Here is a 57671-nt window from a genome sequence, read left to right as displayed (position 1 = left end):
ACGTTTTAATATACCAAAATGATTAGTCGTGTCATAAAAAATGGCTATTAAATTAGTAATTAAGCCTTCCTTGGCTTTGCTGGTTAATTACTTTTGATAAAAAGGATAATCGCTATAACCTACTTCAGTACCGCCATACATAGTGGCTGCATCAGCTTCGTTAAACGTCCAATTATTTGCTATACGCTCTGGTAAATCAGGGTTAGCTATAAATGGGCGACCAAATGCAAATAAGTCACCGTAACCTTCACCTAAAATACGCACTGCTTTTTCTACTGTGTATTTACCTGCATAAATAATGCGCCCTGAAAATTCAGCTCGGACTGCTTTATAAAATTCTTGTGGTAAATCGGGAGCGTTATCCCAATCAGCTTCCGCAATCGATAAGTAAGCAATACCTGCTTGCTCAAGCACTTTAACGGCCTGGATATAAGTGTGATGAGGGTTTGATTCAACAAGTCCTAAATACACTCGTGTTTCATCTGTGCTTTCAAATAAAGGAGCAAAGCGAACACCTAAACGATCAGAGCCTACAACGTCACTTACCGCTTCAACTATCTCTTTTAAAAAGCGCAGGCGATTACTAAGCGTTCCACCGTATTGATCGTCACGGTTATTAGTATGCTCAGAAATAAACTGATTAACTAAATACCCGTTAGCACAATGAAGCTCCACACCATCAAAGCCAGCTTCTAAAGCATTGCGTGCAGCTTGAGCGTACATGTTTACCAGTTCACCAACCTCAGTAGTACTTAATGCACGAGGCTCACTTGGGTCCGCCAATGCGCCTTCACCAGGTGCGGTTTCAATAAATACTTTTACATTGTCAGCTGCAATGTCTGAAGGGCCAACCGGTTTACCTGAATTTGGTTGTAGCGTGGTGTGCGATACGCGCCCTACATGCCAAAGCTGAGCAAAAATAACACCGCCTTTAGCGTGTACTGCTTGTGTTACTTTTTTCCAGCCTTCAATTTGTGCTTGCGAGTGAATACCTGGGGTCCAAGCGTAACCTTGCCCACTAGGTTCTATTTGTGTGCCTTCGGTAACCATAAAACCAGCCGATGCACGCTGCGAGTAATACTCAGCCATTAATTCATTAGGAATATTGCCAGGCTGAGTGCTGCGAGAGCGAGTAAGAGGAGGCATCACAATACGGTTTTTAAGTGTAAAAGGGCCAAGCTCAATTGATGAGAATAAAGGAGAGGTATTAACTAAATCTGATTTCATTTTAAATTCTCTTATAAAGCAAACAAAGGCTTAAATAGTGGTTAAGCAACATTGGCAGCATAGAGATTTAAGGATACAATTTGAAACAACATTTTTTTGTGCAGCATACAATTATGAATGGTATCAGTCGGCTCGATATAAAACAGTTAAGAGTACTCAGTAGCTTATTAGAACTGCAAAATCTTTCACAAGTAGCCAAAAAAATGGGGTTAACGCAACAAGCTATTAGTGAGCAACTACGAAAACTACGAGACTTATTTGACGATAGCTTGTTTATTCGCCAAGGCAATAACATGGTTGCTACTCCTAAAGCGCAAGGGCTCAAGGCACCTGTTAATAATATTTTAAAGCAATTAGAGTCGTTACTAGAGCCCGAGCAGTTTAGCCCGCAAACTTATAAAGGTGTGTTTACCATAAGCGCAACCGACTACGCCACGCAGGCCTTATTGCCGCAATTATTTAATATTACCCGCCGCGAAGCGCCAGGTTTAAAGCTGATTGTGCGCGACTTTGCATCAGATAACGTTAATCAACTTATAACGGCAGGCGAGCTTGATTTGCTGATAAGCTTTCCAGAATTTATACCCGACAACCTTTCTTATATCACCTTGTTTGAAGAACAACATTTGTGTATTACCGGTATAGGTAACACTACTTACACTGAGCCTTTGAGTTTGGCGCAATTTGCAAAGCATCCACAGCTAGTGGTGTCGCCATCTCGTGCAAATTTGCGCGGATCGCACGATCAGTGGTTTGAAAGCCAAGGGCTAAAACGTAATATTGTAATGTCGGTACCAAGTTTTTCTGCGGTGCCCGACATTTTACATACAACCGATATGCTCGCATTTTACCCATCAAGATTATTACCAAACAGCAAAGTTAAACAGCTAAAAATAGAAGCTCTGCCCCCTACATTTAAAGTAATAGCCGCATGGCATCCGCGTACTAATAGCAGCCCAATTCATAAATGGTTGATAGAGCAATTACAAAACTTATAACGATATAAAACATCTAAAGTGACTACTTTTTACTGTTAAATTAGCAACCCAATATTTAGATTAAATCATTTAACCCCTCCTTAACCCTCGACCTAATAAGCTATGTGTAATAGTACGAATTAGGCATAGTTAAATGGTTTATTTTAAAAAGCACTCAACCGGTTTTTTACTTGCACTTAGTTGCACACTTGCTGCATGTAGTAGTCAGCCAAGCTATCAAGGTAATAGTACTGAGCAGTCGCTAAAACAACATACAAACTGGCAGTACACGCAAAGTAACGCACAGCAAGTAAATTACATTACCGATTTGGTGAATATAGAAGGGCTTGATTCGCTTATTGAGCAAGCTGTTACTAATAACCCATCGTTTAATCAAGTGCATGTTGCATTAAAACTAGCTTATGCGCAGCGTGATGTAACTGCTGCAAGTCAGTGGTTTAGTGTAGATGCAGGATTTGACGCGCAGCGCAGTAAAACCGAAGGCACGCAATACAGCTCATCAGTAGGTATAAGTTGGGAAGCCGATATATGGCAAAAAATTGCTGACAACGTAGCCGCGCAAGATATGACTATTGCCAGTAATCAAGCTACTTATCAAGGCGCTAAAGACACCTTAGTAGCCAGCGTGATACGCACGTATTTAAACATTATTTTGCAGCAAAATTTGCTCGATATAGAGCAACAACGTTTAGTTGTTTTACAAAATAATGAGCAAAGTATTGTAGAGCGCTACCAATATGGATTAGGTGATTTAGAAGCGCTTGATACCGCCCGTACTAGCACGGCATCTACTCGCGCAACCATTGCCGATTACCAAGAACAAATAGCAAAAGCAAAGCGTGCTTTAATGCTAATTGTAGGCACTGATAAACTTCAAAACCTGCCAAATACATTAACACTACCAAGCGTTATTGAGCCATTAAGTACATTACCAGAGCAAGATTTAGCGCGCCGACCTGACTTACAAAGTGCCTATTACAACATTCAGGCAAAGCATTACTTGGTTGATGTATCGTACAAAGAGCTACTACCGAGTATTTCGCTTTCGGCATCACTGAGTGATTTTGCAAGCACGCCAAGCCAATCATTATTAACCAGCCCAGTGTGGAGTTTATTAGGCAGTTTAAGTGCCCCTTTATTTGAAGGTGGAGCACTGCGTGCGCAAGTTGATATTGCAAAATTAAATGCCGAGCAAGCGTTTTGGCAGTACCAAGATACGCTGCTAAGTGCTGTAAACGAAGTTGAAAATGCACTCGGGCAGGAGCAATCATTAACCGAGCAGCAACTGCAAATTAGCAATGCACTTGCTAGCGCTAAACGCAGCTTTAGTAACTATCAAAGTAAGTATCAACAAGGTTTGGTTGATATTTTAGATTTGCTAACAGTGCAACAAAAAGTATACGACCTGCAAGCCCAGCTTAGCCAAATAAACTACACCCTTTTAACTAACCGCATAGATTTAGGCCTCGCTTTGGGCCTTGGAGTATCGTCATGAAAATTTCGCCAACACCGGTTGTTGTAACGCTTGTTGCTATTGTTTGTATAGGGCTTGCTATTATGTATAACGGTCAAAAAATGGTTGAAAAAGCAAATAGTCCACAACCAGCCGCTATTAAAGCTATTGCCCCAAATGTATCGGTAATTAATGCAGCTCCGAGCACTTATCAGGCTTATGTTAGCGGCCACGGTGAAGCTAAAGCGCATTGGTCACTTAGCTTAAAAGCACAAGTTAAAGGCGAAGTAACCAGTATGAGCGAGCAATTTTCGACCGGTAACTTAATAACTAAAGGGCAGGTGTTTGCACAAATTGATGACACCGAATACTTACAAGCTCTAGCTAGCGCAAAAGCAACATTGGCTGATGCAAAACTAGCACTGCAAGAAGAACAAGATTTAGGTAATCAAGCAAAACGTGAATGGGATCGCTCAGGCGTTACGCAAGCGCCAAGCTCGCCGCTTGTATTTAGAACGCTGCAGTTAGAAGCCGCGCAAGCTACGCTCGATAAAGCACAATATGCACTCAAAACCGCACAGCGTGATGTAAATAACACCCAGTTAAGTGCACCATTTGACGCTGTTATTTTATCGCGCGATATAGATTTAGGTACTTATGTGAGTATTGGCGATACGCTTGCCACGCTAAACAGCACTGACAAAGTAGAAATAACGGTGCCGCTTTCATTAAGTCAGTGGCAAAACCTAGCAAATAATAAATTAGGTGATGTTATTTTAAGTGATGTAACCACTAATACTAAATGGAACGGTTATATTGCACGTTTTGAGCAACACCTTGATGACAGCTCGCGCCAACGCAGCGTAATTGTTGCCTTAGATAAACCGTTTGAGCAAACAACGCCGTTACTGCCTGGTACATTTTTAGCGGTAGAAATTGCCGGTAAGCAGTTAACTAACGTAATAAAACTGCCTGCTTCGGCGGTATCTCAAGATGGCTTAATTTGGTACGTAAATGATCAAAATAGCTTAGTAAGCACACACGTTAATAAAGTATTTGAGCGTGGGGATTACGTATATATTACGCCAGTAGATGGTGCTAAAAATCTAAAAGTGGTGGCGCGCCCACTTGTTAGTTACTTAAACGACATGAAAGTAAATCCAATAGTTGAGGAGATACAATAATGAGCCCTCATCAACCACCTCAATTACCCAGCAATAATAACCCGCTGCACGGTATTATTAATTGGTTTGCAAATAACTCTGTTGCCGCTAACTTATTGTTAGTTAGTGTGATTGTAATGGGTATTATGTCGCTTACGACTTTACGTAAAGAGGCTTTTCCGAGTTTAGAGCCAGATACTATTTCGGTATCGGTGGTTTACGACAGTGGCGATGCATTGCAAGCCGAAGAAGGAATAGCGTTAAAAATAGAAGAAGCGCTCGAAACCGTATCGGGTATTAAACGTATTACCTCTACATCCGATGCTAGCGGCAGCCATGTAAGCATTGAAAAAAGTACTGATTACTCACTCGATGAGTTACTTGTTGACGTTAAAAACCAAGTTGACGCTATTAATAACTTTCCGGCAGATGCTGAGCAACCTGTTATTGATAAAGCCCGTAGGCAAGATCATGCATTAACGCTGCAACTTTTTGGGGGTGCAGATCGCCATACATTACAAAACCTGGGTGAAAAACTTAAAGCCGATTTATTAGCGCAATCAGGCATTAGCGACGTAGAGCAATCGGGTGTGCTCGACCCGATGATGTCCATAGAAATCGACGAAGGTAAATTACAAGCGTATGGCTTAACTATTAGTGATGTAAGTGAGGTCATTAATAATGAGTCATCAAGCCCGCTTTCGACTAGTTTGCGCGATAGCAGTAAAATTATACGCTTAAAAGCCGCCGACCAAGCTTACTGGCAGCGCGACTTTGCCAATATTGTATTGTTAACAACCGCATCAGGCACACAAATTAAGTTAGGCGATGTAGCAACCGTTACCGACTCATTTGCCGAAGATAGCAACTCATTAAGCCGTTATAACCAACAAAATGCCGTAGGCGTTGAAATTTTAATGGGCGATAACAGCGATATAACCACCATTGTTGAACAAGCTAATAGCGTAATAGATAAATGGCACGAAAGCGGTTTATTACCCCAAAATGTAGAGCTTGAAAGCTGGCACGACAAAAGCACCATGATCACCGAGCGTTTATCGCTACTTACTAAAAATGCGGTGACCGGTATTATTATGGTGTTTGTAATACTTGCCATATTTTTAAATGTACGTGTAGCACTGTGGGTGGCTGGTGGCTTGCCGTTTGTATTTTTTGGCACGCTTTATTTTATGACCGATGGCTACACCGCACTGACCATAAACGAAATGACCACCTTTGGCTTTATTATGGCGCTGGGCATAGTGGTAGACGATGCCGTTGTTGTAGGCGAGAGTATTTACACCACACGTAAAAAGCATGGCGATACATTAAATAATACAGTTTTAGGCACCATGAAGGTTGCTGTGCCAACAATATTTGGGGTGTTAACCACGGTGGCTGCGTTTGTGGCGCTTTCGAATGTGTCAGGTAACTTAGGTAAAATTTACTCTCAATTTGCCACTGTAGTGACTATTTGTTTACTGCTTTCAGTTGTTGAATCAAAACTTATTTTACCCTCGCATTTAGCCCACATTAGTACTAAACGCCAAGTTAAAAAAGGCTTAGCAGGTCTGTGGTCAAAAATACAACATGGTGCTGATAGCGGCTTAAGCTGGTTTAGCAAAAACATTTACTGCAAGGTTATTGAATTTTCACTGCGCTTTAGATACGCCGTAGTGGCTGCGTTTATCGCCTTTTTTATATTAGTTATTGGCATGCCGATGACAGGCACAGTTAAAGTTGGTTTTTTCCCAAGTATTGCAGGCGACACTGTAACAGCCGATTTAGTTATGCAAAACGACGCCGCTTATGGGCAAACAAACACAAACTTATTAACGCTTGAGCAAAGTGCATTACAAGCAGAGCAAAACTTAATGACTAAGTTGAGCTCTGACAAAAGCGAAATAACCAGCCTACAAGTCATTAGTAGCAGCGACACCAGCGGTGAAGTAAGTGTTGAGCTATTAAACGAAGGCGCTTTTACAGCAAGCGAATTTGCTCAAGAGTGGCAGCGCGTAGCAGGTAGCCTTGAGGGCAGTAAAAAATTACAAATTTTAGCCACGCGTAAAATGGTTGATAACTTTAAAGTTGAGCTTAAAGCGTGGGACGACGAAACCGTAATGGCGGCGGGCGTACTATTTAAGGAGCGCTTACAAAATACCGCAGGCGTTAACGGAATAGACGACAACTTAAACCCAGGTCAGCCACAGCTTAAATTTACCCTAAATGCACAAGGGCGCGCGCTTGGCATGGATACAGCCAGTTTATCAAAGCAAGTACTGCAAGCCTTTGGTGGTGCAGTTGTACAGCGCTACCAACGTAATAAAGACGAAGTTAAAGTACGTGTACGCTACCCAGAAGATGCTCGTAAAACACCTGCCGATATAATGCAGTCGCGTATTCGCCTACCCGATGGCACGGTTGTCCCTTTAGTTAACGTAGCCACAGTAAGCAGTGAATATCAGCAAGATGAAATAACCCGCATTGATGGACTTCGTGCAATTTATTTAAGCGCACAAGTGGATAAAAACGTGATTGCTCCAAACGAGTTAGTTGCTAACTTAAAGCGCGACTTAATTCCTGAGTTAACACAGCAATTTCCTAACTTAAGTGTGTATTTTGCAGGAGAGGCAGAGCAACAAAGCGAAACCACCAGCTCAATGAGTACTATGTTTGTAGCAGCTTTATTAGTTATTTACGTGTTGCTGGCTATTCCGCTTAAATCGTACATTCAACCTATGTTGATTATGGTAGCAATTCCGTTTGGCATTGTGGGCGCTATTTTAGGACATTGGTGGAACGACTTAACCATTAGTATATTGTCGTTAAATGGTATTTTGGCGCTCAGTGGGGTAGTTGTAAACGACAGCTTATTACTTGTTTCACGCTTTAACGAACTAGTAAAAGAAGAGGGCATGAGCACGCACGATGCCATAGTTGAGTCGTGTACGAGCCGATTACGTGCGGTATTACTTACCTCAATTACGACGTACGCAGGCTTAGTGCCGCTACTTAGCGAAACCTCAATGCAGGCACAGTTTTTAATTCCTGCTGCGGCATCACTTGGCTACGGTATTTTGTTTGCCACGGTTATTACCTTAATACTTATACCGGCATTATTGATGATTCAAACCGATGCTAAACGCGGTATTGATGCTGTGCTAATATCGCTAGGTGCTAAAAATAAAACGCAGGAAGTAGCCTCTTAATGATAAACGTACTACTGGTTGAAGACGACATAGATTTGGCAACCACCATTGTTGATTATCTCGAAATTGAGTCAATAGAGTGTGACCATGCAAGCAATGGCGTAATGGGTTTAAATTTAATAGAACGTAATCAATATCAAATGATTATATTAGATGTAAACATGCCCAAAATGGACGGTTTAACCATGTGTAAATCATTGCGTGAGCAAGGCATTGATATACCTGTATTAATGCTGACAGCGCGCGATAGCCTCGACAATAAGCTTGAGGGGTTTGCAGCCGGTAGTGACGACTATTTAGTAAAACCATTTGCGATGAAAGAGCTAGTAGCGCGGGTTCAAGTATTAGCAAAGCGTAAAAGTGGAGAGGTTAAGCGACTTACCTTTGCTAATTTAACACTTAATTTAACCGCGCATACAGCAACAGTGGCTGCGCACAGTTTAAAGTTATCACCCATTACTTTTAAGTTATTAGAAGTGCTTGTACGAGAGCAGCAAAAACCGGTAACCCGACAGGTAATTATGCAAGCAATATGGGGAGACGATCAGCCAGACAGCAATAGCTTAAAAGTGCATATTCATCATTTGCGTAAACAGCTAGAGCAAGCGCATTGCCAAGCCGTACTAGAAACAATACCCAGTGTAGGGTTTGCGCTAAAATTAAAAAATGGGACACAAGCATGAAAATTAGACCCAGCCTGAGGTTGTATTTTTTTGCCACCATGGTGCTTTTAAGTTCATTAATGGCAATTGGTTTTTCGTTTTTAAGTGTTAATTATTTTATTGATGGCTTAGACCGAGGGTTAAATGGCGTAATGCATGCGCTTTCGCAATCTACTGAGGTTAAAAACGGTGAACCTGCAGAAATGATTGGCTTTAAAATAGCGAGTCGCTGGGAAGACATGCCAAGCGAAATTCAGCAACGCTTTACAAAGCCTACAGAGATTGGCGTACTACAAAAAAGCAAAGTAAAACCATCGTTTTTTTCAATGCCGGAAGACCTCTATTTTGTAGCGTATTTTCAAAACCCTGCAGGGGAGCCCCGTTACGTATCACGTATTATGCTTGAAAAAGAGCGCCTTAAAAAACAAAGCTCACCCGATAAACCTATAAAAAAGTTGGCATGGATAGCGTTAACAGGGGTAACGGCAATTGCTTTATTTACCTTCTTTTTGTTTATGGTAATGAAAAAAATAGCTAAACCAGTAGAGTCACTACGCGGTTGGGCTAAGTCCCTAAATCAAAATAATTTACAAAACACGCCGCCCGACTTTACCTATAACGAACTAAATACCTTGGCAACGCTAATACGCAGTAGCTTGCTTTCTGCTCACGACAGCCTTGAGCGAGAGCAGCGCTTTTTAAGTTATGCGAGCCACGAGTTACGTACGCCAATTTCGGTTATTCGCAGCAACGTTGAGTTACTTAACCGCTTAAGCGAAAAAGCACCTTTAAGCGATAAACAACACCTTACACTGCAGCGAATAGAGCGCGCCGGTTTAACTATGAGCGATTTAACTGAGACGTTATTGTGGCTTAGCAGAAATGACGACCAGCAAAGTGCACCAGAGCCTGTAAACCTAGCCGAAAAAATAACGACCTTGAGTAACGAACTCGATTATTTACTCAATTCAAAACAAGTTGATGTACTTATAAATACCGATAACCATAGTACAACTATTAATACCGAAGCCACCGCATGCCACATTGTGCTTACTAACTTAATACGTAATGCGTATCAGCATACGCAACAAGGGCAAGTGCGAATTACTCAGCAGGGTAGCCGTGTGATTATAGTAAATAGTAGCGCACAAACTGATATGCCACACGCGACTAATAACACAGACAAGCCAGCTAATATTGGCTACGGTTTAGGATTAGAGTTAAGCGAAAAAATAATAAAACGACACGGTTGGGTATACGAAGTAAACGACATGCCTGGGCGTTATGAAGTGGTGGTCGATTTTAGTTAATACGCTTTTTTTAATACTTAACCTGAACTCTGGTTAAGAGATTTACTAACATATTAAATCATAGTGATATTTAAATTTATTTTATCTAGCCAGAAATTTTCAGTGAAAACAAGGCGAAATTACGCGTCAATAGCTGGTCTATTGCAAGTAAATTCAACGCAGTTAGCGCTGAAAATAGCTGCTTGAGATAGATTTATTATCCAGAGTTTAGGTTACTTAGATTTAAAATGTAAAACCGCGCTAGGACATTGTAAAGGTGACTTATATGGCTTTTGACGTCTATTTAACTAATTAATAAGTACATTGGTACTGCGTTAAATACGCCAATACCAATGCTTACAATATTGAGTTTAGAGCTCAGAGCTTAGTCCACTGAGTTCAAACTTATAAATCGCTGCGCCAACCCATACCAGACTCTTCCATTAAACGCTCGTACACGCCTTCTATGTTAAGTGGTAACCATGCATCAAACTGTTTAAAGTCACTAAATTGGTCTAATTTTACATTTTGTTTAATTTCGTCAAGCGTATTACCGGCTAAAACGCCTGCGGTTACTTGGCTATACAAAAGCTCTAAATAACTTAAGTAACGCGCTACATCTGCTTTACTGCCAATATCGGCATGTCCGCCTACAAAAGTATTAAAGTCATATTTGAGTACCGCTTGAGTTGAGTTAATCATGCCTTGAATATCGTAACTCCACAGTTTTTGCCACGGCATTCTGCCAATAACAATCCAATCAACCACAAACAAGGTTTTTTGCTTTTCGAATAATATACTAACCGAACCACGACCATCGTTTGGACCATGGTAGTTAAGCTTTACTGTTGAATCACCAAGGGTAAGTAGTAGCTCGTTATCAAAAGTAAGGCTGGGCATTACCGTTTTCATTTGTGTGTTTTTAATATCTTGCGCGGCGAGTTTATGCGCCACAAAAGTGGTGTGCGGGCTTTTGAATACTTCGGCGCCGTAAATATGATCGCTGTGATTATGGCTATAAATTACATACTTTACCGGTACGTTATAGCGAGTTTTAATTTGCTCGTTTAACCAGATGGCGGCTTTTTTGTTAAGCGGGTCGGTAACAATTGCACCCTCAGGAGTGATTAAAAATACTGAGCGGTGTCTGTCGTCTATAAAGCGGTGTAAGCCATCTCCTAAGTCTTCTATTTCATAGGCTTGTGTGGCAAAGCCTATAAACAATAGGGCTGTGGTTAATAGTTTTTGTAGCAAGCGGGGCATACACCATTCCTTTTTAAATTGATTAAATTAATAACGCTATTAAAAGAAGAAAGCATTAAGCCATAAAAAATTTCAGTTGTTGGTTAAATTAAAGCTTAAGTAAAAGGATCAAATATAAGGATGAAATAAAAAGCCATTATAAAAATGGCTTTAGATAGCTTGGTTGGGTTTATCTTTGTGTTAGTTGTTGGTTTATTTCTTCAAAGATACTGGCATCGTCTATGGTTGAAGGTATTTGTAGCTCTTCGCCATCGACTAGTTGGCGCAAATTTTTACGCAGTATTTTACCCGAGCGAGTTTTAGGTAACCTATCTACGCTAACTATATTTTTAAGGCACGCAATAGCGCCAATCTGATTACGAACACTTAAAACAAGCGCTTCTTCCACGTCGGTACTTGAGCCCATAAAATCATTTTTAAGCACGATCATTCCCATAGGAAGCTGCCCTTTTAGAGGATCGTTTACACCAAAAACAGCGCATTCAGCAACAGCAGGGTGCGCGGCTACTATCTCTTCCATTTCGCCGGTAGAAAGCCTATGGCCTGCTACATTTATAACGTCGTCGGTTCTGCCCATAATAAATAGGTAGCCGTCTTCATCAATATAACCACCATCGCCAGATAAATAATAACCTTCGTATTCATTTAGGTAGCTTGCTTTAAAGCGCGTGGTATCTTGCCAAATAGTTGGTAGGCAACCTGGTGGAAGTGGCAGTTTAATTACCACGGCGCCTTGCTCGTTAGCTGCGCATTCATTGCCATCCATATCTAATATTCGCACGTCAAAACCTGGAGTAGGGACGGTAGAACTACCAGGTTTTGTTGCTAAGTACTCAAGCCCTACAGGGTTACAAGCAATAGCCCAGCCGGTTTCGGTTTGCCACCAATGATCGAGCACTGGCAGTTTGGTTTTTTCTTTAAGCCACTCGTAAGTGGGAGGGTCCAACCGCTCGCCTGCTAAAAACAAACGTTTTAAGCTAGAGGTATCGTATTGATTAAAACCATCGGCATTTGGGTCTTCTTTTTTAATCGCTCTAAATGCAGTGGGGGCACTAAATAATGCATTTACTTTATATTCTTCAACCACGCGCCAAAATGCACTGGCGTCGGGTGTTTTAACCGGTTTACCTTCATATAATACGGTCGTGCAGCGATACATTAGCGGCGCGTAAACTATATAAGAGTGCCCAACTACCCAGCCAATGTCAGACGCTGCCCAAAATACGTCGCCGGGCTTCATACCATAAACGGTTTCCATGCTGTATTGCATTGCCACTGCGTGACCACCATTTTCGCGCACTACGCCTTTGGGTGTGCCTGTCGTGCCTGAGGTATATAAAATATAAAGCGGATCATCTCCATTTACAGGCACCGGATCTGCGCTTGCAGCCGTTTGCATTGCTTGAGTCCAATCTATGTCTCGTTTAGGCTTAAGAGTGGCGGTTACTTGTGGACGCTGATAAATAACGCAGTGTTCTACTTTGTGCGTAGCTAAGTCTATTGCGTTATCAATAAGTGGTTTGTATTCAATAACGCTGTTTACTTCAACACCGCATGAGGCGCTAAGTATAAGTTTGGGCTTGGCATCATCAATGCGTACAGCTAATTCGTGTGCAGCAAACCCACCAAATACCACCGAATGAATAGCACCAAGACGAGCGCACGCCAACATACCAATAACAGCTTGTGGGATCATTGGCATATAAATAACAACGCGGTCGCCTTTTGTAACACCTAACGATTGTATTACGCCTGCAAATCTAGCAACTTCTTGTTGTAGTTGTGAGTAGCTATAAGTTTGCTTTGTATTAGTGACTGGGGAGTCGTAAATAAGTGCAGTTTGCTCGCCAAATCCGGAAATAACGTGTTGGTCTAGCGCTAAAAAACTGGTGTTTAATTGCCCGTCGCTAAACCAATGGTAAAGCCCGTCGTCGTCTTGTGTGTATGCTTTTGTGGGGGTTTTGTACCATGGAATATTTTTACTTTGTTCGAGCCAAAATTGGGCTGGGTTTTGCTTAAAGGCATTATATTGCTGTTTATATTCGCCTGACATGTAAGGCTCCTAAAGCTAAATTTGTGTGTGAGAGACCTTACAAAATGTAGGCTTTTTTTAGCAAGCAAGCTATTCGACCTTGGTCGGTTAAAAGTTAATCAATACACTGGTTTTAAAAATACAAAATTGACAACACAAAGCGTGTGGTTCAGCATGGCGGGCAGTAAAAATAAGAGAAAACACGATATGAGTAACGTAGTAAGAGTAGGGGTTGCAGTTATCATAAAGCATCAAAACACAATTTTACTAGGTGAGCGCATTGGCGCGCATGGTGCTAATACATGGGCAACACCTGGTGGACATTTAGAGTTTGGTGAAAGTGTTGAGCAATGTGCAATACGAGAAGTGTTTGAAGAAACAGGTTTAAAGGTAAGTAAAATTACTAAGCTTGATTTTACCAATGATATTTTTACAGCAGAGAACAAGCACTATATTACGCTGTATGTAAAAGCTGATTTTGAAGGCGGAGAGCCTGAGCTTAAAGAGCCTAATAAATGTTTAAAGTGGCGCTGGTGCGATATTAATAACCTACCAACGCCACTGTTTACATCACTAAAAAATTACTTATCTGAGGCTGTACTAGCCTAGTTATTTTGTTGGCGGTGTCGCTGGGCTTAACGCAAGTTTACTAAAGCTTACTTGAGCGTAATCGCCATTTTGTTTATCTGTAGACCAATCGCCAGTACCTAAACAACCTGGGTACCAAATACCTTTCGCGCTTTTAGTACTACATTGGTTATAAGCGCCGGCTTTAAAGTAATGCCAATCTGCAGCGTAACCATGTGGATGGTCTTTTTCGTCCACTTTGCCATAAGCATCTACGTTATTACCTAAGTTAATAGAGTAGTTAACGTCTTCTTTGCCTTGTGCGCTAAATGTAAGGTGCATAACATTTTTATACACATTGACCGTGTAGCTAAATTCTTCACCTAGTGCAATACCGGCACTGCCAGGCTCGTTAGGGTTTTCCCATGTATTACCCCAAACTGGGTAAGTAATGTCTTTACGGTCAGGATTGGTTTTAGGTAAGTTACGTTCGTAGTTCCAAAAAACTGAGCCTGTTTTATGCCCTGGCCATTTTTTGTAATATATTTTAAGTGGCTCATTGCCCCAGCCATAACCAAGCTTGGTATCAATAAGTGCCTGATCTTTACCTGCGTGAATTTGCCCTACAACAACCGAGTAAGCCGCTTTTTTATCAGGATCAGTTGCACGTAGCGCAACGTGATCTACTTTTAACGTTGCTTCCATTTTTCCACCAACAGAGCCAAATCGGTCAGATAGCGGGTGAACAGCTAAAGCAAAGTTGTTTTTAGAGTGTTTAGTTTTAATTTTAGTATTTGATCCACGGATCATTTGTCTAAGTTCACTACGGGTATTAGTAGAGTTAGCACTTGTAAGCGCTTTATTAGGCGAGGTAAATACCATGTAGCCTTTATCATCAAGATAGAAAAAATCAGGGTGTGCGTAAGTCTGAATTTCTTCTACATCTATTTCATCAATTTTACCGTCGTTGTTTAAATCAACTGGTACATTTATTTTCCAGTGTGATAAATCAAACTTTGTTGCAGGTACCGGCGCATCGCTTTGCTGATTAGTGCTTTGGGTACTTGAACAAGCCGTAAAAAGTAGAGGTGTGATAACGGCTAAAGCCGTAAGTTTAAATGTGGATGTATTTTTTATCATTATTGTCTCTGTGTGATGAAGTAAAAATTGCGCGGTACAGGCGTCGCTTAACCTCAATCTAACATACCAATTTAAAAATTAAAACTTACCAATTTGTAGTTTTTTATAATTAATTGTTATTTTAATGACGGTGTTTTGGTTAACCAATAGGGTTGGTTAACGTTATTATGTTATTTAAAATTGTTAAACAGAGGTGTTTTTCATCATATTTGGTAGCGCTTGATGTTTGCTAATATACTTATTTAAATAGGTTTAATTTATAGAAGGAGGAAGAGGGAGTTGCCACTTTTTTAAAATGGCTTGGTATTCGCCACTTACTTTTATAGTTTTTAATGCCTGCGAGATTAAGTTTGCTGTTTTATCGTCAAGCTGATTATTAGCAGCAAAATAGAGTATTGAAGGAAAATCAGCTAAATGAAGTCGTTTAGTTATTAAGTCTGGGTCGAGCCCTGACATTTTTAGTTCATTATCTAAGGTGAGTGTATTCATAAGGACAAAGTCAGTTCTACCCTTATAAAGCATTTGCCATGCCTGCTGATAATAACTAGCTAGTATTAAATTTTTATCTTCTTCAAACCCCATCTTTATTAAATATTTGGCACTCAAATATCCACGAATAGTGCCTACTTTATAAAATTTTGCATGATTTAAATGAGTTACTTCGTCTTTATGGCTTTTTAAACTAACTAGGTAGGCATCAGTAAAGTATACCGCTCCTAACCATTTAAACTGACTTTGCCTAGCGGGAGTTTTTAATAAAGAGAGCATAATTGTGTTTGGATTAGCTGCTAGCTGATGAAAGGCTCGTGCCATTGGCATTATTTCAAATTTAGCTTGTAGCTTTGCTTCTCTTAAAACAGCCTTAGCAATATCAACGGAAGCTCCGTCAGCTTCACCGCTTTTGTTTTTAAAATGGTAAGGGTGTAAATCTTCGGCAATAAAAGTAAGAGAGCTTACTGCCCTTACATTACTGCAAAAAATAAAAACGAAAATGAAAACTACAACACGCAGATACATAAGAGAATCTTTCTAACTACAATACTTTGAGTTTAAAGGGTCTTGTCTGAAATATATACTCAAATGTATAAAATAAGTAAATGAATAGGTATGTAGAGAGTCTATTGCATAATTAAAGAAGTGAAAATTGAACGTGTATTGAGTAAAGTTTTATATACCCACAAGCGCTGTAAAAATAATTGAGCCCTTGTGGGTATATGCAATGATTAAAAGTAGTATTGAATTGCAAATTTAGCCGATGTACTACTTGTATACCATTGTTGGTTTTTAAGTTCAGTACGTATAGATAAATTACGTGATAAGGAGTAATTCCACTTTATTGCAAAGTCACTGTGTTTATCTGCTTGGCCATCTATTAACCATGTTATGTTTGCTGTAAGAGCGAGTTTATGACTGTTATTTATTTGCCATATTGCACCAGCTTCACTACCAATGCCTGTTGTTAGGTTGTCTGTTATGTCACCATTATTAAATTCAACTTGGCCAAGTAAATAGCCGTGTAACGTGTTTGGGTTACCGATTGATTTTCCGTATCCACCTTTAGCAAACCAACGACCTTGTTGAATATTATTATTAGGCTGACGATCAAAGCCCATTTTAAAGTTCCAAGACCAGCTATCAAACACGCGGTTATCGGGTGCAAGTGACATAGCATCTAATAAATAAAAATGCTCAAGTCGCGTGTTACCCTTGTCGCTTATGGCTCCTTCAATATCAAAAAAGCTAATTTGAGCACCAGGAATAAATCCAGCTGAGCTATCTAATAAATCATGGTATGCAAGGCGATACGCAAAGCTTGTTAAGTCACTTTGATGGGCGTACTCAGTTCTTCCAAGCGTTACTTTAGAAGATCCATGACCTTGCTCTGGAGAAGCAATAGGACGACTTGGCTTAGTAAATGGCGAAGCTACTTTATATTTGCTGCGCATTAGTAGTAGCTTAGTTAGTCGCGGTGCAATTTCTTCACGCTTTAATGCTTTATCGTAAAATTCAAAATTTAACCATTCATACGCCATTTCTAATATTGCGACTAATTGCGACTGTGAGTAATTACGAGTATTGAGGGAGCCACCTTGCATTAACTCTCTTGCATCATCAAGTTGTTCGTTAGTCATTTGAGTAGAGTAATGGTAAAGCTTAGTGCCAAAAGCAGGGCGGTAATTAGGAGTTTGTAGTAAGTTGTTATTTCTTAGTACTGCAACGGTATCTGATGGAATAGCTTGCATATTAAATGACGATGTTAAATCAAGGTCCTCTTGTGCGAGTTGTAATAATGCAAGTAATTGGTAAGAGCAGTTTTCATCAATAAAAAAGTAATCAAATGTAGCTGATTGTAGCTCCCATAAGTGCAATAAAATAAGCTCTACTTGTGGCTCAGATAAATTAAGTTTGTATTCCCAAATATCACGAGATTCTAAATCATTATATTCGCGTACTTTTTTATAGTACGGCATAAGCGAAAATTTACCAGGATAGCTGCCAATCAGGCCTTTTAGTGCGTACATAGCTGCATTGTCTGAGCCGTCTGGTTCTGCTGCAAAATTAACCGCAAATGCGAGCAACTCTTTATGGCGGGTCTGATCTTTTGCATCAATACGAAGTAAGGTGTGACCAAACATTGATGATGGGCTATTCATAAATGCAGTAGGAAAAACTAACGTAACCCCTTTTGGGTTTATTATTTTTTGCCACGCCTGAAGCTCTGGGCAATTAAGCGCGGGCCAGTTATTTTTAATTTTTGTTTTTAGCCATTTATAGCGTGCTGGAAACCGACAGCGAGATTGTGTTGTTTTTGGGTCAGTATTTTTACCACTAAATGCGGCTATAGTGGCTTCAAGTTCGTCCAGTGGACTTGTTTTACCTATAGGAGATAAAAAAAACTCAGCACTATCTACTTCACTTTTCCAACCACCTAATGTGGCCCCACGGTAATGACCTAATTTGAGCCAGTAAGGGTCGGTTGCTAAGGTGTCATTTTTAAAACTTTGAGCGTTTACGTAAGTACTAAACAGCGCAATTGATAAAACAAAGAATATTTTTTTCATAATCACTAAACAATAAAAGCCGCTAGAGAAATACTCCAGCGGCTTTATTTATACGTATAAAACCGGCTAATTTAGCTGATTAAGAAAGAGTATAAGAAGCAAGTTGTGCGTTATTTGCAAGAACAGTGTTCAGGTTTTCTAAAACTGTTTGCGAAGTTACGTTTTCAGAAGTAAATACTGAAGAAAACTGTGCTTGAGCAAGCGCGTTGAATGCTGCTTTATCTTGATCTGCAACACCCCAAGCTTCAGCTAGAGTAGCTAAAGTTTCGCCTTCACCTTTTGACATATCACGAGCAAGTTGCTCCATGTTACCGTCAATGAATAAAGCAATTTTTTCTGAAGACGTTACTGTACCAGTACCATCACAACCTAAAGTACCAAAAGTGATACCAAAAGTTTGGTTACCAGAAGTACCGTTTGTTGTAGCGCCTAAAATTTTAACGCCTTTACCTTGCTGACCTGCAAATAACATAGAACCAAGACCACAACCAATATCTTGGTCAGCCATTGCGTTTGAGAAAGGAAGTAAAGATAGAGCTGCTACTGCGATTAGTTTTTTCATTTTCATAAATCCATATATGATTGTCTTTATTTAGGGTAAATAAAGTTCGCGAAAGATTCTAACAGACTTGCAAAGAAAAAGAACAGCTTAAAACATGAATATTTTACACTCTAATTTTTCTACTATTTTAAAGCGAATGCTGGGAGAAACTAGACCAGTTCAATAATTTTTTATTGAACTGGTGGCGGCTTTTTACTTCTTGGGGCACCTAACAAAATACAGGTATGGCAAATACATACAGATAAAAATGCACTAATACCTAGTGCACCACCGTAGCCGTCAAGTTTTGGTACAAGAAATTCAAATAATATTGAAAACAAAACAGATGAGCTTGCTACCGTATAAATACCAAAACGATGCGGGGCGCTCATGCCAATAAATGTACCGCCAAAAAATATAATCGCGTATAAATCGGGGTTTAAATTCAATGCGCTAAAAATTAAGTAAGCAATAATAGAAAGTGAAGAGGATGCTCTTATACCATCAAAGCGACTATGTTTAGCTAAGTAAAACGTTAAAAAAGCACCAAGCAGTACAAGTAATGGGTATTCAATACTCATAGTACGATTCCTTTAGCTAATACAAAAAGTGCCACGCTTGCAAAAGCGACACTGCCAAGTTTGCCACCAAAGCCTGTAAACATATTCATAGTAAGCACATACAAACTTGAGCCAATAAGCGAAATAATAGCAATTTCCCAGTAACTGGTAATTAAATGGGTTGAACACATACCGGCAAAACTACCAGCATAAATTGCAGCATAAGGATGGTTTTTATAACGCGCAGGAAAAGGAATAAAAGAGCCAATAAGCCCCGTTAGCGCGGCAGAAATTACTAAAGGCAGTGCAAAAGTAGTGTGCATAGCAAAGCAAGCTACAAAGCCTAAAAAGAAAGTAATGAATTTTAAAAGTAAGAATTTAATCATAGCGGCGCATTTTAAACTAATCCTTTTGCGCTTTCTAATACTCTCTAACAAATAAATGTTATAAGTAATTACACATTTAAAAAGCGTGTTTTTTAAACGACTCTTAGGTATTAAATATGCTTAATAGCGTTGCTGTTAATGTTCTATAAATCACAAATCATGTATAATGGCGATAATTTAATGTATTAAAGTGTTAACCAAGGGTTATTTATGTCTAACTGTTTGCATCTGGCTATTCCGGCTGGCGATTTAAAAGTGGCTAAAGCGTTTTATTGTGACGTACTAGGCTGTAAAACGGGTAATAGTGAAGAAGGTCGCTGGGTAGATATAGATTTTTGGGGCAATGAACTTACCTTACACCAAAGCGTTGAGCGCCTACCAACAGTTCGCCATGATGTTGATATGGGAGCCGTAGCAGTACCTCACTTTGGTATTCACTTATCTGAAGATGAATTTAACGGGTTAAAAACACGTATTGAAGATGCGGGTATTGAATACCTAGATAAACCATACCGCCGTTTTATTGGTGATGAGTTTGAGCAAGAAACGTTTTTTATTGAAGATCCAAATGGCAATGTGCTTGAAATGAAAACCATGGTAAACCCAGAGGTTTTATTTAAAAAAGTATAAATGCTGTTGCTTAAGTTAAGCTAAAAAACCACTTCAATAAGTGGTTTTTTTATAACTATTAATCAGTGTTTTGATAAATTAGTTAATATTTACAGGTAAAAAAATTACGCTACATACATGATTTTTATTCACTCTACAATATAAGTATAGACACCTAGACTTAATTTCAGCTCTCATATTTTATTGTTATTTATGCTGCTTAAACTCATAATTGCTCCTTTGCTTATTTTACTAATAACATTCGCCCAAAAACGCTTTGGTAGTTTTGTTAGCGGCATAATTCCTGGTTTGCCTATTACCTCTGGCCTATTTCTTATTTTATAGCATTAGAACAAGGTAAATTATTTGCAGCTAACTCAGCGGTGGCCTCTCTTTATGGTATGAGCGGTATAGGCTTATTTTGTTTTAGTTACTTGGTTGTTTCACAAAGATTTGGAATGCTTAAATCGCTTTTTACAGCGTTGAGTATTTGGTGTGTATTTAGCGTTATTACTTTATTTTTACCAGTGAATATTATTGTGGCGAGGGTGATTTCGCTTTGTATTTTACTCGGTTTAGCTATTATCTCTACAAGGCTAAATATATCAGTTGATGCAAAACCATTAAATGCCCGCTGGGAGCTTTTGGTAAAATGATATTAGTGACGGGCTTTATCGTACTTGTTACGTTTATATCACAGCATATAGGGTCTGCGTGGAGCGGTTAATCTCTACCTTTCCGGTTATTTTAGCGGTAATGGGCAGTGTTGCCCATTTTAGTGACAAACAAGCCTCAACGTTATTTACTATTATTTTTAGCCACTATATAAACCGTAAGCCGTTTGCTAAGCCGGCTACGGTTTTAAATACTTAAAGTTAGCCATCAACTAAAGTGAGCGGCTTTACTTTACGCTGTAGTTTTTCATGATACATAGCGGTGTCGCCGGCTTTTAAAATTTCGTCAATATTTTTAGGAGACTCACTAAATACGCTGCTACCAATGCTTGCCTTTATAGCAATAGACTGGTCGTTATGCGTGATGGCGAGTTTATCTAACTCTATTTTTAGATGGTGTGTTTTTGGGCTTACTTGCGCTTTGCTGTAAAAGTGCGCAAGTACTACAAATTCATCGCCGCCTAAGCGGCCGACTGCATCGCTGGTGCGTACAATACTTTTTAAACTGGCGGCTACTTTACATAAAGCTTCATCGCCTACGGCATGCCCATAATTGTCGTTTATCTGTTTAAAGTCATCTAAATCTATATACATTAAACATAAAACTCCGCCTTTTTTTGCATGCAGCTCAATCAGCTCTGATGATTTTTTACCCCAGCCACGGCGGTTTAAAATGCCACAAAGGTGATCGTAATCGGCTTCGGTTTCGGCGCGTTTTTGTGCGATTCGCATACGGCTAATACGCCTAGAAACAGCTACTGCTAGTAAAAATGACTCCACAGCGAAAGCCAAAATAAATCCGTAACGTTGCATAAATGGGCTTTGATTAATAAGTAATACTCTAAATATCATGCTTACGAGCACCAAGCTCAATGCTACAAAAACAAGCGTTGCTTCGCGTATTCCTTTGCGAGCCTGTTGTGCCGCTAAAACAAAAATAACAGTCACAATAATTAATGAGCCGTAAGCCATGATGTTGCCAGCTATTTGCCAAATCAAAGTGTTACTGAACAATATTTTTATTAAAGAAAAGCACATAACAATACCGGCCATAATTTTTAAAATCTTACTTGTTTTTGGCCATCTGTTGTTTAGTTCAAGTAATGCGCACATAAACCATGTAGCACTGAGTACTGTTAAACCTATGCTGAGTAAGTACAAATCAAATAGGAGTGATGAAACGTGGTCAGTTATAAATAAATAGAGTTGGCCTTCTTGAAGCAAAATAAAGCTGCCAATACAAAAAATATAAGCGCTGTATAGCTTAAATATCTTGTCGTGAAGCCTGTAGCCCATTATAAATACGTAAAAAATGAGTGTGATACACAGCCCATAAAAAGCACCCATAATGAGATTATGTTGCTGTGTTTCTTTAAAAAAAACTTGTGTATTTTGCCACTTAAAGCGTGGTGTATAGTTAAGTTTTGACTCAACTGTAATAATGGCTGTAAAGTTTCCTGAGTCCATTAAAAATGCCACTTGTGCCGATTTTAATGGCTGCTTTATTACACCGTTTTGCTGCCATGTAAAATCATCAAGACCTGGGCGCAAAAACGAAAGTACGCCGCCACGCTTTAACAAGCAGTTAAGCTGAAATTGGTTTGTACCGCGTTTTGCCTGAAGTTCAGAAGTTGTATTAGGTTGTAAAGATGATGGAGGGGACTGACTATTTAAGGGGGTAATATCGCAAAAATCGCCTGCATTGCTATTAAATGCTATTAAGTAAATAAAAAAAAGAAATACGTATTTAGCACCTCCGTGTAAAATATTAGGAACTGTATTTTTATGATGTTTTTTGTCAGCCATAAGCACTTCCAAGCTCAACTACATTTTTTTATACTAGCAGAGCCCACCTATTTAGCTATTAGTTAATTAGTTAAATTAACTGTGTAATTGAGTTAATACTTCGCTAGGTGTTTTATTAAAGTGGCGTTTAAATTCGCGGCTAAATTGCGATGGGCTGGTATAGCCAACCTTTAATGCAGCTTCGTTGGCTTTACTTCCACTAGTGGTTATAAGTTCTTTAGCCTTAGCTAAGCGTACTTTTTTTAAATACTGTAGAGGGGATTCAAACGTTACTTGCCTAAAAGCACGATGAAACGACGATACGCTCATGTTTACATCTTCAGCTAACCCTTCAACCGTAATTTGATTGGCATAACTACTGTGCATAGTTGAGAGCGTGCGGGCGATACGTGCATAATGCCCATCATGCATAGCAAGCCCTATTAAAGTATGTCCTTGTGGACCACAAAGTACGCGATATACCAATTCTTTTACTATATCCTCGCCAAAAATGTCAGCCTCAATGGGGTTATTTAAAACAGCTAATAACCGGTGAGTAACGAGCTCCATTGCTGTATCTAAAGTTGCCGACTGTACTGCGCCAATTTGTGCAGAAGACGATGATGCTGAAAGAGGCTTATGCTGCATTATTTGATTAACGAGTTTGTGTAGCATTGCAGGGTTTATATCTATGGCAATGCCCATAACGGGTAAGTCGTTATCAGTAAATGCTTCACACTCTAATGGCACCGGTACGCCAAGGACTAAGTAGTCGCCTGCGCCGTATTTTATTTGATGTTCAGGAAAGTGAATTATTTTATGACCTTGCCCAACAATAATAATACCTGAGTTATATATAAGCGGCTGGCGCGGCGAGCTTTTAGTTGCTCGATGAAAATACACGCCTGGAATAACAGTTTCCATGGTGCCTTCAAAGCTGAGTAATTGGTTATGCTCGGCGTATTGTTGCAACATATTGGCTATGGTGGGCATAAAAGGCATCTTTAATTGAGTGTATTTTGCGTAAAATAACAATGTTGGTAGTTTTAGGCAAGCTTTTGCGAGTTATTGGGCTTTTTTTATGTTTGTTTTGCTACTAATATGCACTCATTGGAATTTAGCTTAGCTAGTAACTAAGCATTCTATTTAGTATTTAACCGTCACCTAGGAGCAAAATAATGAAATTTAGCTACGTAAATCCAACTCTTATCCAATTCGGTCAGCAACAAATTGCGGCACTATCTGATTTGATCGCAAAAGATCAAAAAGTACTTGTAGTGTACGGCGGCGGTTCAATTAAAAAGAACGGCGTGTACGACCAAGTTGCAGCAGCACTTGAAGGCTTTGACTGGGTTGAGTTTTCGGGCGTTGGCGCTAACCCAACAATTGAAGTGCTAGACCAAGCAGTAAAAATTTGTAAAGAACAAGATATTGACTTCGTATTAGGCGTAGGCGGCGGTTCAGTGATCGACGGCGTTAAATACATTGCCGCATCAGCCGTTTATGATGGCGAAGGTTGGGATATTCCTACTGGTAAGCATACTATTACTAGTGCATTACCAATCGGTGCAATATTAACATTGCCTGCAACGGGTTCTGAATCTAACCAAAACTCAGTTGTGAGCAAAGAAGCAACGAAGCAAAAACTACCGTTTGCATCACCAGAAGTACTTCCTAAATTTGCGATTATGGACCCTGATGTAATGAAAACATTACCGCAGCGCCAACTTGTGAATGGCTTAGTAGATGCATGGGTTCACACCTGTGAGCAGTACCTAACATTCCCTGAAACAGCATTAGTTCAAGAAGGTTACGCTGAAGCACTTTTAAGAACGCTTAAAACTTTAGGTGATAACTTTGAAAACCAAGATGACGCATGGCGTGCAAACCTTATGTGGGCTGCTAACCAAGCACTTAATGGTTTAATTGGTTCTGGTGTATCGCAAGATTGGGCAACACATATGATTGGCCACGAGCTTACAGCGGCTTACGGTGTTGATCATGCACGTTCACTTGCTATTGTTCAGCCTTCTTTATTACGTAACCAATTTGCAGTTAAAAAAGCAAAGCTTGAGCAAATGGGTAAAAACGTATTTGGTCTTGAGCAATCTGAAGACTTAGCAGAGAAAACAATTGCAGCAATTGAAGCGTTTTACCACAGCCTTGACGTAGCGACCCAGCTTACTGAACATGGCGATGATAAAGCCGCTGCTATTGACAATATTATTGGTAAACTTGAAGCTCACGGCATGGTTGCTCTTGGCGAAAACCAAGCTATTACGCTAAAAGAAAGCCGCGAAATTTTAGAGCAAGCGGTTGCTTAATTTTCAAAGCTAAGCGATTACTTAAATATACTAGGGCGTGTTGATCTTTGGTGGGTGAATTTGCAGCAGTATGTTTGGTTTTTAGGCAAGGCGGAGCCTATGTAGTGTGGTTATTCCCCATGAATAGGCGATAACGCAGCATAAATACCAAACATGCGCTGCCCTTTGGGTTCTTTCTAGGGACGATTAACTCTTTGTTGCTCGGTTTTTACTTAGCCCACTAGGTTACAAACCTCGCGCCGCGATTTAATCGCCCCTAGATTGAACAAATTTCAATCCACAAAGATCAACACGCCCTAAGTAATACGTTAATAAAAAACCGTCAACCTTTGGGTTGGCGGTTTTTTTATGGATTATTATAAATACTGCGTTGCTAATTAACCAATAAATTTCGTATTAATGTTTTTTAATGATGATAGTAAACTGTGCTCAACGGTTAGGAAAAACCTAACGATTAAATAAATTTAAACAGGACTAAAACTCATGAAATTACTAAACACATTACTTAGCTCAAAAGCAGGCGTAGCAGCATTAATTTTACGAGTACCAGTTGGCCTTATTTTAGCGGCGCATGGTGCACAAAAGCTATTTGCTTGGTTTGGCGGTTACGGGCTTGAAGGTACAGGCCAATGGATGGCGAGTATTGGTTTAGAGCCTGGCTATTGGTTAGCAATGATGGCAGGTAGCGCTGAGTTTTTTGGTGGCATTGCATTAGCAATTGGTTTGTTAACTCGCCCAGCTGCTGTAGTTGCCGGCTTTACTATGCTGATTGCTATTTTTAGCGTACATATTAGTAATGGCTTATTTATGGCAAACAATGGCTATGAATACGCATTAACTTTACTAGTAGTAACTGTAGTTTTAGCAATTCAAGGAGCGGGAAGCTTTTCTCTTGATAACGTATTAGCTAAAAAGCTCGCTAATAAATAGAGTGTGTTAATTAAAAAAATAGCGGCCAATTTGGCCGCTATTCTTGTTTAAATTATTCAGCAGATAATGTTAAAGAATAACTGTACTGCTTTTGCTCAAGTAAATATTCTTTATGGGTACTTGGGCTCCATGAATCATCGCCACCAACCCCCATATGTTGATGATCAATGTGTACATGTACGCAATCATCAGCAATGAGTTCGTTAGTGTGTTTCGCTTGCGTTAACATACTTTGCGAATACTCACTGGCGGCAAATAAAAACGCACCGGTTACGGTTAAATTATTAATACTCAGTAATTGGCAATCACTACGCACGCCGTTATCGGTTGGGAAAATATACGGGGTATGTAGCTCATTTAAACTTAAGCTGTAATAACCTAAACGTGCTGCGGCTTTGCGATCTGGGTAGTTTTCAAAAGGCCCTAAACCACGCCAGTTTACTTTTGTATCGCTTTGCTTGTTAAGCGTTGTACTTAGCCCTATACGCGGCATTGGCGGAAGTGTATCGTTTAAGTGCACATCAACATTTAAGCTAATATTGCCGGTATTATTTAGTGTATATAGCCATTGTGTTTTTGCTTGTAGCACGCCGTTAAATTCATAATTAAATACACAAGTAATACGTATATCAACGCTTGATTGAACTGCGTGAATTGAGCTACATGTGCGCTGCCATTGCCCTATACCTGCACGTAACCAACGTGCCTCCCATGCATTAGGGTCTAGGTTATCTACTTCGCTTACGCCTATGTCGTTATCAAGCGGGGCGCGATAAAAGTTATCAACCAGTGGGCTACTAATAACCTGAGTATCGTTTTGTAACCACTGCTCTATAAGCCCTGATTGCTTGCTAAAAACAAGTTTAAACTTATCGTTTTCAATACTTAGTTGAGAGTCGGTTTCGTTAACACTTGTAGCGCTTTGCTCTGTAGTTGGTGCAAATGATTCACTGTTTAAATTATTACTATTTATAAGCTTAAACTGCTCGGTGTTTAATACATGCTCGGCACTTGCAAAGCTACAGTCGTTAATTAGTGCTACATCTAAATTAAGGTGGTATTGCGCACCTTGCTCAAACGTTGTTTTAGTTTTAATTGTTAACGTGTGTGTACTTTGCGGAGCAATATTAAGTATATGCTCGCCTTGTTCAACACAGATGCCATTTTGCATTAACTGCCAAACGAGCTTTTCGTTATCTGTGTGTCTAAATACATAATCGCTAAATACATCAACGGTAAATTGGTTTTGAGTCTGCTCGCGCAGCGTAAATTGTAAATGTTGCTGGCTGTATTTAGCTTCAAACAAGCTTGGATGCGGTGTGCGGTCAGGGAATAATAAGCCGTTAATACAAAATTGGCGGTCGTTTAGTTCATCACCAAAATCGCCGCCGTAGGCCCAGTAATGCTCACCATTTTCATCAGTTTTAGATAAACCTTGGTCTACCCAATCCCAAATAAAGCCACCTTGCAGGCGAGGGTATTCTCTAAATGCTTGCCAGTAATCGTCAAAGCTACCTAGGCTGTTACCCATTGCATGGGCGTACTCACATAAAATAAGTGGGCGCGTTTCACCCGGTAGGCTTAGCCATTTTTTTATTGAATATTTTGGTACGGCGTCATCGGCAACATGTGTATCTACACGGGCATACATAGGGCAAATAATGTCGGTTGCTGTGGTATTTGCGCCGCCACCTTCGTATTGCACTGGGCGAGAAGGGTCAAAGCTTTTTGACCATCCGTACATAGCATCGTGGTTGGCGCCGTGTCCGCATTCGTTACCCAGTGACCAAATAATAATAGAGGCGTGGTTTTTATCGCGCTCAACCATTTGTGTATAGCGCGACATAAATGCGCCAGCCCACTGCGGATCGCTTGCCAAACGCCCCATAGGAAACATGCCGTGGGTTTCTATGTTTGCTTCGTCCACTACGTATAAACCTAGCTCGTCACACAGCTCGTAAAAACGCGGGTGGTTAGGATAGTGAGCAGTACGTACAGCATTAAAGTTATTTTGCTTCATAAGCTTAATATCTTCAATCATATCGGCGGTAGTAACTGTATGGCCGTTTTCTGGGTGGTGTTCGTGGCGGTTAACACCGCGAATTAGTAGCGGTTTGCCGTTTAAGCAAAGCTGCCCGTTAAGCATTTCCACTTTTCTAAAACCAATGTTATAGGCTTCAACATCTACTGTGTTGCCTTGCTCATCAAGCAGGCTTACAACGCAGCGGTATAAGTATGGGGTTTCGGCGGTCCACTTTTTAGGGCTTTGTATATCAATGGTTTGAAATACAACATCGCTCCAGCCGCCTTTTTCATCAACGCGTTTATTGTTAGTGCTTTGAATTTGTGGCTCACACAATGCTTGCTCATTATCAAAAACCTGTACTGCTACTTGGTAGTTATTTGGCGCATTTATCGCGGTTTTTATATGTAGCGTTGCATCGCGATAGCAAGCGTCTAAATTGGGGGTTATAAACACATCACGTATTTGGTTTTGTGGTTTTGTAAGTAAGTTAACATCGCGAAAAATACCGCTTAGCCACCACATGTCCTGATCTTCTAAATAACTGCCATCGCTCCAACGAATAACCATAACCGCAATACGGTTAGTACCTGCCACTAACAGCTCGCTTAAATCAAATTCGCTTGGTAAGCGGCTATCTTGTGAGTAGCCCACCCACTGACCGTTACACCAAAGGTGAAACGCCGAGTTTACGCCTTCAAAAATAATATGGTTACGCTGCGCTAATTGATCCGGTGTAATAGTAAACTCAGTGCGGTAGCAACCTGTTGGGTTATCGCTTGGTACAAATGGCGGGTTAACTGCAAATGGGTATTTAACATTACAGTAAATTGGTTTATCAAAGCCGTGTAATTGCCAGTTAGAAGGCACTGTAATGCTTTGCCAGTCTTTGCTTAGTGTTTCACTTAGTAATGACTCATCAACCGCTTCGGGTTTATCAAATAATTTAAAATCCCATTGGCCGTTTAAACTTTGTTTTTGTGATTGTGTGTTAGTACGGGCATGGTCAACGCTTTTAAATCCATTGAGTGGGCTGTGCGCTTTTACTTGATTAACTTGTACTGAAATTGGGTTTTCCCAATCACGGCGGTTAATTATGTGTTGTAGTGAGTTCATTGGTATCCTATTGCATGTATGGCAATTATAGTGGCTTAAATATAGCTAAAATAATGCGTTGAGGTTATGCTTAAAGCTCTCTTTTATTTATCCAAAACTATCATTTTAAATTATGCGCAACACTATTGTAGATGTACTTGATATTGGCCCAGAGTGTACAGAGCGGTTTATTGATTTAACCACGCTTTCGCAAATGCCAAACCTTGAAATAGAGCTGGCAGGTTGCTCTAATTTATTGGGTGACTATTGTGTTGCACGTACTAACCCGCTCGAACACACTCTTTTTTATACTTTGGCTGGTCAGGGCACACTTAAAACAGTTAATAACCAATACTCATTAACTGAAAATAGCTTAGCTATATTGCCTGCAAGGCAAAGTTTTGAGGTTAAAATAGCAAGCGAAAAGTGGGATGTGATTTGGCTAAACCTTGCAAACACTAAACGTTGGCAACATTTAAATTTAGCACAGGCTAAGGTATTAACTAATCAGCAATTAGCGCCATTACATTTAGCTATGGAGCTTTTATATAGCGAAAGTAACGCTACTTTGCGCGAAGGTGTTATGCCTATTTTAAGCCACTATTTAAACGCTACGTTGCAAAGCGAGCCGCAAATAGGTGGGCAAAACAGATTAACCAGCTTGTTTTTAGAGGTAGAAGAGCGCCTGCAGTTTGATTGGACAATAGAAGTTATGTGCGAGCACGTGCATTACTCAGCACCGCATTTACATAGGTTATGCCAAGCGCAATTTGGTAAAAGCCCTATGCAGCAGCTTATTTATTTACGCATTAAACGAGCTAAAAGCTTACTACTAAATACTCGCTGGCCTGTTGCCCATATTGCTGCTTACGTGGGGTATCCTAATATATTTAATTTTTCTAAACGGTTTAAAAAATCAGTGGGTGTATCACCAAGTGAATTTAGAAAATAACGTAAGCGGCTCTCTACATTTGAATAAATTTAAGGTATTGTGCGATTTCTTAAATTGCATTTTAGAGTTTTTAGGTAGGTAATGCGCTCAAACTACTTTTTAGTCGTGATACTTTTAGTGCTTGTGCACAGCTTTATTAGCTGTGATGCGGCGGCGTATCATCTGCAAGAAGAAGTTGATCATGCTACGCATGTACATTCTCAAGCAAATGTAAACGATGAAGATGCGCAATCACCTACTGAAATACATGCCCATCAGCATTGCCACTGTGGTTACTACAGTACGCTAAATCACTCTATAAGCCCTGAGCAAAGCCAAGCTACACTGCCTGCGTGCTACAGCGGTTTAAACTATCCACCAGATGTTCCGCCACCAAATTTTTATAGCTAGTTTTTAATTTTAAACACTTTGTAAATAACTGCCTGCGCCTGTGCACTATAAGGCTAGTTATGTACATATTTAGGTTGCTTAATTGCGCTTGTTTTTAAAATAGGCGTAGTGATTAGGTCAACTCTGTTTGTTAAAAAACGGACATGCTATATGAACAAAAAACCACTTATGCTGGTGGCGCTACTGTGCGCATTACCTGCAATGAGCGTTTTGGCAAAAAATGAGCCTCAAAACGTATTAACGCTAAAGCAAGCGCTTAAAAATACCGAGCAGCAAAATGCTGAACTTAAACGCTACCCGTATCATCAAAAAATATTAACGGCGCTTAAAACCCAAGCTGCGCTTTCACCTAATCCTGAGCTGAGTTTTGAAGCTGAAAATTTTTTAGGAACCCACGGCTCCCATGCGTTTTCGGGGGCGCAGTACACGCTGGCTTTAAGCCAATTAATAGAGCTGGGTAATAAACGCCAAAACCGCATTAACTACGCCACGGCAAATATAAAAGCGCAAACAATTGAGTATAAAAATACTCGGTTAGCACTTTTAGCAACCACCGCTGAGCGCTATTACCAAATACTTAAATTTCAGGCGTTAATTGCTTTAAATAGTGAGCGTAAAAACACCGTTAAGCAGGCACTTAACGCAATTGAAAAACGCGCTAAAGCGGGTGCAGCCTCAAGTGCTGATGTAACCCGCATGCGTTATGCATTAAGCCAAGTAGATTTAAATACGCTGATGCTAAATAGCGAATTTGAGCGTGCGCGCTTAGCTCTAACCGAGCTTTGGCAAGAGCCGCAAGTGAGTGATTACTATGCTGGCGATTTATCACAAATAGCTGCTGTTAAAAGTGAAGCAGTGCTACTTGATGCGGTAAATACAGCACCTGAATTTGCACTGCTACAACAGCAATATATGCAGCAAACGGCTAATTTGTCGCTGCAACACTCAAGCGGGCAAAGCGATTTAACCCTGGGTGGTGGCGTGCGATATAACCAGCAAACTGATGCCAGCTCGTTGGTGTTTTCTTTTTCAATGCCGCTGCAATTAAGCAATTCTAATAGCGGTAATATTGAGGCTGCAAAGCATCAACTTACGCTACTCAATGAGCAACAAGGTCAATTACGTATTCAGCTACGCCAGCAAATACGCACGCTCTATGCGTATTATCAAGGTAAAACTGCGCAGGCACAGCTATTAACACATCAAGTTATTCCACAAGCACAAACGCTTATAAAACAAAGTTTAAAAAGCTATCAACAAGGGCAAATATCGGTGTTGCAATTGCTAGACGCACAGCAAGCTTTATTTGATTCTAAACGCGCACTTATCAACATCCATAGCGAGCTATATCAAGTGCTGCTTACCCTTGAGCGTTTAACTGGCCAACCTTTAATTGAGACTCATCAATCATGAATAACACTCTTATCGCATTATTTATAACGCAATTATTTACACTCCCATTTTTAAGTAGCACGGCTATGGCATCTGATAGCCATCACGAAAAAGGTCACGAAGAAGGCCACAAAGACGAACACACACAAAAAGGCCCACACGGCGGATTTTTACTAACCAATAACGCGCTTGATTTAGAGCTTAAGTTAACCCAGTTTGCAGGTAATACCGAGCTGCGAATATATGGGTTTAATAACGATAAAGCTGTGGATATAAACCAGTTAGACGTAACCATAAACGTGCAACGTTTAAGTGAAGAGCCACAGCTTATTCGCTTCAAAGCTGAAGATGACTATTTAGTAAGTACCGTGAGCGTAAACGAGCCGCATTCTTTTAAGCTTGATGTAATGGCACGCTATAAAGGCGTTGAAATAAATTATCATTATGAGCAAGAAGAAGGGCGTGCAACGCTAAGCTCCCAAGCAATTGAACGCGCAGGAATTAAAACCGAGATAGCAAAAGCAGGTAGCGTTGAACTAACAGATACTCTATTTGGTGTTATAGCACCCACCGCGCACGGCACCGTTGAAGTAATGGCGCCTTATACCGGCTTAGTTAACGATATCTTTGTAAGCATTGGTCAAAACGTTAAAAAAGGCGATAAGCTTGCCAGTATAACCAACCGCGAAACACTGCAAAATTACACCATAAAAAGCCCAATTACAGGCGTTATTACCGAGCAATATTTAAAGCGCGGTGAGCTTGCCAATAGCGCATTAATGCAAATAGTAAACCTTGAAACCGTATGGGTCGAGCTCTCGGCTTTTCCTGAAAATATTGAAAAGCTCGCCATAGGACAAAGCGCAAAAGTGTACGATTTACATCATCATTTAAATGCGCAAGGTGAGGTGTTTTACATAGCCCCGATGATGAGCGGCGGGCATATTGCGCGTGCGCGAATCGAGCTTAAAAACCCTAATGGTCATTGGCGTCCTGGTATGCATGTTAATAGCGACATTAGTACTGCAAAAGTAGATGCTGCAGTGCGAGTAAAGGCTACAGCTGTGCAGGAATTTAACGGCAAACCTAGTGTGTTTATTAAAAGCGGCAATGTATTTGAAGTACGCCCTGTAAAGCTTGGTGCTAAAAACAGCGAGTGGGTAGAGGTACTTGAGGGGCTCTCGCCAAATAGTGAGTACGTAACGCAAAACAGTTATGTAATTAAAGCCGATATTTTAAAAAGCGGCGCAAGCCACTCACACTAGGAGGCAGCATGATTGATTGGATAGTTTCTTTTGCGGTTAAACGCCGAATGATGGTGCTTGCGCTCACGCTTTTATTTGCTGGGTTTGGTGTATACAACACACAAAATTTAGCCGTTGATGCCGTACCCGATATAACTAATGTGCAAGTACAAATAAATACAAAAGCGCCCGGGTTTACCCCGCTTGAAGCAGAGCAGCGCATTACCTATTTAATTGAAACCGCTATGGCGGGCATACCAAAGCTTGATTACACTCGTTCGATTTCGCGTTATGGACTTTCGCAAGTTACCGTTATTTTTAACGAAGGCACCGATATTTACTGGGCGCGCCAGCAAATATCAGAGCGCATTCAAAGTATTCGCTCAGACTTGCCAGCCAATATTGAGCCAAACTTAGGGCCAATTGCCAGCGGGCTAGGGGAGATTTTTACTTACTCTGTGCATGCAAATAAAGGCGCATCAAAAGACGATGGCACGCCATTTAACGCAGAGGATTTACGTACTCTGCAAGATTGGGTTATTCGCCCGCAGCTATTAAAAGTAAAAGGTGTTACCGAAATAAACAGCCAAGGTGGCTTTAAGCGCCAGTACCAAGTAGCCCCCGTGCCTGAAAAACTACTCGCTTATAAGCTCACGCTAAGCGATGTAATTACTGCACTTAAATTAAATAACAGCAACCAAGGCGCAGGGTTTATAGAACGCTTTGATGGGCAATATTTAGTGCGCTCACCAGGGCAATTAAAAACCATTGATGATATAGCCAATACTGTAGTTGCTAAGCGCGATGATGCACCAGTACGGATTAAAGATGTAGCAAATGTGCGTTTAGGTAAAGAGCTTAGAACCGGCGCTGCTACTTATAATGGTAAAGAAACCGTGCTCGGCACCGCCATGATGCTAATTGGCGAAAACAGCCGCGTAGTGGCAAAATCGATGGCAGATAAACTCAAAGCCGTACAGCTAAGCTTGCCTGAAGGTGTTGTGGTAGAAGCAGTTTATGACCGCACAACCCTTGTTGATAAAACCATAGACACTGTAAAAACTAACCTGTTCGAAGGCGCGGTGCTGGTGGTTGTTATTTTACTGCTACTACTGGGTAACGTAACTGGCGCATTGATTACGGCAATGGTTATTCCGCTTAGTATGTTATTTGCCATTACCGGTATGGTGGGTAATCGCGTGTCGGGTAACCTAATGAGTTTAGGCGCAATCGACTTTGGTTTAATAGTTGATGGCGCTGTAATTGTGGTTGAAAACTGTTTAAGGCAACTTGGACTTGCGCAGCATAAACATGGCCGGCTACTTACATTAAATGAGCGTTTAAGTGTTGTAACCGCCGCTACTAAAGAAGTGTTTAGCCCTGCGGTATTTGGCATTTTAATTATTATGCTGGTGTATTTGCCGCTGTTTGCACTTAGTGGGGTTGAGGGAAAAATGTTTCAGCCAATGGCATTTACGGTTGTAGCCGCACTAGTTGGCGCACTTATTTTTGCTGTTACCTTTGTACCTGCCGCTATTGCGGTATGTGTACGTGGCAAGGTGAGTGAGAGCGAAAATGCGGTTATGCGCGGTATAAAAAGAGGCTACAAACCACTGCTTGGTTTATCGCTTAAGTTGCCGTGGGTAATGTTAAGCATTGCTGCTGTGCTTGTAATTGCACTTGGCTTTAAAGTTAAAAATATGGGCGCTGAATTTTTACCGCAGCTTGATGAAGGCGATATAGCCATGCACGCACTGCGCATTACCGGCACCGGTATTGAACAATCGGTAAAAATGCAAAAAGAGCTAGAGCAAGCCATTTTAGACATACCTGAAGTTGAAAAAGTATTTTCAAAAATTGGCACTCCAGATGTAGCAAACGATCCTATGCCACCTAACGTTGCCGACACCTTTTTAATGTTAAAGCCGCGCGAACAATGGCCTAATCCCGCTTTAAGTAAAGAAGATCTAGTTAAGCAAATTCGCCATTTAGTAAATGAAGTACCAGGTAATAATTATGAGTTTACGCAACCTATAGAAATGCGTTTTAACGAGTTAATAGCAGGCGTGCGCGCCGACGTTGCGGTGCGTATTTATGGCGATGATTTATCAACATTAAAACAGTATGGCGAAAAAGCCACAGCCTTGGTGCAAAACATTACAGGCGCAACTGATGTACGCCTTGAGCAAATGGAAGGTTTGCCTACACTTTCGGTAACGCCGCTTCGCGATCATATGGCGCTGTTAGGTTTAACAGTAACCGATATACAGCAAAGTGTAAGTGCTGCGGTAGGCGGTGTACAAACCGGGCTTATTTATGAAGGCGATAAACGCTTTTCGTTATTAGTGCGTTTAGATGAGCGCTGGTCAAACGATGTATCACAGCTTGCGCGTTTGCCAGTGGCCGTGCCCAAAAGTGCTAACCCCGACCTTGCATTTGTACCGCTTGGCGAAGTTGCAAATATTAGTATTGATAAAGGGCCTAATCAAATAAACCGCGAAAGCGGTAAGCGTAATGTTGTTGTTACTGCAAATGTAGAAGGGCGCGACTTAGCAAGCTTTGTAAGTGATGCACAAGCCGCTTTAAATTCAGATCTTAATTTACCAAGTGGTTATTGGATTGAATACGGCGGCACATTTGAGCAATTAGAATCGGCAAGTAAGCGGTTATCGCTGGTGGTGCCAGTTACTTTATTGCTTATATTTGGCCTGCTTTACAGTGCGTTTAATTCACTTCGTGATTCGTTAATTATATTTAGCGGCGTGCCACTTGCACTGACCGGTGGTGTGCTTGCGTTACTATTACGCGATATGCCGCTTTCAATATCAGCAGGTGTGGGGTTTATAGCGCTAAGTGGTGTCGCGGTATTAAATGGTGTGGTTATGCTGTCGTTTATTAAACAATTAAGAGCCGATGGGCTCAGTTTAATCGATGCGATACAAACAGGTGCACTTTCGCGCCTGCGCCCAGTACTTATGACTGCTTTAGTGGCAAGTTTAGGGTTTATTCCTATGGCGCTAAATACTGGCACCGGCGCTGAGCTACAAAGGCCGCTGGCTACGGTTGTGGTTGGCGGGATTATTTCATCAACCTTACTTACGCTATTAATATTGCCTGCACTTTATAAATTAGTGCATGCAAAGTTTAATAGGCATCAAGCAGCTTAGCCAGTTGAAGCTCAATACATAACGTAAAAAGCAGCTGAAATTTCAGCTGCTTTTTGTTGTTAAGTAAACTTTGCAGGTTAATTATATTGAAACAAGTTATCCCAGCGCTCATCCAAAATAGTTTTTGCGTGTTCCAAATTTATTGCGCTATACACATCATTAGTGCACGTTACTAAGCGCATACGCTCCAACTTTTCAAGCGCATCGCTAATTTCAAAATCAAGATCGCACTGGTATTTGCTTTTAAACCAATGCTCTATTTGTTCATCAAGCGTTTGGGCGGTTAAGCCGCTTTCTGATTTTAGTAAAAACGTATACGCAAGCAGCGCTTCTTTTATATCTTCTTCTTCGGCGGCGTCTATAAGGGTGTGAAAAACACCGGCGTTGTTATCAAGGTTTTTAAAGTAGAGGTTATCGCTAAGTGCTTTCATAAATTTAATTTTACGGTTTTTAAACTTACTCCATTCTCTAAAAATAAAGCTGCCAAATACCCCCATGCCAATAGCAAAGGTAATAAAGTGTTGTTGCGTCATTTCGACAGCTTCACTTCTAAAGCCACCCCAAAAAGCAAACAGAGCAAGCAATAATAAAATTGATGCACCAAGCTTAGTTATAAGTACCACCGCACCGCCAATTAAAGCCGATGAGCCAATAATTGCTTTATCAATAGGGCGCATGCGTACTTCACTGTTAGGAAATAGCATTTCGAGATCGGCTTTTGGCACATTTTGAAACAGCTTAACTATGGTCGAACTTGGCTCAAACCCTAAAGGCGTTTTATTTTTAGCTTCAAAATAAGCACTATCTTTAAAGCGAATAAACACGGCTACTCGGCCGTAATTAGTAAAGTGCAGCGGTTTTTTACGAAGGCCCCAAAAGCTGGTTATGGTTTCGGTCAGTTGCGACTCGCCACGGCGATAAAAAACCACTTCTTCAAAGTCATCAAATTCAACCTCAAGGCGCACTTTAAATAGTGACTCTTCGTTCAATGCATCTTGTAAGTCTTCATTGGTGATCACTTCAAAGTTAGCTGCATTAAGTACCTTAGCAAAATCTTTAGCAAAATCACGTTGGCACTGCGCTTTTTGATCCTCCGATACTGGAGCTAATGATCGCGTGTCACTGTTGGGATCAAAAGGGGCGTAGTTGTTTTTAAGTGATTCAAGTGTTGCGTGGTAATCGTAATGAATAAGGCTTGCTAGTAAATCGCAAAATTGTTCAAACGATGTTTGTTGTGTGTTGTTATTGAGCTCTTGGCTACACATATCAACAATATCTTGCTTTCTAAAAGGAATAAAACGCGCACTTTGCATAAACTTTAACTGCTTTGGTAGGTATTTAACTGCATTGACACATAATAAAATATTCTTATAAACATTGCTAATTTGTTAATAGTAAATAAGTTACGCAAGTAGTAGTGAAATTTTCAGGCTGTATTAACCTAATTATGTGATGATTAAAGCATATATAAATTTACTATCGCCTTTAAAAGGATTGAACATGGCCATTCAGAAAAAATTAAAAGAAAAAACACGTAAATTTATTGACTCTAAACACATGCTAACTGGTATTACTGTGGCGTCGTTTTTAGAGTCAACCATAGTGCCTATTCCACTTGAGGCTGTATTAGTGCCGTTAATGCAGGCTCGTCGTGAAAAACTATGGCTTATAGCATTAATGGCGACCTTGGGCTGCATAGTGGGTGCATTGTTTGGTTATGCATTGGGTTACTATTTATTTGATGCAGTAGGCGATTGGATTATTAATACACTTTCGAGCCCTGAGCAATTTGAAAACGTTAAACAAAAAATGCAAGATCAAGGCTTTTGGTTTGTAATAACACTGGGTATTGTGCCCATTCCGTTTCAAATAGCGATGCTTGCAGCGGGCGCGACTAAGTACTCTATTTGGTTATTTTTATTGGCCTCAGGTATTGCGCGTTCTATTCGTTACTTTGGCCTGGCTATTATTGTTTATTATGCCGGTAATGAAGCTGAGCGAATTATTAGTAAACATAAAACTAAAGCGATGATTGGCATTACTATTTTAGTGTTGGGATTGTGGGGACTTAGTACCGTAGTTTAAATTTGAGGGGGATTACGGTTTTCATCTTCGTGATGGTTTTTATTATTGTGCTATAGTTTTCAAATGAAGTACTGAAAAACCTAGCAATTAATATGATTGAAACAGTAAAACTTACCGTTAAACTTTCTAACTTTTATAAAATGCCTTTGATCAATAAAGTTTTAAGTTTAGCTTTATTGATCTATATTGCTATTTTTTCAGCCTACTCCCTAACTAGCTTTCCTCCCTTACAAGTTCAAAACAATGTGTACGGTTTTACTACCGATTTTATTAATTTAACTGTCATTATATTTCTGTTTTGGATGGTTCAATGCTCTGAGCTATCTAAAAAAGCATATATTTTTTCTAGTTTTGGTTTATTACTATGGAGTATTGGCACCACGGCAGACGTGCTTGATGAGTTAGTTGTACAGCCTTACTGGGTAAGTGTTTATTTTGAAGACTTATGTAGAACCAGCGGCATGCTTTTAACTTCTTATGGTTTATTTAAAACTATGCGCTTTGTACAAAGTATTAATAACCGATTAGCGCGTGAGCTCATTATTGACGATTTAACCAAGGTACATAATAGACGTTATTTTTATCAGCACGCTAAAGGTGCTCAGCACTCACCTTACGTTATTTTAATTATCGATATAGACCACTTTAAAGCAATTAATGATGAGTTTGGTCATGATGTTGGTGATGTAATGCTTAAAGAACTAGCAACTAAATACGACAATGCTTTTACGCACCAAAACAAATTTGCTCGCCTCGGTGGTGAAGAATTTGGTGGCTACTTGCCTACAAATAATATGACGCAAGCGTGTGATTTTTCGCAGCAATTAATTGACCTTGCGCACACCATAAATATTCAAAACTCTCGTCACTTAACAGTAAGTATAGGTGTTGCAATGCAAACGCCTAATGAGCCTTTAGATAAAGTAATGAAGCGCGCTGATCAAGCTTTATATTTAGCTAAGAAGAGTGGCCGAGATCGTTTTGAAATTGCCCCGTAAGCGTTTTAATTATATAAAAACACGTCCTTATTGTTTGCACATTTACTACACATTTTAACGTTTTCGTAAGGAAATGTCAGTGAGGGTAATGCTTTGTAAATCATGAAATTAAAATAGAATGTTTGGGTCATAATGGGGATATTAATAATAAGGAATAACCTTAATGACCAACTCCCTTTTAAAAGCTGCATTACCCTTAAGTCTAATTACTATTTTGTCGGGCTGTGGCTCTGACGATAGCTCAAGCTCTACAGGTTACATCCAATTGTATAACGGCTCTTACAATAGCCCATACACACGTTTGTTTGTTGAAGAAACAGAGCGCTCAGGCGCTGATTTTGCTGATGTAACTACTCGCCATAACTACAGCACAGACACTTATGATGTAAGTTTTGAGTACCTAGATGCTAACGACAGCTATATAACAATTAGCGATCAAGAAATTTCTATTAAGGGTGACAAAACACAGTTAGTAGTAATGAGTGGTAACTTTGATGAGCCTACATTTACAGAGCTTAGCGTACCTATCTCAAGCGATACGGGTGAGTTTAACTTAGGGTTTTACAATATTGCAGGTGAGGATACTAACTACGATATTTACTTAGCAACTGATGATGGCGTATTTGAAAGCGCGACACTTTTTTCATCGGCTCAATATTTAAGTGAGTTAGATCTGCAAAGCGTTGATGAAGGTTATTACACTATTTACATAACAGAAGCGGGCAGCAGTGATGTTGTGTACGAGTCTTCATCTGTTTATTTATACGATGAAGCAAGTTATGTAGCAATGATCCGCCCAAGTTATGCAACAGAAGAAGGTGGTATTACGCTTGATGTAGTAACCGATAATAACTACGTTACTGAGCTTAAACACCAATCTGCTCTGGGGCAATTACGTTTTATAAATACCGTTGATGACTACTCGCCAGTAAGCTTTTCTGCTACACGCGGTACAACTGTAAACACAACAAATACAGTCGCTAGTGACTCTTATACCGATTATGTTGAACTTTCGCCTAATAGTTACAGCGTGGCGATGTACGATGAAGAAGGTACAAAACTAGCTGATAACTTTTTAATGACGCTAGAGCGCGAGCAAAGTGCGGTGGGTATTTTTTATAACGACGCAGATAACGGTTTACGTATGATGAGCGTTGAAGAAAATCTAACACCAAGCAGTTACAGCCATACGGTATCGGTTGTAAACCTAATTGAAAGCTACGCAGGGCAGTCGGTTTCAGATGTAGATGTGTACTTTACACTTAACGGCGAAACGGTAGACGACACTAGTAACGTAGTCGATGGCCTAGATAAGTATGACCAAGAAGAGCAGGTTGTAGATAACGAAATTTACACGGTTTATGTTGTTTACGAAGACAACGGCCAGCAAATTGTGCTTATTCAACAAAGCGATATGGACTTTACACAAGAGGGTAACTACATATTGATTTTAGAGCATGATGAAACAACAAGCTCTGGTTATAAGATGACCCTAGAGCGCACTATTACCGATAGTGTTGAATAAACCTAAACATATTAAGTAGCATAAAGCCTAAGCACTTTAAGTACTTAGGCTTTTTTATTGAACAAAATTTACCTACTCATTAATAATTAGGTACACTCAGGGCATAATAATTAATAAGAGTGTGCCATGGATGATTTAGTTGGGTTAGCCGTCATAGTAATACTGGTTGTAGTTGCCGGTGCTATTTGCGGCTTAATAGCGCTAGTGCAGTTAAATGCATTAAAACAAGAAGTTGCTGTTTTAAGGGCCAAAATAACACATCTACAAACACATAAATCGATATCGCAAAGTGAACCTCAAAGTGAAGCATCTACGGCTCAGGCAGCGCTTTCAAGATCAGAGCCAATTGCTCATAAAGCACAGCCAAACTTAACGTCCCAAAACGCGTCGCCACCTGTAATAAATCAGCTATCAGCGCCTCCTAAAAAAGCCAAACCAGTTGAAGCATCAGCCATAGAATTACTATTTAATAAATTACGCGCAGGGTTTGAGCAAAACTGGATGACCTGGATAGGCGCAATAGCGCTTGCGTTTGGGGGCATATTTTTAGCTAAATACAGCCTAGAAGCGGGATTACTATCACCTGTAATGAGGCTGAGTTTAGGTGGATTATTTGGGCTTAGCTTAATTGCAGCCGCAGCTTATTTACACCATAAACGCATTGTATTTGAAGGCTTTAATAATTACATACCCGCAGCGCTTGCAAGTGGTGGGTTTATTACTTGTTTTGCTTTAACGCTTTTAGCTTACAGTAGCTACGATATGCTTAGCCCTACCGTGGCATTTTTTGCGTTAGCTATTATAGCAATTAGTGCAAGCGCGATGGCGCTTAGGTTAGGCCCGCTATTGGCCGTGCTTGGTATTATTGGCGCTTACAGCGTACCAATATGGGTTAGCACTGGCAGTGGTAACTTATTTGCGCTGTTAATGTATATTGGCTTTGTAAGTTTGTCGGCTGCGTTAGTTGCACATAAAGTACAACGTATTTGGCTATGGTATTTACTATGGGTTGGGCACATTGGCTGGTATTTAGTTGGTTTTACGCTACTTAAAGCTAATACCGTTTGGTTAATGGGGGCATTAGCTTTACTTAGTATTGTAGGGTTAATTGCTATACCGCGCTTAGGTCTAAAACTAAATGTTATTGAACATCGCCCGCACAGTTTAAAACGCTTAATTAAAGTGCTTCCAGATCATGCATTACTACTCGCTTTTATTGCGCCCTTAATATTTACTATGTTGATCAGTCACTTTGATATGCAGTGGCAAGCAATCGGCGTGTTAAGTATTGTATTGGTGTTGTTTTTAGTCCTTAAAAATAGCCGTTGGGATATTTGGCAGGGCGTAGCGTTAGTTATTTCAACGCTATTAGTATTAGGCGCTGAGCGCACGCATCTTTCGCCAAATCTATTTGATGACGCCCTCTTTGTATTCAAAAATGAGTATGGTTTGGGTTTATTACTCGGGTTGTTACTTACCGCTTTTGGGCTCTATTACGGTAAAAAACAGATTAAGCGTTTAGCGTTTCATGTTACGGGGGCATTTAGTGCATTTGTAATGATAGCTACTTTATATACGCTTATTCCTAATTCTGCGTTAAGTACTGCATATCCACTTTGGGCCGTTGCATTGTTTGTAGTGGCGGCTATTTTAATAAAGCTCGCGCAGCATAATACAACGCTATTTCAGCGTTTTACTTATTGGGTAGGTGCTAATGCCAATATTACGTTAGCAATTACCATGCTATTAAGTGACAGCGGCCTAACCATTGCACTGGCTGTACAAGTATTACTTATAAGCGTACTTATTAAGCGCTATAACGTGCCTATGCCACATTGGCCTATAAAAGCCTTGGTTGCTGCGTTATTACTGCGCTTAACGCTTGCGCCTTGGACACCAAGTTACGATGCACTTACGGTATTTGGTTTGCATTGGAGTATTGTGGTTTATCCGTTATGTATTTCGTTATTTTTTGCCGCAGCTAAGTGCTTTGACTCATCAAAACTTAAAATATGGCTCGAAGGTGCAGCCCTTCATTGTTTAGCGCTTTTTATTACTACCGAAACAAGTTATCAGTTAGTAGGGCATTATCCGCAATTTGATTCACTTAACTTTTACGAACAAATACTCCTTACCTGTAACTGGCTGGCATTAGGGTGTGTGTATTTACACAGAGCAAAACTTGCCGGTACTTTAGCTAAGTTATATAAAGTGGCGGGTTTTGCACTTGCGGGGTTAGCAGGGCTTTTTGCTATTAAAACACTACTTGAGGATAACCCATTATTTGAATCACTTTACATAGGTGAGCTGCCAATATTTAACTGGTTATTACTATTGTGGTTAGTACCTGCAGGATTAACGCTTTGGCTGGCCAAGCTTGTAAAACCAATAAATGCTAAAGCTACGCCATTTATATTGGCCGTTGCAGGTGGCTTTATATTATTGGCAATAAACAGCTTTATTCGTCAGTACTGGCAAGGTCCTTACATTTACTTATCAAAAGGCGCAAGCAATGCAGAGCTCTATAGCTACTCTGTTATTTGGTTAGTATTGGGGGCGGGTACTGTTATTTTTGGGCATTTAAAAAATCAATTATTAATACAAAAAGTAGGCCTGGGCATACTAGCTGCCGTTATTGTTAAAGTGTTTTTAATTGATATGGCTAACTTGGAGGGCTTACTTAAAGCGCTTTCGTTTATTGGATTAGGGCTTTCATTGGTGGGGTTAAGTTGGTTGTTCCAAAAGCTTAGAAGCCGAGTAAATCCAGTTTAATTTTATGAACACTTTATAAAGCAAAGCCCAGTGAAGATACTGGGCTTTTTGTTTTACGCTATTACTTGATAGCTTTTAACTAGAACACTTTTAACTAGATCACTATGTACTGTGATTAAGCAGTGCCTTTAGTTTGCCCGGTTTAATTGGCTTACTTAAATAATGAATATTAGCGGCTTTGGTTTCTTGCTTAAGCTCGGTGTCGCGCACGGCGGTAATTAAAATAGCAGGGACTTGGCTTTGCCAAATTTCGCGCAGGGTTTTAATTAGCGTTATCCCATCGCAGTCATTGCCTAATTGATAGTCCATTAAAATAACATCGGGTGCACCGTTTTCTTTAGCATGCGCCAGTACATTATCTACGTTATCAAAAAGGGTGTAATTAGCTTGCCACTTTTTAAGTAAGCTTGCCATTGCTGCTAAATTTTCAGGGTCGTCGTCTACGGCAACAATATTAATTGCTGCACGGTTTTCTATTAGGCTGTTTGTAGTACTTTTTTGTTGTACAAACTGCTCGTCACCATAAGGTACCTCAATGCTAAAGCGGCTACCTTTATTTGGCTCAGAATGCACATCAAGCGGCAAACTTAATAAGTCAGCCATACGTTTTACAACACCTAAGCCTAAGCCTACGCCTTTGTTATCGCCCGACTCCACACGGTAAAAGTCGTTAAATATTTTGGCTTGCTCTACTTCGCTAATACCGGGGCCTGTATCCCATACTTCTATTCGTAAATTGTGCTTTCGGTTCCTGCAGGCAATTAATACACGGCCATTGTCGGTGTATTTAACTGCATTAGAGACCAAGTTTTGAATAATTCGGCGCAAATAGGTTATATCGCTGTGCACAATTTGTTGGTTTGAACGCACACTAAGCTTAAGGCCTTTATCACTTGATAAAATAGCGTATTCACTTTGTAGTGGCGCTAAAATATCTTCAATATAAAAGTGGCGAGGGGTAGGGGTCATAGCGCCTTGCTCAAGCTTAGCTATTTCAAGCAATGCCGACATTAAATGCACGGTTGAATCGAGACTGTCGCCTAGTTTTTCAAAGCTGTTTTGGTTAGTGCTGTCGAGCTGTTTTTCGTCAATAGCGGCAAGGTATAAACGTGCTGCATTTAACGGCTGTAAAATGTCGTGGCTCGCCAGTGCTAAAAAGCGCGTTTTACTGTCGTTGGCTTGCTCTGCTTCTCGTTTAGCTAAAGTAAGTGCTTGCTCGGTTTGTACACGACTATCTATTTGAGCTTGTAAGTCTTTATTAATAGTTTGCACTTCTTGAGTACGTGCTTCTATGCGATTTTCAAGATCCATGTTTACTTCTTCAAGTGCATTTTGCGTACTTATGTGGTTTGTAATATCCGAAAAGCTGGTAACAAATCCGCCATCGGGCAGCGGATTACCAATCATTTCGTATACTTGGCCATTACGACGGTGGCGAATAAAATGATGCGAGCTGCCATATTTTAAATGCTGTACACGTTTTTCTACTTGGCGTTCTATTTCCCCAGGGCCACATTCACCACGGTTAGCGTTGTATCTAATAATGTCTTCTATGGGTTGGCCTACTTCTAAAAAGCCTTCAGGGTAGCCAAACATTTCATTGTAGCGTTTGTTCCATGCAACGAGTTTTAAATCTTTATCAACAACTGAAATACCGTGGCTTAAATTTTCGAGTGAGGTAAATAACAGATTTTGATTAAATTGCAACGCTTGTGTGGTTTCGTCAAAAAAGTTTACAACTTCTTCAAACGCCATACGTTTACCCGACGATACCGTATGTATTAACGCTTGTGCCGACGATGCACCAAGCACGCCCGTTAATGCGCGTTCGCAGTAAGCTATAAATTCAGGCTCTGGGTGTGCGTTGTTATCGCTTAAATGATGGGCGAGTGCGTAATGGGCCAACACTTGTTGGCTGCGCTGAATACCTAGAAAGGTTTGCAGTAGTATTTTAAAGTCGTAAACGGTGGCTTTTACGTCTTTATTTAAGCGCCTTGATAAAATAGCCTGATCTTTAGGGTTAACAAAAGCAGCGGCCTGAATTTTATCAATTAAGCGCTCCTCAGCCCCAAGTGAAAAACTAATATAACAACCAATATTGGCAAACAAAGCTATCAAGGTTCCACGCGTTATAAGCGTTTGTTGCAGCTCGCTATCAAGGGTTGTGCCGGCATCGAGTATTGGCAGCATTAAAAATAGTATCCAGCAAATAAAGCCTGCGACCAAACCCGCATACACCCCATAAGCATGACCTTTTCGCCAATATAAACCACCCACAATAGAGGGCAGCAATTGGGTAACAAGTGAAAATGCGACCAAGCCCATACTGGCCAGTGCGCTACTATGGCCAAACCATTGCTGATAGAAATAGGCCAAAATTAATATGCCTGCAATAGCAAAGCGCCTTACAAGTAATATACGAGACTTATAACTGCTGGTAATTAAGTTACGTTTAAACTTTCTACGCAGCATTAACGGCAATACCACATCGTTTGAAATCATCGTGCTTAATGTAAGCGTTGCTACCACTATCATTGCGGTGGCGGCAGATAGTCCACCTATAAATACAAAAGTGGTTAAGAATGCATTGTCGTTAATTAGCGGTAGGGCAAGTACAAAGCTGTCGGGTGAATAGCCGCTGCCAATTTCAGGATGAATGGCCGCAGTCGCAATAGGTAAAATCATTGCGGCTGTTAGTAGTAAATACAGCGGAAAAGCCCAGCGAGCGGTAAGTAAGTGGCGTTTGTTTTGGTTGTCGACCACGGTTACATGAAACTGGCGAGGCAAACATATAATAGCCGCTGCAGCCATTAAAGACTGGCCAATAAAGTTAAAGCTAAAAAAGTTAAAATCGCTCCAGTGACCCCAAATAGATTCAGTTACTTTGTTCGTGGTGGCTTCGGGTAAATTAAAAAGTGTAAATACTGCAAGCCCCGCAACGGCAATAAGAGCAATAAGTTTAATCATAGATTCAAATGCAACAGCGAGCATTAAGCCAGAGCGATATTCAGTTACATCAACTTTGCGAGTACCAAAAAATATAGCAAATAAAGCCATAATTAGTGTGGCAGAAAGCGCGAGCATATCGCCGGATATTTTATTACTGTTTTGCAAAAGTAAAAAGCTTGTACTAAGCGCTTTTAATTGCAGTGCAATGTAGGGAATGGTTGCCAGTAATGCGATTACAGTAACCATTATTGCTGTAGTTTGACGTTTGCCGTAACGAGCTGAAATAAAGTCAGCAATAGTAGTTATATTTTGTTTTTTACTTACCAGTACCAGCTTACGTAAAAATCCTTGGCCGAATAAAAACAGCAACGCAGGGCCTAATAATATTGGCAAGTAACTCCAACTGCTGGTGGCGGCTGTTCCTACCGAACCGTAATAAGTCCAAGAGGTACAGTAAATCCCGAGTGAGAGTGAATACACAAATGGGTGATGGCTAATACGCTTTGCTAAAGGGGTTGTTTTATCGCCCCAATTGGCAAGCCAAAACAGCACACCTATATAACTTAAAGCAACAATAATGAGTACGGCAGTCATGTTGTTATTAAACCTTATTATTTTAAATAATCCCTCATCCCTATGAGGGATTAACACAATACCAGAACTGAGGTTAAGTGTGAGGGTTGAATTTAAAATAAAACTTTTATTTTATTTATATCTTACTGAATATTAACAGTAAAAATAAAACACCCTTGAGCATTAGACTAATGTCGCATTAATGACCAACTTATCTATTTAATCATAAAGCCAGCTTACAAAAACAGCCTAAGTAATTGAAATAATATAAAAATATATAAAACACGCTTGAATGATAAATACAGTTTACGTAAACGTTAACAAGCTGTTACGACTATGGTCTCAATTCAATATGTAACCAGCGTTGCTAAATTGGTAAGCGAAGATAAAAAACCACTCATCGCGATATTGCGGTGCTTAAAGGGGAAAACAAAAATGGCTTTTAAAGATGAAGAACAAGCAAAAGCTTATTGGGCAGAAAACATTTCGCTGTTATTTAAACTGTTAGCAGTGTGGTTTGTCGTGTCTTTTGGCTTTGGCATATTACTGGTTGATGTACTTAATGAAGTACGTTTTTTTGGGTTTAAACTTGGCTTCTGGTTCGCCCAGCAAGGCGCGATTTATACCTTTGTTGCTTTGATTTTTGTGTACGTTTTCAAAATGAATACGTTAGATAAAAAATACGGCGTAGACGAATAGGAGCTAAGCAATGGATGTTCAAACACTCACGTTTTTAATTGTTGGTTTAAGCTTTGCGCTTTATATCGGCATAGCAATATGGGCCCGAGCGGGTTCAACCAAAGAGTTTTATGTAGCGGGCGGCGGCGTACCTCCTCTTGCTAATGGTATGGCAACAGCTGCCGATTGGATGAGCGCCGCGTCGTTTATTTCAATGGCGGGTATTATTTCGTTTGCAGGTTACGATGGCAGTGTTTACTTAATGGGGTGGACAGGTGGTTATGTACTATTAGCCATGTGTTTAGCGCCTTACTTACGTAAATTCGGCAAGTTTACTGTGCCAGACTTTATTGGCGACCGTTACTATTCACGTACCGCGCGTTTAGTTGCTATTTTTTGTGCCATATTCATTTGTTTCACTTATATAGCAGGGCAAATGCGTGGCGTAGGCGTGGTATTTTCACGCTTTTTAGAAGTAGAAATTGAAACCGGTGTTTACATTGGTATGGTGATTGTATTCTTTTATGCGGTACTTGGCGGCATGAAAGGCATTACCTACACACAAGTAGCGCAGTATTGTGTACTTGTATTTGCATACCTTGTACCAGCCATTTTTATCTCGATGATGATGACGGGTCATTTCTTCCCACAAACCGGTTTTGGTGCCACATTAATTGGCAGCGATGGCGTGTACGTACTTGATAAATTAGATGGCTTAAGCGCTGAACTTGGTTTTGCGCAATATACCGAAGGCTCTAAGAGCATGATTGACGTATTTGCTATTACTGGTGCGTTAATGGTAGGTACTGCTGGTTTACCACATGTAATTGTACGCTTTTTCACTGTACCTCGCGTAAAAGACACACGTATTTCTGCTGCATGGACTCTTGTGTTCATCGCCATTGTTTATACTACAGCACCTGCGGTTGCAGCCTTTGCTCGCGTAAACATGGTTGATACTATTAATGGTAAAGACGGTAGCGGTACAGCTTACGCAGAAGCACCAGGATGGATTAAAAACTGGGAACGCACAGGTTTAATTACATTTGATGATAAAAACGGCGATGGCAAAATGTTCTACACGGCGGGTAAAATCACCGATCCGAACAGTGCTAACGAAGTAAATGTAGACCGCGACATTATGGTATTAGCAAATCCAGAAATTGCTAATTTACCAGCATGGGTAATTGCACTTGTAGCTGCCGGTGGTATTGCCGCTGCATTGTCTACAACCGCAGGTTTACTACTGGTTATTTCGACCTCCGTTTCGCACGATTTACTCAAGCGAACCCTCAAGCCCGATATTACCGACAAGCAAGAGTTACTTGCAGCGAGGTTGGCAGCCATGGTCGCTATTGTTATCTCCGCGTACTTTGGTATTAACCCGCCTGGATTTGTGGCATCGGTAGTGGCATTTGCCTTCGGCTTGGCGGCAGCGAGTTTCTTCCCAGCAATTATTATGGGTATATTCTCTAAAACAATGAACCGAGAGGGCGCAATTGCAGGCATGGTAACGGGTATTGGCTTTACCGCTGCGTATATCATCTTCTTCAAGTTTGTAAGCCCTGAGCTTAATAATCCTGAACATTGGTTTTTAGGTATTTCGCCTGAAGGTATTGGCTTAATTGGTATGATTATTAACTTTGTAGTAGCTGCAGTTGTTCTTAAATTTACTCAAGCTACACCTATTGAAATTCAAGAAATGGTAGAAGGTATTCGTAACCCTAAAGGGTCAGCTGAAGCGCACGATCACTAGGCAACATTTATAGATATAGTAAAAAAATATAAAGCACCCAAAGCCCGACTTTAGTCGGGCTTTTTATTTGTTTAATAAATAAGTACATTAGATTGGTACATCACCATTTAAAGAGCGAATACAATGAGTGTAGAACAACAAGAAATAGCCCAATACGTTTGTTTGCAAGCGCCTTTTACTATGCTTGATAGCAGCGCATGCGAATACTTTGTAAATCATCTTGATATTATTTACCTTACCCGCGAAAACCAAACTCAGTGGTTACAAAGTGAAAACCCTAAACTATTTTTAATTCGCTCTGGTTTGTACGACCTCGTTGATGGCAAGGGCGATGTTGTTACGCGCTTAGCGCAAGGTGACTATTTTGGTTTTCCTTCGCTATTAACCGGTGAGGCAATTCAAAATAGGTTAGAAGTACAAAAAGAGGGGATAGTGTATATGCTCTCTCAAACGCACTTTGATTTTTTACGCAGAGAATATAAATCGTTTGAGCAATACTTTGTACGCGCTCATGCTAACCGGTTGTTGTCATCGCATTATAAAAGTAAAAACGATAGCTGGTCGGAACGTAAAATATCAGAGCTGATGACGCGCACAGCAATTACGCTTACGCCCGATGCAAGTATTAGGCAAAGCGCTAAAAAAATGAAAGAGCATGGCGTATCGTCAATAATGATAACGCAGCACGCGCACTTAGTAGGGGTTGTGACCGACCGCGATTTACGCAACCGAGTACTTGCCGACGAGGTAGATCCACAAGACGCAGTAAGCAGTATTATGACCGCAAAACCTAAGTTTATATTTGAAAATAACCGGGTGTTTTCGGCGCTGCACTTAATGCTTAAATACAATATTCACCATTTGCCCGTGCTTGACGAAAACCATAACCCGATAGGGATGATAACCAGCACCGATTTACTGCGCCAACAAAAAAGTGACCCCGTACAGCTTATTGGGCGCATATATAAAGCGCACACTGTTACTGATTTAAAACGCTACGCTAAAGAAATTCCCGAACTTTTGCGTAGTTTTTCGTACAACATTGACGACATATCGCTAATTGGTAAATTACTCAGTGGTTTAACCGATGCGCTTACATCGCGCCTGATTCACTTATTTCAAGAAGAGCATGGCGCAGCGCCAACCAGCTTTAGTTTTATTTGCTTTGGCTCGCAAGCACGCGAAGAACAAACCCTGCATTCAGATCAAGATAACGGCTTATTACTCCCTAACGACTTAACCACCGAGCAACACGCTTACTTTAAAAGTATGGGGGAGTTTGTATGCGAGAATTTAGTTGAGTGCGGCATTAGGCGTTGCCCAGGTAATATTATGGCAAGCAGTGATGAGTGCCGTATGAGCGTAAACGACTGGAGCGAGCGCTTTTTTAAATGGATAAAAAGCCCCACACCCAATGCAATGCTTAACTGTAAGATATTTTTTGACCTGCGATTTATTGAAGGTTCAAACGCTTTATACACGGCTTTTTGCGAGCAACTAATTCGTATATCGCGTAACGACTTATTCTATGCCGCAATGGCAACCGACATAAGCAGCAACAGCGTGCCAATTGGTTTATTTAATAAATTTAAAACAGAAAAAACAGATCAAAATAATAAATACATAGATTTAAAAAAACGCGGTGTCGTAATTATAAATGACATAGTGCGGTTATACGCTTTAAAAGCGGGTATTAGGCGCGCCAACACGCAAGAGCGGTTGGACGCACTACTAAAATATAAACTGATCAGCAAAGAAGATATATACAACCTAAAAGACTGCTGGCGGTTCTTAACGCAGCTGCGCTTGAGTACACAAATAAACGAAGAGGGCTTACCGAGTAATTGTATTAATCCTAATAAATTAAACTCACTAGAGCGCCATCAACTAAAAGAAGCGTTTTATCTTGTTAAACAAGCGCAGCAAGCCGCTGCGTTTAAGTTTGCTCGCGGCAGTTTATAATGATGGATTACTAACATGGTAAAAAAGCTGCTCACTCGGTATTTAAAGCGCCGTAAATTACTAGGCAAAAATGCCTTACAACAACGTTATTTGGTGATTGATTTAGAGCTAACTGGCCTTGATGCAAAACAGCACGAAATTGTATCGGTAGCGTGGGTGATAATAGATAACCAATGTATAAAAATGAGCGAGTCGCAGCACCTTATAAATAAAAACGTAAAAAGCCTTGAGCAAAGCCCTGTTTTTCATGGAATTAGCGATGATGCTATAGCAAAGGGGCTAAGCCTAAACAGTATATTAACGCAACTAAGTAGCCACTTTAGCGACTGTATTTTAGTGTTTCATAATGCCATGCTCGATTGGGGGTTTTTAAAAATAGCGCTTAAAAATGCCAATATAACTATACGTCCTAAACTCATAATCGACACACTGTATATTGAGCAAAAGCGCTTACTCCATCATTCAACTGAAATAAAACAAGATGATTTAACCCTTAATGCTTGCCGCACACGTTATGAGTTACCAAGCTATCATTGCCATCACGCACTGACCGATGCACAAGCCACTGCCGAGTTACTGCTAGCCCAGTGTCATCAAATAAGCCGTGGCAAAGAGTTAAAAGTAGGCGAGTTGATGTAGGTTGGCTGAAGGCGGGGCTTTATGCCGCGCGAGATAAACTCCCGCCTACAATAAAGAGCAGTTTACTTTTATTGTTATCCGTATAACTATAGGTACAGTTACGTAATCATTATCTAACTAATCACTTCAAGGACGATCATGAAACTCATCACTGCCATTTTCTTAACCTTATTCCCACTCATCACTTTTGCTAATTCAGGCTTACCTACAAGCCGTCAAATTTCGGTTCAAGGGACTGCAGAGGTGCTTGCCGTTCCTGATATAGCTAAAATACTATTTCAAATTATAAGTATTAAAAACGAACCTTTAGCAGCTAAGAACGATCTTGATAATAAAGTTAATTTACTAATTGACGGACTAAGTCAATTTGAAATAACTGCCGATGATGTAGTCGCCTCAAGTGTTAAAGTTGAAAAAACGGGTATGGATTACATTGAAACAGGGCATCAGGCTCCCGCTGAATACGCAGCTATAAGGATTTTTGAAGTAACACTTAAAAATATTGAAAGAGTGAATGATTTAAGTGATTTTTTATTGAATTTAAAAGTAAATGCGATTCAAAGTACTGAGTTTTTATCTTCAAAAGCTGAGCTGTTACAAGCACAAGCTGCACAACAAGCACTTAATAACGCAAAAGAAAAAGCAAATATGCTTGCTAACTCCTTTGATACAAAAGTGGGTGAAGTACGCACTATTAGCTCAACTCAAAAAAGTGTTTACAGTGGTTTTGGTGCAGCGGTTAAAAAAATAGATAGAGTAAATCCAATAAGCGATTCTTTTCCTAAAGCTCGCAAAAATTATCTACAACAAACGGTAAGCTTTAAATCATCAATAAACGTGGTGTTTGATTTAGAAATAAATGATTAAGTTAAAATTTTCATTTCAAATACATTTTCATAATGTAAGCTGGCTTTAAGTTTTTGATTAATTTGAAGGTAGCGATACTATGAGCGATGAAAGCAACACATTAAAAGCACAAACCGAGGCAAAAGTAGCCGCTGGGCGAAAAGGTAATCCTGATTTTATGAAAGGTGTTGATGAAAGTATTGCTCAAGCAAAATCCTTTCAAGAGGGTGCAAATGCACTTAATTTAGCTCAAAGTGCCCCACGCTTTGAGCTGCCGAATCAAAAAGGTGAGCAAGTTTTATTAGAAGAACTACTTGCACACGGACCTGTGGTTATTACTTTTTATCGTGGTAGTTGGTGTCCGTACTGTAATTTACAACTGAAAGCACTGCAGTCACGTTTACCTGAAATTCATGCTTTAGGCGCACAATTGGTGGCTATTAGCCCGCAAGTACCCGATGGCTCAATGAGCGAAAGCGATATAAGTAACATGGATTTTTTAGTGCTGAGTGATCAAAATGCCGATGTAGCAGCAAGCTACGGCGTAGCATGGCAAGTGCCCACATTTTTACTCGAGCATATGCGAGTAGACCGAGGCCTAGATTTAGAGTCGGTTAACAATGGCAATAGTAGTGTTTTACCGATCCCTGCCACCTTTGTTTTAGATAAACAAGGTAAAGTGACTTGGCGTTATGTTGATGTTGATTATCGTACTCGTTCTGAGCCAGAAGATATAATTAACGCTTTGAAAAATTTAGTATAAAAAACTTAATTTTAAAAGTCAGAACCCTTGAAGAGCTTGCAATGCCTAAGCTCTTCAACGTTAATTTAAAGTTTCTAATGCTTCCCTCTTATAATCAGATGCAAGGTCGATTACAATACAGACATCTAAAAGGCGTATTGCCTTTATCTGCACGCTAAAAGAGTGGATTTTATATTTCATGGCAATCAAACTTGCAATTAATGGTTTTGGTCGTATTGGTCGAAATATTGTCCGCGCGTTATACGAGTCTGGTTTGAGCGACGATATAAAAATTGTTGCGATTAACGAACTTGCTGATCCTGAAGCTATTGCTCATTTATTAAAATACGACACATCCCACGGTCGTTTTTCTTTTCCTGTAAAACTTGGTGAAGACACCATTAGTGTTGCAGGCGATACCATTGCACTTTTTTGTGAAGAAAACCCAATTGAATTACCTTGGCAAACGCTCGATGTAGACGTTGTACTTGAATGTACGGGTGTTTACCACTCGCGTGAACATGCGCAGTTACATATTACCGCAGGTGCTAAAAAGGTGTTGTTTTCGCATCCGGCCGATAACGATGTTGATGCTACGATTGTGTATGGCATTAACGACGATGAGCTTAAAAGTGAGCACACAATTGTTTCTAACGGATCGTGTACAACTAACTGTGTTGTGCCGGTTATTAAAGTATTAGATGATGCATTTGGTATTGAGTCGGGCGCTATTACAACGATTCATGCGTCGATGAACGATCAACAAGTGATTGATGGTTATCATCATGATTTACGCCGTACTCGCGCTGCAAGCCAATCAATTATTCCAGTTGATACAAAGCTCGCTCGTGGTATAGACCGTATTTTACCTAAATTTAAAGGCCGTTTTGAAGCCATCGCCGTACGTGTACCTACTATAAATGTCACGGCAATGGATTTAAGTGTAACGGTTAATACCGATGTAGATTTAAATGCAGTAAATAATGCACTTAAAGCACAAGCAAAAGACCGCTTAGAAGGTATTTTAAGTTATACCGAAGAGCCGCTTGTATCGGTTGATTTTAATCACGACCCACATTCTTGTATTATTGATGGCACACAAACACGTGTTAGTCACAAACGACTGATAAAGTTATTAGTATGGTGTGATAACGAATGGGGTTTTGCTAATCGTATGCTCGACACAGCGCGTGCTATGATGGCAGTGAATAAGTAATTTATTAATATAATAATTTTAAACGTATTTTTCAGGTTCAGTATCGTTAACTAAGGAGATGTTCATGTCGGTCATAAAAATGGCAGATTTAGATTTAAACGGCAAACGCGTATTAATTCGTGAAGATTTAAATGTACCAGTTAAAGCAGGTAAAGTGACGTCAGATGCGCGTATTCGTGCAGCACTACCTACTATTAAACTAGCCCTTGAGAAAGGCGCTAAAGTAATGGTTATGTCACACCTTGGCCGTCCTACGGAAGGGGAATACGATGAGGCGTTTTCGCTTGCACCTGTAGCTGATTACTTAAACGATGCCCTAGAGCAAACTGTACGTTTAGAAAAAGATTACTTAAACGGTGTTGATATTGCTGATAACGAAGTGGTTGTTTTTGAAAATGTGCGCTTTAATAAAGGCGAGAAGAAAAACGACGAAGCGCTATCTAAGCAACTAGCAGCACTGTGTGATGTATATGTAATGGATGCATTTGGTACGGCTCACCGTGCACAAGCGTCTACCCATGGCGTTGGCTTATTTGCCGATGTTGCATGTGCAGGTCCGCTGTTATCGGCTGAGCTTGAAGCGTTAGGCAAAGCACTTGATAATCCAGCGCGTCCATTAGTAGCGATTGTTGGTGGTTCTAAAGTATCTACTAAGCTTACCGTTTTAGATTCACTTTCTAAAATTGTTGACCAATTAGTTACCGGCGGCGGTATTGCAAATACCTTTATTGCTGCATCAGGTAGCCCAGTTGGTAAATCGCTTTACGAACCTGATTTAATGGATGAAGCGAACCGTTTATGTGCAGCAGCGATTGCTAATAATGGTGAAATTCCGGTACCGACTGACGTAGTGGTTGGTAATGAGTTTTCTGAATCTGCTGTAGCTACACTTAAAGATGTAAGCGAAGTAACAAGCAATGATATGATTTTTGATATTGGCCCTGATACAGCGAGCAAGCTTGCAAAAATTATTGCAAATGCAGGCACTGTTGTATGGAATGGTCCAGTTGGCGTGTTCGAGTTTGACCAGTTTGGTAATGGTACTCGTGCTATTGCACAAGCAATTGCTAACTCAAATGCGTTTTCAATTGCGGGTGGTGGTGATACCTTAGCCGCAATCGATAAATACGGCATTGCCGATAAAGTATCTTATATTTCTACTGGTGGTGGTGCGTTCTTAGAGTTTTTAGAAGGCAAAAAACTTCCAGCAGTTGAAATGCTAGAGTCGCGCGCTAAGTAATTTTAGTGGCGTAAGGTGAGGGGGTAATAGCCCTCACCGACAATTAATTACTAAATACCTCTCACCCTAATTTAGTCGTTAATTTAGACGGAATATTACTGCAAAGCAGTGGTTTTTCGTGGCGTTGTTATAACGCCAAACTAACACATCCGTTCAAACTAGATGGTAGGGAACTACTGTCGATAAATTGGAGAATACCCAATGGCTTTAATCAGTATGCGACAACTTTTAGATCATGCAGCAGAGCATGGTTACGGCGTACCTGCTTTTAATGTTAACAATCAAGAGCAAATGCGCGCAATAATGGAAGCGGCTGACAAAACAAACAGCCCAGTAATCGTTCAGGGATCAGCTGGTGCACGTGCTTATGCTGGTGCTCCATTTATTCGTCATATGATTTTAGCAGCCGTTGAAGAATGGCCACATATCCCAGTTGTAATGCACCAAGATCACGGCACGTCGCCAGGTGTATGTCAGCGTTCAATTCAGCTTGGTTTTTCATCAGTAATGATGGATGGCTCGTTAATGAGCGACGGCAAAACTCCTTCAAGCTACGAATACAATGTAGAAGTAACGCGCGAAACAGTTGCTATGGCGCATGCCTGTGGCGTATCGGTTGAAGGCGAGCTAGGTGTACTTGGTTCACTTGAAACAGGTGAAGCTGGCGAAGAAGATGGCGTTGGCGCAGAAGGGTTATTAACAACTGATCAAATGCTAACAGACCCTGAAGAAGCGGCTGACTTTGTAAATAAAACACACGTTGATGCGCTTGCAATTGCTTGCGGTACTTCACACGGTGCTTATAAATTTACTCGCCCACCAACAGATGACATTTTAGCGATTGATCGCATTAAAGCGATTCATGCTCGTATTCCTAACACGCACTTAGTGATGCATGGCTCATCTTCAGTTCCTCAAGAATGGTTAGAAATTATTAATCAGTACGGTGGCGAAATTCCAGAAACTTATGGTGTGCCAGTTGAGCAGATTGTTGAAGGCATTAAGTTTGGTGTTCGCAAGGTAAATATTGATACCGATTTACGTTTAGCATCTACCGGTGCAATTCGCCGTCATATGGCGCTTAACCCATCTAACTTTGATCCACGTAAATACCTAGCTGAAGCTACAAAAGCAATGACAGAGATTTGCGTTGCACGCTATAACTCGTTTGGTACTTCTGGTCAGGCTAGTAAAATTAAGCCAATTTCACTTGATGAAATGCACCTTAAATACTTAAGCGGCGAACTAGACCCTAAAATTAGATAATAGATCAATTTATAATTGATCATTATTAGGGCCTGTTTATCTTTCGAGGTTGAATTTGCAGCAGTATGTTTGGTATTTAGGCAAGGCAGAGCCTATGCAGTGTGGTTATTCCCCATAAATAGGCGATAACGTGGAATAAATGCCAAACATGCGCTGCCCGAAGGGCTGAGGGATCCCCACTTTATCCAGCGGCCTCTTTTTCGTAATTCAAAATAAAGTTTTTTAAACTTTTTTCTATATAGCTTTGTGTAATACGTCTCTTACATAGCTTTATGACTTGCTTGGCT

44 protein-coding genes are annotated in these 57671 nt (G+C 40.3%); 30 read left to right on the top strand and 14 right to left on the bottom strand.

The window, feature by feature from the left end:
• Nucleotides 1–87 precede the first annotated feature (87 nt).
• Nucleotides 88–1227 carry an alkene reductase gene (locus tag H5088_RS02560; RefSeq protein WP_182752149.1) on the bottom strand — a complete coding sequence of 380 codons (1140 nt, stop codon included), beginning with the start codon at nt 1225–1227 and terminating at the stop codon, nt 88–90.
• An 80-nt stretch (nt 1228–1307) separates the two neighbouring features.
• Between H5088_RS02560 and H5088_RS02555 the strand changes: the two genes are divergently transcribed.
• The 6 genes from H5088_RS02555 to H5088_RS02530 all read left to right on the top strand — a co-directional run bounded on the left by H5088_RS02555 (nt 1308) and on the right by H5088_RS02530 (nt 10022).
• Nucleotides 1308–2225 carry a LysR family transcriptional regulator gene (locus H5088_RS02555; protein ID WP_220488820.1) on the top strand — a complete coding sequence of 306 codons (918 nt, stop codon included), beginning with the start codon at nt 1308–1310 and terminating at the stop codon, nt 2223–2225.
• 133 nt (nt 2226–2358) lie between these two features.
• Complete coding sequence (locus H5088_RS02550; protein ID WP_182752148.1) at nt 2359–3720, top strand: TolC family protein; 1362 nt, start codon at nt 2359–2361, stop codon at nt 3718–3720.
• Entirely contained in the window at nt 3717–4862 is a 1146-nt protein-coding gene (locus H5088_RS02545) for an efflux RND transporter periplasmic adaptor subunit (protein ID WP_182752147.1), read from the top strand. Before H5088_RS02550 ends, H5088_RS02545 begins: the two co-directional genes overlap by 4 nt.
• Entirely contained in the window at nt 4862–8050 is a 3189-nt protein-coding gene (locus tag H5088_RS02540; protein ID WP_182752146.1) for an efflux RND transporter permease subunit, read from the top strand. The genes H5088_RS02545 and H5088_RS02540 overlap by 1 nt, the downstream gene beginning before the upstream one ends.
• Nucleotides 8050–8733 carry a response regulator transcription factor gene (locus H5088_RS02535; protein ID WP_024596691.1) on the top strand — a complete coding sequence of 228 codons (684 nt, stop codon included), beginning with the start codon at nt 8050–8052 and terminating at the stop codon, nt 8731–8733. The genes H5088_RS02540 and H5088_RS02535 overlap by 1 nt, the downstream gene beginning before the upstream one ends.
• Nucleotides 8730–10022 carry a HAMP domain-containing sensor histidine kinase gene (locus tag H5088_RS02530; protein WP_024596690.1) on the top strand — a complete coding sequence of 431 codons (1293 nt, stop codon included), beginning with the start codon at nt 8730–8732 and terminating at the stop codon, nt 10020–10022. The genes H5088_RS02535 and H5088_RS02530 overlap by 4 nt, the downstream gene beginning before the upstream one ends.
• 384 nt (nt 10023–10406) lie before the next feature.
• Here the strand turns inward: H5088_RS02530 and H5088_RS02525 are convergent, their stop codons facing one another.
• A complete protein-coding gene (locus tag H5088_RS02525; protein ID WP_182737272.1) occupies nt 10407–11264 on the bottom strand; it encodes an MBL fold metallo-hydrolase in 858 nt (285 codons plus the stop codon).
• 169 nt (nt 11265–11433) lie between these two features.
• On the bottom strand, nt 11434–13317 hold the full coding sequence (locus H5088_RS02520) for a propionyl-CoA synthetase (protein ID WP_182752145.1): 1884 nt from the start codon (nt 13315–13317) through the stop codon (nt 11434–11436).
• Between the two features lie 186 nt (nt 13318–13503).
• On the opposite strand from H5088_RS02520, the gene H5088_RS02515 reads away from it, so the two are divergent.
• Nucleotides 13504–13905 carry an NUDIX hydrolase gene (locus H5088_RS02515; RefSeq protein ID WP_024589726.1) on the top strand — a complete coding sequence of 134 codons (402 nt, stop codon included), beginning with the start codon at nt 13504–13506 and terminating at the stop codon, nt 13903–13905.
• Here the strand turns inward: H5088_RS02515 and H5088_RS02510 are convergent, their stop codons facing one another.
• The 6 genes from H5088_RS02510 to H5088_RS02485 all read right to left on the bottom strand — a co-directional run bounded on the left by H5088_RS02510 (nt 13906) and on the right by H5088_RS02485 (nt 19489).
• The gene (locus H5088_RS02510; RefSeq protein WP_182737270.1) at nt 13906–15003 is read right to left on the bottom strand and encodes a polysaccharide lyase family 7 protein; all 1098 of its coding nucleotides are present in this window, start codon (nt 15001–15003) and stop codon (nt 13906–13908) included.
• Nucleotides 15004–15255: 252 nt separating this feature from the next.
• Entirely contained in the window at nt 15256–16020 is a 765-nt protein-coding gene (locus tag H5088_RS02505; RefSeq protein ID WP_024596684.1) for an ABC transporter substrate-binding protein, read from the bottom strand.
• Between the two features lie 206 nt (nt 16021–16226).
• Nucleotides 16227–18065, bottom strand: coding sequence for a DUF4105 domain-containing protein (locus H5088_RS02500; RefSeq protein WP_182752144.1), 1839 nt, complete (start codon nt 18063–18065; stop codon nt 16227–16229).
• 79 nt (nt 18066–18144) lie between these two features.
• Nucleotides 18145–18627, bottom strand: a complete 483-nt coding sequence (locus tag H5088_RS02495; protein ID WP_182752143.1) for a DUF3015 domain-containing protein — start codon at nt 18625–18627, stop codon at nt 18145–18147.
• 170 nt (nt 18628–18797) lie between these two features.
• Entirely contained in the window at nt 18798–19187 is a 390-nt protein-coding gene (locus H5088_RS02490; RefSeq protein ID WP_002962855.1) for a hypothetical protein, read from the bottom strand.
• A complete protein-coding gene (locus H5088_RS02485; RefSeq protein WP_002962854.1) occupies nt 19184–19489 on the bottom strand; it encodes a hypothetical protein in 306 nt (101 codons plus the stop codon). The genes H5088_RS02490 and H5088_RS02485 overlap by 4 nt, the downstream gene beginning before the upstream one ends.
• Nucleotides 19490–19762: 273 nt before the next feature.
• Here H5088_RS02485 and H5088_RS02480 point away from each other — a divergent pair, with 273 nt between their 5' ends.
• The 3 genes from H5088_RS02480 to H5088_RS20230 all read left to right on the top strand — a co-directional run bounded on the left by H5088_RS02480 (nt 19763) and on the right by H5088_RS20230 (nt 21034).
• The gene (locus tag H5088_RS02480; protein WP_010554617.1) at nt 19763–20182 is read left to right on the top strand and encodes a VOC family protein; all 420 of its coding nucleotides are present in this window, start codon (nt 19763–19765) and stop codon (nt 20180–20182) included.
• 437 nt (nt 20183–20619) lie between these two features.
• Complete coding sequence (locus tag H5088_RS20235) at nt 20620–20817, top strand: hypothetical protein (protein WP_240915878.1); 198 nt, start codon at nt 20620–20622, stop codon at nt 20815–20817.
• Between the two features lie 58 nt (nt 20818–20875).
• The gene (locus tag H5088_RS20230) at nt 20876–21034 is read left to right on the top strand and encodes a hypothetical protein (protein WP_259398079.1); all 159 of its coding nucleotides are present in this window, start codon (nt 20876–20878) and stop codon (nt 21032–21034) included.
• 2 nt (nt 21035–21036) lie between these two features.
• Here the strand turns inward: H5088_RS20230 and H5088_RS02470 are convergent, their stop codons facing one another.
• Complete coding sequence (locus H5088_RS02470) at nt 21037–22641, bottom strand: diguanylate cyclase (protein WP_182752142.1); 1605 nt, start codon at nt 22639–22641, stop codon at nt 21037–21039.
• Nucleotides 22642–22716: 75 nt separating this feature from the next.
• A complete protein-coding gene (locus tag H5088_RS02465; protein ID WP_182752141.1) occupies nt 22717–23613 on the bottom strand; it encodes an AraC family transcriptional regulator in 897 nt (298 codons plus the stop codon).
• Between the two features lie 185 nt (nt 23614–23798).
• Between H5088_RS02465 and H5088_RS02460 the strand changes: the two genes are divergently transcribed.
• Together H5088_RS02460 and H5088_RS02455 are read left to right on the top strand one after the other, a co-directional pair.
• Complete coding sequence (locus tag H5088_RS02460; RefSeq protein ID WP_002962851.1) at nt 23799–24944, top strand: iron-containing alcohol dehydrogenase; 1146 nt, start codon at nt 23799–23801, stop codon at nt 24942–24944.
• 483 nt (nt 24945–25427) lie between these two features.
• Nucleotides 25428–25874 carry a DoxX family protein gene (locus tag H5088_RS02455; RefSeq protein WP_039490309.1) on the top strand — a complete coding sequence of 149 codons (447 nt, stop codon included), beginning with the start codon at nt 25428–25430 and terminating at the stop codon, nt 25872–25874.
• Between the two features lie 52 nt (nt 25875–25926).
• Here H5088_RS02455 and H5088_RS02450 read toward each other — a convergent pair whose 3' ends face one another.
• Entirely contained in the window at nt 25927–29013 is a 3087-nt protein-coding gene (locus H5088_RS02450; protein WP_182752140.1) for a beta-galactosidase, read from the bottom strand.
• 112 nt (nt 29014–29125) lie between these two features.
• Here H5088_RS02450 and H5088_RS02445 point away from each other — a divergent pair, with 112 nt between their 5' ends.
• The 5 genes from H5088_RS02445 to H5088_RS02425 all read left to right on the top strand — a co-directional run bounded on the left by H5088_RS02445 (nt 29126) and on the right by H5088_RS02425 (nt 36137).
• Nucleotides 29126–29944: an AraC family transcriptional regulator gene (locus H5088_RS02445; RefSeq protein ID WP_182738139.1), complete on the top strand. Its 819-nt coding sequence runs from the start codon at nt 29126–29128 to the stop codon at nt 29942–29944.
• Between the two features lie 81 nt (nt 29945–30025).
• Nucleotides 30026–30334 (top strand): hypothetical protein, encoded by a 309-nt coding sequence (locus tag H5088_RS02440; protein WP_182693098.1) that lies wholly within the window; start codon nt 30026–30028, stop codon nt 30332–30334.
• A 150-nt stretch (nt 30335–30484) separates the two neighbouring features.
• A complete protein-coding gene (locus H5088_RS02435; RefSeq protein WP_182752139.1) occupies nt 30485–31747 on the top strand; it encodes a TolC family protein in 1263 nt (420 codons plus the stop codon).
• A complete protein-coding gene (locus H5088_RS02430; protein WP_182711864.1) occupies nt 31744–32991 on the top strand; it encodes an efflux RND transporter periplasmic adaptor subunit in 1248 nt (415 codons plus the stop codon). The genes H5088_RS02435 and H5088_RS02430 overlap by 4 nt, the downstream gene beginning before the upstream one ends.
• An 8-nt stretch (nt 32992–32999) precedes the next feature.
• Complete coding sequence (locus H5088_RS02425) at nt 33000–36137, top strand: efflux RND transporter permease subunit (RefSeq protein WP_182752138.1); 3138 nt, start codon at nt 33000–33002, stop codon at nt 36135–36137.
• Between the two features lie 77 nt (nt 36138–36214).
• Here the strand turns inward: H5088_RS02425 and H5088_RS02420 are convergent, their stop codons facing one another.
• Nucleotides 36215–37450, bottom strand: a complete 1236-nt coding sequence (locus tag H5088_RS02420; RefSeq protein WP_182752137.1) for a TMEM143 family protein — start codon at nt 37448–37450, stop codon at nt 36215–36217.
• Nucleotides 37451–37637: 187 nt separating this feature from the next.
• On the opposite strand from H5088_RS02420, the gene H5088_RS02415 reads away from it, so the two are divergent.
• The 4 genes from H5088_RS02415 (at nt 37638) to H5088_RS02400 (ending at nt 43517) form a co-directional block, all read left to right on the top strand.
• On the top strand, nt 37638–38222 hold the full coding sequence (locus H5088_RS02415) for a YqaA family protein (RefSeq protein WP_182752136.1): 585 nt from the start codon (nt 37638–37640) through the stop codon (nt 38220–38222).
• 92 nt (nt 38223–38314) lie between these two features.
• Nucleotides 38315–39220, top strand: coding sequence for a GGDEF domain-containing protein (locus H5088_RS02410; RefSeq protein WP_182752135.1), 906 nt, complete (start codon nt 38315–38317; stop codon nt 39218–39220).
• A gap of 163 nt (nt 39221–39383) precedes the next feature.
• Nucleotides 39384–40745 (top strand): hypothetical protein, encoded by a 1362-nt coding sequence (locus tag H5088_RS02405; RefSeq protein ID WP_182752134.1) that lies wholly within the window; start codon nt 39384–39386, stop codon nt 40743–40745.
• Nucleotides 40746–40871: 126 nt separating this feature from the next.
• Complete coding sequence (locus H5088_RS02400; protein ID WP_182752133.1) at nt 40872–43517, top strand: DUF2339 domain-containing protein; 2646 nt, start codon at nt 40872–40874, stop codon at nt 43515–43517.
• A 102-nt stretch (nt 43518–43619) separates the two neighbouring features.
• Here H5088_RS02400 and H5088_RS02395 read toward each other — a convergent pair whose 3' ends face one another.
• Complete coding sequence (locus H5088_RS02395; protein WP_182696468.1) at nt 43620–47060, bottom strand: PAS-domain containing protein; 3441 nt, start codon at nt 47058–47060, stop codon at nt 43620–43622.
• Nucleotides 47061–47474: 414 nt separating this feature from the next.
• Here H5088_RS02395 and H5088_RS02390 point away from each other — a divergent pair, with 414 nt between their 5' ends.
• The 9 genes from H5088_RS02390 to fba all read left to right on the top strand — a co-directional run bounded on the left by H5088_RS02390 (nt 47475) and on the right by fba (nt 57384).
• Nucleotides 47475–47738, top strand: a complete 264-nt coding sequence (locus tag H5088_RS02390) for a DUF4212 domain-containing protein (protein WP_002961535.1) — start codon at nt 47475–47477, stop codon at nt 47736–47738.
• Nucleotides 47739–47748: 10 nt separating this feature from the next.
• Entirely contained in the window at nt 47749–49473 is a 1725-nt protein-coding gene (locus H5088_RS02385) for a sodium:solute symporter family protein (protein ID WP_002961534.1), read from the top strand.
• 123 nt (nt 49474–49596) lie between these two features.
• Nucleotides 49597–51435 carry a DUF294 nucleotidyltransferase-like domain-containing protein gene (locus H5088_RS02380; protein ID WP_182752132.1) on the top strand — a complete coding sequence of 613 codons (1839 nt, stop codon included), beginning with the start codon at nt 49597–49599 and terminating at the stop codon, nt 51433–51435.
• A 15-nt stretch (nt 51436–51450) separates the two neighbouring features.
• Entirely contained in the window at nt 51451–52074 is a 624-nt protein-coding gene (locus H5088_RS02375) for a 3'-5' exonuclease (RefSeq protein WP_182752131.1), read from the top strand.
• A 138-nt stretch (nt 52075–52212) separates the two neighbouring features.
• Nucleotides 52213–52941 carry an SIMPL domain-containing protein gene (locus H5088_RS02370; protein ID WP_182752130.1) on the top strand — a complete coding sequence of 243 codons (729 nt, stop codon included), beginning with the start codon at nt 52213–52215 and terminating at the stop codon, nt 52939–52941.
• Nucleotides 52942–53020: 79 nt separating this feature from the next.
• Entirely contained in the window at nt 53021–53683 is a 663-nt protein-coding gene (locus H5088_RS02365; protein WP_182711872.1) for a peroxiredoxin-like family protein, read from the top strand.
• Between the two features lie 178 nt (nt 53684–53861).
• Nucleotides 53862–54878, top strand: coding sequence for an erythrose-4-phosphate dehydrogenase (epd, locus tag H5088_RS02360; protein WP_002961528.1), 1017 nt, complete (start codon nt 53862–53864; stop codon nt 54876–54878).
• A gap of 64 nt (nt 54879–54942) precedes the next feature.
• Nucleotides 54943–56118: a phosphoglycerate kinase gene (locus H5088_RS02355; RefSeq protein ID WP_002961525.1), complete on the top strand. Its 1176-nt coding sequence runs from the start codon at nt 54943–54945 to the stop codon at nt 56116–56118.
• A 201-nt stretch (nt 56119–56319) separates the two neighbouring features.
• Complete coding sequence (gene fba / locus H5088_RS02350; protein WP_002961523.1) at nt 56320–57384, top strand: class II fructose-bisphosphate aldolase; 1065 nt, start codon at nt 56320–56322, stop codon at nt 57382–57384.
• Nucleotides 57385–57671 lie beyond the last annotated feature (287 nt).

The sequence above is a fragment of the Pseudoalteromonas sp. SR43-3 genome, from assembly GCF_014163875.1.
Taxonomy (GTDB): Bacteria; Pseudomonadota; Gammaproteobacteria; order Enterobacterales; family Alteromonadaceae; genus Pseudoalteromonas; species Pseudoalteromonas distincta.
The sequence above is the reverse complement of the archived record's forward strand: the minus strand, read 5'-3'. Positions and strand labels throughout refer to the sequence as shown.

Excerpts from the sequence above, each read along its gene's own strand:
- H5088_RS02560 (WP_182752149.1), bottom strand. The coding sequence starts at position 1,227 with ATGAAATCAGATTTAGTTAATACCTCTCCTTTATTCTCATCAATTGAG.
- H5088_RS02550 (WP_182752148.1), top strand. The coding sequence starts at position 2,359 with ATGGTTTATTTTAAAAAGCACTCAACCGGTTTTTTACTTGCACTTAGT.
- H5088_RS02545 (WP_182752147.1), top strand. The coding sequence starts at position 3,717 with ATGAAAATTTCGCCAACACCGGTTGTTGTAACGCTTGTTGCTATTGTT.
- H5088_RS02540 (WP_182752146.1), top strand. The coding sequence starts at position 4,862 with ATGAGCCCTCATCAACCACCTCAATTACCCAGCAATAATAACCCGCTG.
- H5088_RS02535 (WP_024596691.1), top strand. The coding sequence starts at position 8,050 with ATGATAAACGTACTACTGGTTGAAGACGACATAGATTTGGCAACCACC.
- H5088_RS02530 (WP_024596690.1), top strand. The coding sequence starts at position 8,730 with ATGAAAATTAGACCCAGCCTGAGGTTGTATTTTTTTGCCACCATGGTG.
- H5088_RS02525 (WP_182737272.1), bottom strand. The coding sequence starts at position 11,264 with ATGCCCCGCTTGCTACAAAAACTATTAACCACAGCCCTATTGTTTATA.
- H5088_RS02520 (WP_182752145.1), bottom strand. The coding sequence starts at position 13,317 with ATGTCAGGCGAATATAAACAGCAATATAATGCCTTTAAGCAAAACCCA.
- H5088_RS02515 (WP_024589726.1), top strand. The coding sequence starts at position 13,504 with ATGAGTAACGTAGTAAGAGTAGGGGTTGCAGTTATCATAAAGCATCAA.
- H5088_RS02510 (WP_182737270.1), bottom strand. The coding sequence starts at position 15,003 with ATGATAAAAAATACATCCACATTTAAACTTACGGCTTTAGCCGTTATC.
- H5088_RS02505 (WP_024596684.1), bottom strand. The coding sequence starts at position 16,020 with ATGTATCTGCGTGTTGTAGTTTTCATTTTCGTTTTTATTTTTTGCAGT.
- H5088_RS02500 (WP_182752144.1), bottom strand. The coding sequence starts at position 18,065 with ATGAAAAAAATATTCTTTGTTTTATCAATTGCGCTGTTTAGTACTTAC.
- H5088_RS02495 (WP_182752143.1), bottom strand. The coding sequence starts at position 18,627 with ATGAAAAAACTAATCGCAGTAGCAGCTCTATCTTTACTTCCTTTCTCA.
- H5088_RS02490 (WP_002962855.1), bottom strand. The coding sequence starts at position 19,187 with ATGAGTATTGAATACCCATTACTTGTACTGCTTGGTGCTTTTTTAACG.
- H5088_RS02485 (WP_002962854.1), bottom strand. The coding sequence starts at position 19,489 with ATGCACACTACTTTTGCACTGCCTTTAGTAATTTCTGCCGCGCTAACG.
- H5088_RS02480 (WP_010554617.1), top strand. The coding sequence starts at position 19,763 with ATGTCTAACTGTTTGCATCTGGCTATTCCGGCTGGCGATTTAAAAGTG.
- H5088_RS20235 (WP_240915878.1), top strand. The coding sequence starts at position 20,620 with ATGCTTAAATCGCTTTTTACAGCGTTGAGTATTTGGTGTGTATTTAGC.
- H5088_RS02470 (WP_182752142.1), bottom strand. The coding sequence starts at position 22,641 with ATGGCTGACAAAAAACATCATAAAAATACAGTTCCTAATATTTTACAC.
- H5088_RS02465 (WP_182752141.1), bottom strand. The coding sequence starts at position 23,613 with ATGCCCACCATAGCCAATATGTTGCAACAATACGCCGAGCATAACCAA.
- H5088_RS02460 (WP_002962851.1), top strand. The coding sequence starts at position 23,799 with ATGAAATTTAGCTACGTAAATCCAACTCTTATCCAATTCGGTCAGCAA.
- H5088_RS02455 (WP_039490309.1), top strand. The coding sequence starts at position 25,428 with ATGAAATTACTAAACACATTACTTAGCTCAAAAGCAGGCGTAGCAGCA.
- H5088_RS02450 (WP_182752140.1), bottom strand. The coding sequence starts at position 29,013 with ATGAACTCACTACAACACATAATTAACCGCCGTGATTGGGAAAACCCA.
- H5088_RS02445 (WP_182738139.1), top strand. The coding sequence starts at position 29,126 with ATGCGCAACACTATTGTAGATGTACTTGATATTGGCCCAGAGTGTACA.
- H5088_RS02440 (WP_182693098.1), top strand. The coding sequence starts at position 30,026 with ATGCGCTCAAACTACTTTTTAGTCGTGATACTTTTAGTGCTTGTGCAC.
- H5088_RS02435 (WP_182752139.1), top strand. The coding sequence starts at position 30,485 with ATGAACAAAAAACCACTTATGCTGGTGGCGCTACTGTGCGCATTACCT.
- H5088_RS02430 (WP_182711864.1), top strand. The coding sequence starts at position 31,744 with ATGAATAACACTCTTATCGCATTATTTATAACGCAATTATTTACACTC.
- H5088_RS02425 (WP_182752138.1), top strand. The coding sequence starts at position 33,000 with ATGATTGATTGGATAGTTTCTTTTGCGGTTAAACGCCGAATGATGGTG.
- H5088_RS02420 (WP_182752137.1), bottom strand. The coding sequence starts at position 37,450 with ATGCAAAGTGCGCGTTTTATTCCTTTTAGAAAGCAAGATATTGTTGAT.
- H5088_RS02415 (WP_182752136.1), top strand. The coding sequence starts at position 37,638 with ATGGCCATTCAGAAAAAATTAAAAGAAAAAACACGTAAATTTATTGAC.
- H5088_RS02410 (WP_182752135.1), top strand. The coding sequence starts at position 38,315 with ATGATTGAAACAGTAAAACTTACCGTTAAACTTTCTAACTTTTATAAA.
- H5088_RS02405 (WP_182752134.1), top strand. The coding sequence starts at position 39,384 with ATGACCAACTCCCTTTTAAAAGCTGCATTACCCTTAAGTCTAATTACT.
- H5088_RS02400 (WP_182752133.1), top strand. The coding sequence starts at position 40,872 with ATGGATGATTTAGTTGGGTTAGCCGTCATAGTAATACTGGTTGTAGTT.
- H5088_RS02395 (WP_182696468.1), bottom strand. The coding sequence starts at position 47,060 with ATGACTGCCGTACTCATTATTGTTGCTTTAAGTTATATAGGTGTGCTG.
- H5088_RS02390 (WP_002961535.1), top strand. The coding sequence starts at position 47,475 with ATGGCTTTTAAAGATGAAGAACAAGCAAAAGCTTATTGGGCAGAAAAC.
- H5088_RS02385 (WP_002961534.1), top strand. The coding sequence starts at position 47,749 with ATGGATGTTCAAACACTCACGTTTTTAATTGTTGGTTTAAGCTTTGCG.
- H5088_RS02380 (WP_182752132.1), top strand. The coding sequence starts at position 49,597 with ATGAGTGTAGAACAACAAGAAATAGCCCAATACGTTTGTTTGCAAGCG.
- H5088_RS02375 (WP_182752131.1), top strand. The coding sequence starts at position 51,451 with ATGGTAAAAAAGCTGCTCACTCGGTATTTAAAGCGCCGTAAATTACTA.
- H5088_RS02370 (WP_182752130.1), top strand. The coding sequence starts at position 52,213 with ATGAAACTCATCACTGCCATTTTCTTAACCTTATTCCCACTCATCACT.
- H5088_RS02365 (WP_182711872.1), top strand. The coding sequence starts at position 53,021 with ATGAGCGATGAAAGCAACACATTAAAAGCACAAACCGAGGCAAAAGTA.
- epd (WP_002961528.1), top strand. The coding sequence starts at position 53,862 with ATGGCAATCAAACTTGCAATTAATGGTTTTGGTCGTATTGGTCGAAAT.
- H5088_RS02355 (WP_002961525.1), top strand. The coding sequence starts at position 54,943 with ATGTCGGTCATAAAAATGGCAGATTTAGATTTAAACGGCAAACGCGTA.
- fba (WP_002961523.1), top strand. The coding sequence starts at position 56,320 with ATGGCTTTAATCAGTATGCGACAACTTTTAGATCATGCAGCAGAGCAT.